We start from the raw sequence: 55585 nt of genomic DNA on the forward strand, positions 1-55585 counted from the left end.
TGCGGGCTCAAGGCTGCCGGGTACTTGCCGTTGACTTCGATGAGCAAAAGCTGGCATTGGCTCGCAGTTATGGCGCCGAAACCTGCAACCCCGGCAAGGGCGAAGATGTTGTTTCGGCGGGAATGACATTCAGCCGCGGAAGAGGGGTGGATGGCGTCATCATTACGGCGTCGACCAAGTCGTCCGACCCGGTCACCCAGGCGGCACACATGTGCCGTAAGCGTGGGCGCATTGTTCTGGTAGGGGTAACCGGGCTTGAGTTGAGTCGAGCCGACTTCTATGAGAAGGAACTGACATTCCAGGTTTCATGTTCTTACGGGCCCGGGCGCTACGATCCGAGTTACGAAGATCAAGGCAACGACTTCCCGATTGGCTTCGTTCGCTGGACTGAGCAGCGCAACTTCGAAGCCGTCCTGGACATGCTCGCCAGCGGCCAATTGGAGGTCAACTCGTTGATCTCCCATCGGGTTGCATTCGAAGACGCCGCGGATGCCTATCAGACGCTTACGACGGATAATTCGGCGCTGGGCATCATTCTTCAGTACACCTCGGAAGAGACCGAGCGAAACATCAAGGAAGTGGTGCTGGCACCTGGTGCGGTAGCCAGTTTCGACCCGGTCAAACCCGTGGTGGGCTTCATCGGTGCAGGAAACTATGCATCAAGAATGCTGATACCGGCATTCAAGGCCGCAGGGGCTCAGTTCCATACGATTGTGACTGCCGGTGGCATCAACGGTGTAATACACGGCAGCAAGGCCGGATTTGCACAAGCCTCGACTGATATCAGTGCGATGCTTGGCGAGAGCACGATCAACACTGTTGCAATTGTCACCCGGCACGACAGCCATGCCCGTTTTGTCGCGCAAGCGCTGGAGGCGGGTAAACATGTGTTCGTCGAAAAGCCATTGGCAATTGAAGCCCAGGATCTGGCAACGGTTGAAGAGGCCTATCGAAAGGCTGTCGAACAAGGGCTCAAGCCACATTTGATGGTGGGGTTCAATCGACGCTTTTCGCCGCAGGTGCAAAAGATGAAGGCGTTGCTCTCGGCTGTAAAAGAGCCCAAGTCTTTCATCATGACGATGAATGCCGGAGCGATTCCCGCAAATCACTGGACCCAGGACCCGTCAGTCGGCGGTGGGCGCATTATTGGCGAAGCGTGTCATTTCATCGACCTGATGCGTTTTCTCGCGGGCAGCAAAATTGTTTCGATCCAGGCCCGCAGAATGGGCGATACGCCTGCTGTTGCCATTACGGAAGATAAAGCGGCGATCACCCTGGGGTTTGAGGATGGCTCTTTCGGCACCATCCTCTATCTGGCCAATGGCGCTTCAAGCTTTCCAAAAGAGCGAGTTGAAGTTTTCGCTGCCGGACGCGTCCTGCAACTGGATAACTTCCGCAAGTTGAAGGGGTTCGGCTGGCCGGGCTTCAGCAAGCTGAATCTCTGGAAACAGAACAAGGGGCAAAGCGAGTGCGCTGCAGCTTTCCTGGCAGCGGTGCAAAACGGGGCGGTCACGCCGATCACTTCCGATGAGATTTTCGAAGTGGCGCGCGTGAGCATTGAAGTTGCCCGGATTCTGCGCGAGCAATGAGCCTTCTTCTTGTTAAAGCCAAAACTGCGATAGCTCTCGGTTTTGGCAATCTGGCGCGTGCATTGACGTATCGGCTCGGGGTCAAGACTGGCTTGAACCCGGTCCGACGCCTTCGGGCTGAAATTCCTCAAGGCCCGTTTTTTGCGGAAAGTGCGAGGCAGGCCGGCTCGTTGCCATGTGCGTCCCAATGGGATTCCCAGGTCCGGTATTTCGGGTTCTGGGAATGCCCGGTATCGGACGCGCCCCCTGACTGGCATTTGAATCCGCTGAATGGAGTTCGAGTGCCTGATCCCGGCCGGGAATGGTGGCGGATTCCTGATTTTGATGCCGCTGTCGGTGATATCAAGAATATCTGGGAAGCTTCGCGATTTGACTGGACGTTGGTCTTTGCCCAGAAGTCCTGTGTTAGCGGGGCTTCAGGGACGGCGCAGTTAAACGGTTGGTTGACGGATTGGTGTGTCAACAATCCTCCCTATTGCGGTCCGAACTGGAAGTGCGGTCAGGAGGCGTCCATTCGTGTCCTGCACCTGGCGATGAGTTCGGTCATTGTCGAACAGTTTGCCAACCCGTTGCCGGGGCTTGTGGATCTGGTCCGACTGCACCTCAAGCGTATCGAGCCGACGCTGAGCTATGCGATGGCTCAGGACAATAACCACGGGACTTCCGAGGCGGCTGCACTTTTTGTCGGCGGCAGTTGGTTGACCTCAAGCGGTTGCCCCGAGGGCGAACGCTGGCAGCGATTGGGGCGCAAATGGCTCGAAAACCGGGCCGCTCGGCTGATCGAGCAAGATGGCAGTTTCAGCCAGTACTCCGTCAATTATCATCGGGTGATGCTCGACACATTTTCCATGGTTGAAATCTGGAGAAACAAGCTGGGGCTCCCGGCGTTCTCCGCCACTTTCCAACTCAGGGCTCGCACAGCCGCGCATTGGTTATTTTCGTTGGTCGACGAGCACACTGGAGATGCTCCGAACATTGGCGCAAATGATGGTGCCCGGCTGCTGCCACTGACGGATACGGACTATCGCGACTTCAGGCCTTCGGTCCAGTTGTCCATGGCGTTGTTTGCCGGAAAGAGAGCCTATGAGGCGGCAGGTGAATGGGATTTGCCACTGCAATGGCTGCTGCTGCCCGGCCCATCGGCGGTAGCGGAGCGTCCAGGTAGCCAGCTGTTTGATCAGGGTGGTTATGCATTGTTGCGGCGTGAACAAACCTTCGCTGTATTGCGCTACCCGCGCTTCCGGTTTCGCCCCAGCCAGGCCGATGCCCTGCATGTGGATCTATGGCGTGCAGGCATTAACCTGCTCCGGGATGCAGGTACCTTCAGCTACAACACCTCTGCCCAGTGGCTGAGTTATTTTCCGGGTACCGCCAGCCACAACACCCTTCAACTCGATGGGCGAGACCAGATGCCGAGGCTCAGCCGGTTTCTGTTCGGGGAGTGGTTGCGTACGCGCCAGGTCGAAAGCCTGGTTGAGCAGGCTGGAACAAGCGCCTGCGGCGCCACGTATATCGACGGTAACGGCGTCCGTCATAAGCGGCATGTGAGCCTGAGCGACACCGGCATGCTGGTCAGGGATGAATTTAGCGGATTCAAGGATCGTGCAGTTCTACGCTGGCGTTTGCAGCCGGGGGACTGGCGGCTTGAGGGCGACGTCCTGACCAACGGCTCCCATCGATTGTCGGTTGCAGGCAGCATGCCTATCGTGCGACGAGCGCTCGTCCAGGGTTGGGAGTCTCGTTACTACTTACAAAAAACTGAAGTGCCGGTGCTTGAGGTTGAGGTGACTTCGGCGGGCGTTTTGACTACGGAGTATCACTGGTAGACATGAAAGTCCTTTATTTTCATCAGCATTTTTCTACTCCGAAAGGAACAATCGGAATCCGGTCCTATGAGATGGCCCGTCGTCTGGTTGCGAGAGGGCACCAGGTAACCATGGTCTGTGGCAGCTATGGTGGCGGCGAAACGGGGCTGGAGAGCCCTTTCGTTGGTGGAAAACGCAAAGGTACCGTCGACGGTATCGAGATCATCGAATTTGACCTGGCGTACTCCAACAGCGATGGCCTGTTCGTTCGAGCGCTCAGCTTTTTAAAGTTTGCAGTGCGCAGTATCGGGATTGCGCTAACCGAGCGCTACGATCTGGTTTTCGCGACCACCACGCCATTGACAGCCGGTATCCCCGGGATATTCGCCCGGTGGTTTCGTAATAAGCCGTTTGTATTTGAGGTCCGGGATCTCTGGCCCGAACTGCCGAAAGCGATGGGCGTCATTCGTAATCCATTGATCCTTGCCGCCATGTCTTTTCTTGAGTGGGCGAGTTATCGCTCGGCTCACCGACTCATCGGGTTGTCGCCAGGTATTGTGGATGGCATTGCGCACCGCGGTGTGGCGCGTGACCGAATCGAAATGATCCCAAACGGTTGTGACCTTGATATTTTCAACACGCCTGCTGAGCCATGGTTGCCGGCAGGAGTGGATAAAAGCCATCTGGTAGCGGTCTTCGCGGGTACTCATGGAGTGGCCAACAAGCTGGACGCGGTGCTCGATGCGGCTCGAGAGCTTAAACTGCGAAAGCGCGATGATATCCGGCTGGTTTTGATCGGGCAGGGCAAGCTCAAGCCCGCGCTTCAGAAGCGTGCAGCGGAAGAACAGCTGGACAATGTGATATTTCATGCCCCGGTGAACAAGGCCCGGTTGTCCGGTTTGATGGCCAGCGCGGACCTGGGGCTGCAGATATTGGCAAACGTACCGGCCTTTTACTACGGAACGTCGCCTAACAAGTTTTTCGACTATATCGCGTCAGGGTTGCCTGTTTTAAATAACTACCCGGGCTGGCTCGCCGAGATGATTTCCACCGAGAACTGCGGTTTTGTCGTACCTGCAGATGATGCTGCGCTTTTCGCAGATGCTTTGATACAGGCGGCAGATGACCGTGACGAGCTGCGGGCGAAGGGCGCACGAGGCAGAGAATTGGCGGTCAGAGAGTTTGACCGGCGTAAATTGGCTGACCGGTTTGTAGATTGGCTGGAGGGTGGTGTTAGATGATCAAGCGTGGATTTGATTTATTTGCGTCGTTGCTTGGACTAATTCTGCTTTCGCCGGTCATAGCAATTATTGCCTGGAACATTCGCAAGAAGTTGGGCTCTCCCGTCTTGTTTCGCCAGGTACGACCAGGTCGGAACGGCAAGCCTTTCGAAATGATCAAGTTCCGTACGATGCGAGATGCTCATGATGCAAATGGTGAGCCTTTACCGGACTCCCAGCGCATGACAGCCTTTGGCAGCTTTCTGCGCTCCAGTAGCCTGGATGAATTGCCTGAATTGTGGAATGTGGTCAAGGGCGATATGAGCCTGGTAGGTCCACGACCGTTACTGATGGAATACTTGCCTCTCTACAGCGTCGAGCAATATCGTCGTCATGAGGTTCGCCCTGGCGTCAGCGGTTGGGCGCAGATCAACGGTCGGAACGCAATTGAATGGGAAGAAAAGTTCAAGCTGGATACCTGGTACGTCGACAATCAGTCTTTTTGGCTGGATATGAAGGTGATTTTCCTGACAATCAAGAAAGTTCTGGTGCGTGACGGTATCAGTGCCGAAGGCGAAGCTACCGCGCCGAAGTTCACAGGTTCCAAGCCATGAGCCGCCTTGCCTGGACGGTTCTTGAAATATAGGCGCCTCGCGAACAGCGGATTGAGCGAATTGCAACGGGGCTCGTAGTGACGAGTCTTTCATATTTTCGAATGAAAACTGACGGGTACTGGTTGTGTTGAATTCACCATTTTCTCCTTGGCCTTCTTTTACTGAAGAGGAAGCTGACGCCGTACGTGATGTGATTCTGTCCAATAAGGTCAACTACTGGACTGGTACACAGGGGCGTGAGTTTGAGAAGGAGTTCGCTGCATGGGCGGGCACCGAATACGCCATCGGCCTGGCTAACGGAACGGTTGCCCTGGACCTTGCCTTGAAGGCGTTGGGTATCGGTGCTGGCGATGAAGTGATTGTCACCTCACGCACGTTTCTTGCTTCCGTCTCGAGCATTGTGAATGCCGGGGCTGTTCCGGTTTTTGCCGATGTGGATCGCGATTCGCAAAACTTCAACGCGCAGACTATCCGCGCTGTACTGACTCCTCGCACCCGGGCCGTAATCTGTGTGCATTTGGCTGGCTGGCCTTGCGATATGGATCCGATCATGGCCCTGGCCGAGGAATTCGACCTTAAAGTGATCGAAGATTGTGCCCAGGCCCATGGCGCCCGTTACAAGGGGCGCCCGGTGGGGTCAATTGGCCATATCTCTGCCTGGTCCTTTTGTCAGGACAAGATCATGACCACAGGTGGCGAGGGCGGAATGGTCACAACCAACGATCGTAAGTTGTGGTCGGACATGTGGTCGTTCAAGGATCATGGCAAAAGCTGGGAAGCTGTCTACGAACGTAACCATCCTCCTGGTTTTCGCTGGTTGCATGAAAGCTTCGGTACGAACTGGAGAATGCTCGAGGTTCAGGCCGTCATCGGTCGGATTCAGCTCAAGCGCATGACCGACTGGCAGGCCAGCCGGCTGGCGAATGCCGGGCAGATATGGGAGTGCGCCAGCCAACTCAAAGGTTTGCGTGTGCCAATCATGCCTGAGGGCAGTGTTCACGCGGCGTATAAGTGCTACGTGTTTGTCGAGCCTCAGGCTCTCAAGGCCGGATGGGATCGTGATCGTATTCTGGCGGAGATTTCGGCACGAGACGTTCCGGTATTTTCCGGTTCCTGCTCCGAGGTCTATCTGGAGAAGGCGTTTGACAATACTGGCTGGCGTCCGGCGAGCCGGTTGCCGGTAGCACGGGAGCTCGGCGAAACAAGTGTAATGTTTCTCGTGCACCCGACGTTGACGCAGCATGAGATCGACAAGACATGCTCGGTGCTCAAGACCGTTATGCAGTTGGCTACCGAAGAGTAATCAGTTAGACAGTCAGGAATGCCCGTCTTTGTTTGCAACGCAGAAGGATTTGAGCTGCGGGCCAGTCAAATGGAATTTTCCATCATCATGGTATGAGGTCCCTTGGAATCATCCATGGTGGTGGCGGATGTACTTTAGGAGTAACAGAGGTGTTTCAAGGCGTTATGGATAAGTTGAGAACCTTATTACTGGGTTTAACGCGGCGGCAGAAACGTGCCTTCCAGGTAGTGACCGACGTTTTTCTTGTCTGGTTTGCCCTTTGGATGGCCTTTGTCGTTCGTTTGGGGATTGATGAGCTGATCAATCCTTTCACTGAATACCTATGGCTATTCCTGAGCGCCACGGTCATCGCTATTCCGCTGTTTGTACGGTTTGGTATGTACCGTGCAGTCATGCGCTATTTTGGAAACGATGCGCTGATCGCAATTATCAAGGCCGTCAGCCTGTCATCGTTGATTCTCGCGCTGGTTGTTTACTGGAGCGGCAACCATCAGTTGTTCGTTCCACGCTCGGTCATCTTCAATTACTGGTGGTTGAGCATGGTCATGATCGGGGGGCTACGCCTCGCGATGCGCCAGTATTTCCTGGGAGACTGGTTCGCGGCTGCGCAACATGTTCCTTTTACCAATCGAGATGATGGACTGCCGAAGGTGGCCATTTATGGTGCGGGGGCAGCCGGTAATCAATTGGTTGCTGCATTGCGCATGGGGAGGCTGTTGCGTCCTGTCGCCTTTATTGATGATGACAGCAGCATTGCCGATCGTGTGATTTCAGGCTTGCATGTCTATAAGCCAAAGCATATCCAGCAGATGGTTGACGTCACCGGTGCCCAGCAGATTCTTCTCGCCATTCCGTCTGCCAATCGTGGGCGCCGCCGGGAGATATTGACCTTCCTGGAGGGGTTCGCACTCCATGTGCAAAGCGTGCCCGGTTTTATGGATTTGGCCAGCGGGCGAGTGAAAGTCGATGATATCCAGGAAGTTGATATTGCTGACTTGTTGGGCCGTGACTCTGTCCCCCCTCAGGACGAGCTGCTTGAACATTGCATCAAGGAGCAGTCGGTTCTTATAACCGGGGCGGGCGGTTCAATCGGGTCTGAGCTTTGCCGGCAGATTCTCACGCTGCAACCCACGACACTGCTGTTGTATGAGCATAGCGAGTTCAATCTCTACAGCATCCTGCAAGAGCTTGAGCAGCGAATCGTGCGTGAGTCGCTTTCAGTTAAGTTATTGCCAATCCTGGGTTCTGTGCGCAATCAGGAAAAGCTCTTTGACGTCATGAAAACCTGGCGCGTGAACACGGTCTACCATGCGGCGGCTTACAAGCATGTACCGATGGTCGAGCATAATATTGCTGAAGGCGTGCTGAATAATGTGATGGGCACGCTGAGCGCCGCGCAAGCCTCTTTACGCGCCAATGTGGCGAACTTCGTGCTGATCTCTACTGATAAGGCGGTGCGTCCCACCAATGTAATGGGAAGCACCAAGCGTCTCGCAGAAATGACACTGCAGGCGCTCAGCAGTGAAATTGCTCCGGTGCTTTTCGGTGAGACTTCGAATGTTTCCCGTGTGAACAAGACCCGCTTTACCATGGTGCGGTTCGGCAATGTGCTGGGCTCATCAGGATCAGTGATCCCGTTGTTCCACAAGCAAATCAAATCCGGTGGCCCGCTGACGGTTACGCACCCCAAGATTACCCGGTATTTCATGAGCATCCCTGAAGCCGCTCAATTGGTTATCCAGGCGGGCTCCATGGGGCTGGGCGGTGACGTATTTGTTCTGGATATGGGCGAGCCGGTGAAAATCGTCGAGCTGGCCGAGAAGATGGTGCACCTTTCCGGCTTGAGTATTCGCTCTGATAAAAATCTTCAAGGTGACATCTCCATTGAGTTTACGGGGCTGCGTCCCGGCGAAAAACTTTATGAGGAACTGTTGATCGGCGACAACGTAGTCACGACGCCGCACCCGATGATTATGAGTGCCAATGAAGACTACTTGCCCTGGGAGGTGTTGAAGGGCCGATTAACGGAGCTGCTCAGCGCCGTGGAACAGGATGACTACACGCGTGTGCGTCAGTTGCTGCGCGAAACGGTCAGCGGCTATTCCCCGGACGGTGAAATCGTCGACTGGATCTACCAGCAGCGTCGTCTTGAGCCCTGAGTTCACACCCTGTAACTCACCCATTTTTGACTCTCCCCAAACATCGCCTAAGTTTGAAAAGCAGCTTCGGAAAAGCTGCTTTTCCCTTATCGATGTCATGGAGTGTCACCTATGCGTAAAGCTTATTTCTCATCCTTTGTCTTTGCCTTTCTTGCCAGCCTCTCCCTAGCCACTACTGCCGCACCTTCCACCAAACCCGAAACGCCAACCTCCATTTCCACACAAATGACCAAGGTCGACCACACCACCAAGGTCAGCCTCAACTCCGCAGACGCCGAAACCCTGCGCCGGGACCTCTTCGGCATTGGCGCAGCCAAAGCCAAGGCCATCGTCGCTTACCGCGAAACCAACGGGCCCTTCACTGCGATAGATGAGTTGCTGGAAGTAAAAGGTATCGGCAAGGCATTGCTGGAGAAGAACCGCGACAGGCTTGAGGTCAATTGAACATCTGAAAAGCAGGCGAGGAGGCCGGTCATTGACCGGCTTTCTTCTGGCCGCAGAACCCCGCTTTCAAGCTCCCCCGCACCACATCAAGAATCCGCGTGGCCAATTCGGCGCTCTCCACACTTCTTGCCAACACCAACGCTCCCACCAGCGTCGACATCAGCACAAGGCCCTGTTCGCGGGCATTCGGGCTATCAAGGGCCGCTTCGACCTGCTTGAGCCGGGCGTTAAGCACCTCATCCGTCGTCCTGCTGTTCTGCCCGCGCAACCCCAGCTCGGAAGACATCGTGGGCAGCGGGCACCCCTCATGAGGTGATGTCTGATGCCATTGCGACAGGTAGCTATCAATGAACGCGTCCAACGGTCGCTGTTGGCTGAACAGCTTTTTGCAATGTTCATCCAGTTGAGCTGCGGCCTCTTGCAACGCCTTTTCCACCAACTCGTCCTTTGACCTGAAGTGCGCGTAAAACCCGCCATGCGTCAGGTTCAGCGACTTCATCAGCGGCTGCAGGCCGGTCGCACCAATGCCGTCGCGGCGAAAGCGTACCGAGGCCTCCTTGATGATGCGCTGGTGGGTTTGAGCTTTGTGGTCTTGTGAATAGCGCATGGGAAGGCCTCCGAAACATCAGGCCATATTAACCAAGCTTCGCTGGGCATACGCGGGTGTTTACAAAATTGTGCGGCTCAACGGGGAGCCGCTTCAGTCTCAGCGATCCTGCGCATCCTTGGCGTCCGCTTGGGCATTGCGTTCTGCCACGCGCTTACGTTGTTCATCAGTCAATTCAACCTTGTTGGCGCTGTCTCGCAGCATCAACAAACCACCGACGATCGAACCGATCGCGACCACTAAAATCAACCAGGCATACCACGGCATAGGGCTCTCCTTGAGGCAGCAAACCGTGGGGAAATTTCCCACGGTAATGACTGCTTTGAGTAACGGGCTTTCTTAGTAGTTCATTGTAGGCCCGTTCTGCCCCGGTAGCCTTACAGCCCGGTCAACATAGCGTCCGCCGGTGCATCGGCGCGGTCTTGCGCGGTCAGTTGGAAGTACACAAAACCCACCACCATGAAGCCCAGGAAGATCAGGCCGATCAGCGCGTTGAACCACGCCATGGCCACCAGGCAGACCACGGCCAGTACCAGCGCAATCCCCGGCACGATTGGATAGCCCGGGGCGCGGAAGGTGCGCTCCAGCAGTGGCTCGGTCTTGCGCAGTTTGAACAGGCTGAGCATGCTCATGATGTACATGACGATGGCACCGAACACCGCCATGGTGATCATCGCGGCGGTCAGGGTCATGCCGCCCAGGTTGATCAGCCCGTCGCTGTAGATGGCGGCGATGCCGACGATGCCGCCGGCGATGATTGCCCGGTGCGGCGTCTGGAAGCGCGACAGTTTGGCGAGGAAGGAGGGCAGGTAGCCCGCGCGCGCCAGGGCGAAGAATTGGCGGGAGTAACCCAGGATGATCCCGTGGAAGCTGGCCACCAGGCCGAACAGGCCGATCCACACCAGCATGTGCAGCCAGCCCGAGCTGTCGCCGACCACGGTTTTCATCGCCTGGGGCAGCGGGTCGTTGATGTTCGACAGGGTGCGCCAGTCACCCACGCCACCGGCAAAGAACATCACGCCCATGGCCAGAATCACCAGGGTGAGGATGCCGCTGATGTAGGCCTTTGGAATAGTGCGCTTGGGATCTTTCGCCTCTTCGGCAGCCATGGCGGCGCCTTCGATGGCGAGGAAGAACCAGATGGCAAAGGGTATGGCCGCAAACATTCCGGCGATCGCCGGTGCGCCGAAGGTGTCGGAGCCGGCCCAGCCGTTGAGGGCGAAGTTGCTGAAGCTGAAGGCGGGAGCGACCACGCCCATGAACACCAGCAACTCGGCCACGGCAAGCACGCAGACCACCAATTCAAAGGTGGCGGCGAGCTTCACCCCGAGGATGTTCAGGCCCATGAACACAATGTAGGCGCCGACGGCCGCATGTTTCGGATCGAGGGCCGGAAACTGCACGTTCAGGTATGCGCCGATGGCCAGGGCGATCGCGGGTGGGGCGAAGACGAACTCGATCAGCGTCGCCAACCCGGCAATCAAGCCACCTTTCTCGCCAAACGCCCGGCGGCTGTAGGCAAAAGGGCCGCCAGCATGAGGAATCGCGGTGGTCAGCTCGGTGAAACTGAATATAAAGCAGGTGTACATGGCGGCGACCATCAACGAGGTCACCAGGAAGCCCAATGTTCCCGCCACGCCCCAGCCATAGCTCCAGCCGAAATACTCTCCGGAAATCACCAGCCCGACTGCGATGCCCCACAAATGCAGAGTGCCCAAGGTGGGTTTGAGTTGTGTGTTCATCGTGTAGCTCTCCCTGAACGGTTTGGAATGTTTCAGGGCATTGCAGCGGACATGCCATTAACCAAAGCCGTGTCGTAAAGGCGCCGAACTGTCGCCGAGGGAACGGTTTGGCGTTTGAATCATTTCAAGCGCTGCACCAGATAAGGGCGTTGGTGTCTGGTCTGACGCTATCGCGGGCAAGCCCGGCTCCCACATTTGAAGTGCATACCCCCCGTAAACCCCGCATAAACCCACTCTTTACGCCGTCTTTACGCCCCACCCATACCGTCGCTCTCGTTCCTTTACGCCACTCCTGCGGACAATCCTCCTACACGCGGCAGTCGCCGCACGACGGAGAAACTTCCATGAGCGTTCTGGACGGGGTGTCACTGCTGTTGGCTGTGGCGCTGTTCATTTATCTGCTGGTTGCGCTGTTACGCGCGGATCGGAACTAGGAGCAGGCTATGCACAGTTATGACTATTGGCTGATCATCGCCTTCTTTGCCTTGGTGCTGATTCCGGCACCGGCCCTGGGGCGGTTCTACTACAAGGTAATGGAAGGGCAGCGAACCTGGCTCACGCCGGTGTTCGGCCCGGTCGAGCGCGTGTGCTATCGCCTTTCGGGTGTCGATGCAGACCAGGAACAGAGCTGGCAGAAATACGCGCTGGCGTTGCTGGCGTTCAACCTTGCCGGTTTCGTGCTGCTGTTCGCGATCCTGCTGTTCCAGGAATACCTGCCGCTGAACCCGCAGAAATTGCCGGGTCAGGAATGGACCCTGGCGTTCAACACCGCCATCAGTTTCATGACCAACACCAACTGGCAGAACTACAGCGGTGAAGCGTCCCTGAGCTACCTCAGTCAGATGGTCGGCCTCACCGTGCAGAACTTCGTCAGTGCCGCCACCGGCCTCGCCGTACTGGTCGCGTTGTGCCGTGGGATCGGTCGCAAATCCACCAAGACTTTGGGCAACTTCTGGGTCGACATGACTCGCGCCACGCTCTACGGCCTGTTGCCGTTGTGCCTGGTGTTCGCGTTGTTCCTGGTCTGGCAGGGCGTGCCACAAACCTTCGCTCACTATGTGAACGCGGTCACTATGCAGGGCGTTGACCAGGTCATCCCACTGGGCCCGGCTGCCAGCCAGATTGCGATCAAGCAACTGGGCACCAACGGTGGTGGCTTCTTCGGCGTCAACTCGGCGCATCCGTTCGAAGACCCGACTGCCTGGGCCAACCTGTTTGAGCTGGGCGCGATCATCCTGATTCCGGTGGCGCTGGTGTTCACCTTTGGCCACTACGTGAAAGACCTGCGTCAGAGCCGGGCGATCCTCGGTTGCATGCTGGCCCTGTTCATCATCGGCGGTGCTACCGCGATGTGGGCCGAGTACCAACCCAACCCGGCGCTGAACAACCCGGCGGTTGAGCAGGCGGCACCGCAGGAAGGTAAAGAAGCGCGCTTCGGCACCACTGGCACCGTGTTGTGGTCGGTGGCGACCACCGCCGCGTCCAACGGTTCGGTCAACGGTATGCAAGACAGCCTCAACCCCCTGAGCGGGATGGTGTCGCTGGTCAACATGATGGTCGGCGAAGTGATCTTCGGCGGCGTCGGCGCCGGCATGTACGGCATGTTGCTCAACGTGTTGATTGCGGTGTTCCTCGCCGGTTTGATGATTGGCCGTACACCGGAATACCTCGGCAAGAAACTCCAGGCCAAGGAAGTGCAGTTGCTGGTCGTGACCTTGCTGGTGATGCCGGTCGGCACCCTGGTACTCGGTGCCATCGCCGCCAGCCTGCCTGGCCCGGCCGGTGCCATCAGTAACCCTGGCCCCCACGGTTTCAGCCAGTTGCTGTACGCCTACACCTCGGCCAGTGCCAACAACGGTTCGGCGTTCGGCGGCTTCAGTGCCAACACCGCGTTCCACAACCTGATGTTGAGCCTGTCGATGTTGCTCGGTCGCTTCGGTTACATCCTCCCGGTACTGGCCCTGGCCGGCAGCCTGGCGATGAAGAAGACCGCACCGATTGGCCAGAACAGCTTCCCGACCCACGGCCCGCTGTTCGTGACCCTGTTGACCGTGACCATTTTGCTGGTGGGCGGCCTGACCTTCCTGCCGACGCTGGCACTTGGGCCTATCGCTGAACATCTGAGCATGGGCTTCTAAGGGGATATGAAAATGAATATGCCTGCAAAAAACGCGGCTCCCGTGAAAACCCAGGAGCCAGCCAAGACCGCAATGTCGGCCCTGTGGCGTCCGGCGCTGGTCCAGGCGTTCGTCAAGCTGGACCCGCGCCAGCTGCAACGCTCGCCGGTGATGCTGGTGGTCGAGCTGACCGCGATCCTCACCACCATCCTGTGCTTCGTGCCGGATGTTGCCGTACCGACCTACGTCGCCGTGCAAATCGCCGTTTGGCTGTGGTTCACCGTGCTGTTTGCCAACTTCGCCGAAGCCTTGGCTGAAGGCCGCGGCAAGGCCCGCGCCGACAGCCTCAAGGCCGGCAGCGAGGGCCTCAGCGCCCGCCGCAAGGAAGCCGACGGCAGCTTCAAGGTCGTGCCGGCCACCAGCCTGCGCAAAGGTGATGTGGTACGCGTGGTCGCCGGGGAAATGATCCCGGGTGACGGCGAAGTCATCGAAGGGATTGCCGCGGTCAACGAAGCGGCCATCACCGGTGAATCGGCCCCGGTTATCCGTGAATCCGGCGGCGACCGCTCGGCCGTCACCGGCAACACCCGCCTGGTCTCGGACTGGTTGATGATCCGCATCACCGCCAACCCGGGCGAGTCGACCCTGGACCGCATGATCGCCCTGGTGGAAGGCGCCAAGCGCCAGAAAACCCCCAACGAAATCGCGCTGGACATCCTGCTGATCGGCCTGACGCTGATCTTCCTGCTGGTGGTGGTGACCCTGCAGCCGTTCGCCCACTTCGCCAATGGCAACCTGCCGCTGGTGTTCCTGGTGGCGCTGCTGGTCACGCTGATCCCGACCACCATCGGCGGCCTGTTGTCGGCCATCGGTATTGCCGGCATGGACCGCCTGGTGCGCCTCAACGTGATCGCCAAATCCGGTCGCGCGGTGGAGGCGGCGGGGGACGTGCACGTGCTGTTGCTGGACAAGACCGGCACCATCACTTTCGGTAACCGTCGTTGCACCAACGTGATCGCCGCGCCGGGTGTCAGCGGCAAGGAATTGGCCGAGGGCGCGCTGCTGGCATCCCTGGCGGACGACACGGCCGAAGGTAAGTCCATCGTCGAATACCTGCGCGGCCAGCACCCGCAAGCCGAGCCGTCGACGGATGAGCTGACCTCGGTACCGTTCAGCGCGGAAACCCGCCTGTCCGGCGTCGACTACCAGGGCCGTGTGTTCCGTAAGGGTGCCGTGGATTCGCTGCTGGCGTTCATTGGCCTGCAACGGCGCGACCTGCAACCGGCGCTGTCGCGGGAAATCGACAAGATCGCCCAGAGCGGCGGCACACCATTGCTGGTGTGTGCCGACGGCAAATTGCTCGGCGCGATTCACCTCAAGGACGTGGTCAAGCCCGGCATCCGCGAACGGTTTGCCGAGCTGCGCAAGCTGGGGATCCGCACCGTGATGGTGACCGGCGACAACCCGCTGACCGCTGCTGCGATTGCCGCTGAAGCCGGTGTGGATGACGTGCTCGCCGAAGCCACCCCAGAGAAAAAACTCGCGCGCATTCGTCACGAACAGAACGATGGTCGCCTGGTTGCGATGTGCGGCGACGGCGCCAACGACGCCCCGGCGCTGGCCCAGGCTGACGTCGGCATGGCAATGAACGACGGCACGCAAGCCGCCCGTGAAGCGGCCAACATGGTCGACCTCGACAGCGACCCGACCAAGCTGCTGGACGTGGTGCAGATCGGCAAGGAATTGCTGGTGACCCGTGGTGCGCTGACCACCTTTTCCATCGCCAACGACGTGGCCAAGTACTTCGCGATCCTGCCGGCGCTGTTCGCCTCGATCTACCCGCAACTGGGTGTGCTCAACGTGATGCACCTGCAAAGCCCGCAGAGCGCGATCCTCTCGGCCATCGTGTTCAACGCGCTGATCATCGTGGTGCTGATCCCGCTGGCGCTGCGCGGTGTGCGTGTACAGGCGGCGAGTGCGGCGGCGTTGCTGCGTCGCAACCTGCTGATCTACGGCCTGGGCGGGATCGTGGTGCCGTTCGTGGGCATCAAGGCGATCGACATGCTGTTGACCGCGCTGCACCTGGTTTGACTCGATGCCCGCAGGTACCGGCAAACCGGTGCCTGCAGGTTGCAATGACCGAATTGAGGAATTTGAAATGTCCAACATTATCCGCCCTGCCCTGAGCCTGCTGGTGTTGATGAGCCTGATCACCGGTGTGGCCTATCCCCTGGTTGTCACTGGCGTGGCGCAAGTCGCGTTCCCTGACCAGGCCAACGGCAGCCTGGTGCACGATGCCAGCGGCAAGGTTCGCGGTTCGAGCCTGATTGCCCAGGATTTCACCGGTGACGGCTGGTTCCACCCACGGCCATCTGCCGGTGCGTTTGCTACGGTTTCCAGCAGCGCCAGCAACCTCGGCCCAAGCAACCCCGCACTGGCCACTCGTGTATTTGACGATGCCAGGAAAATGCTGGTGCCAGACCAGGGCCCAGTGCCGATGGCATTGCTGACTACCTCCGGCAGCGGTCTTGATCCACACTTGCCACCGCAGGCGATTGCCTATCAACTGGCCCGGGTAGCCGCCGCGCGTAATCTGCCGGTGGCGACCCTGCAGCGCTTGATGGATGAGCACATCGAAAGCCCGTTGGTGGGGCCGCCGGTGGTGAACGTGCTGGCGTTGAACATGGCCTTGGAAAAACTGTAAGCCGTGGCGCCGCTTTCGCGAGCAGGCCCGCTCCCACATTCGACTGAGTTTCACCTTTGGAATGCGGTCAAATGTGGGAGCGGGCTTGCTCGCGAAGGCGGACTCAAGAAACCCACATCAACACCTGAAGGAAGACCGCCCGCATGAGCGACTCCGGCCGCGCCGATGCCCTGTTAGCCGATCTACCCCGGGACGGCCGTGGCCGGCTCAAAGTCTTCCTCGGCGCCGCGCCCGGCGTGGGCAAGACCTACGCCATGCTCCAGGCCGCCCACACCCAGCTGCGCCAGGGCGTGCGGCTGATTGCCGGCGTAGTGGAAACCCACGGTCGCGCCGAGACCGAAGCCTTGCTCAGCGGCTTGCCACAACAGCCGCTGCTGCGTTCCGAATACCGCGGCGTGATGCTGGAGGAAATGGACCTCGACGGCCTGCTCGCCGCCAAGCCCAAACTGGTGCTGGTGGACGAACTGGCGCACAGCAACGCCCCCGGCAGCCGCCACGAAAAACGCTGGCAAGACATTCAGGAATTGCTCTCGGCGGGCATCAACGTCTTCACCACGGTCAACGTCCAGCACCTGGAAAGCCTCAACGACCAGGTGCGTGGCATTACCGGCGTGCAAGTGCGCGAGACCTTGCCCGACTGGGTCTTGCAGGAAGCCGATGAACTGCTGCTGATCGACCTGCCATCCCGGGAACTGCTGGAGCGCCTGCGGGACGGCAAGGTCTACGTGCCGGAACAGGCCCGTGCTGCCATCGATGCCTTCTTCACCCAGACCAACCTCATGGCCCTGCGCGAGCTGGCGATGCAAACCGCGGCGGCCCATGTCGACGATGACCTGGCCCAGGGTTATCGCCAATTGGGCCAGGCCGCACCGGCTGTGCGTGGCCGCTTGCTGGTGGGCGTGGACGGCGATGCCCAGGCCGAACGCCTGGTGCGTCATGCCAGCCGCGTAGCCCAGCGTCGGCATTTGCCGTGGAGCCTGGTGCATGTGGATAACGGCCGGGTGCGGGATGAACAATCGCGCCTGCGCCTGCAAAACGCCCAGCAACTGGCCGAGCGCCTCGGTGGCGAAGTGGTGCTGCTGCGGGCGGGGGAAGTGGCCAAGACCTTGATCCAGCATGCTGCCGAACGCCGCGCCAGCCTGATTCTGGTGGGGCAATCGCGGCCGCGCTGGCATCGCACCGTGTTTGGTGGTGGCCTGGCGTCGCGTTTGTTGCGCAATGCCCGGGGCCTGGAAATCAACGTCCTCGACAGTGACGAAGTGCCGGCTCCGCCACGCCTGCCGGATGTGCGCGGGCTGGTGTGGTTTGACTATGCCCTCGCCGTGGTGGCAACCGTGATTGCGGCGGCGGTCGCTTGGGGCGTCGCCAGTGTTTTGCCTTTACCGAATATCTCGCTGGTGTTCCTCGCCGCCGTATTGCTGGTGGCGGTGCGCAGTAGCCTGGGGCCGGCGCTGGCGTGTGCGGCGCTGTCATTCCTGAGCTACGACTTCCTGTTCATCCCGCCGAATTTCTCGTTCGCGATCCAGCGTGAAGAAGACGTGCTGACGCTGTTGTTCTTCCTGCTGATGGCGGCGCTCACCGGTAATCTCGCTGCACGCCAGCGCCGGCAGTTGCAGGCGCTGCGCGATACCCAGGAAGAAACCACCGAGCTGCTCGACCTGTCCCGCAAACTCACCGCCGCCACCGATCGCCAGGCAGTGATCAGTGCCGCCGCGCATCATCTGGAAGGCTGGAGCGACCTGCAATTGTGCCTGCTCAACCGCGACGGGCAGGGCGACTGGAAGGTCGAGACCGGAGGCCCGATCACCTTTACCGAAGCCGAACGCGCCGCCGCCGACTGGGCCTGGCAGCACGATCAGCCGGCCGGCATGGGCACCGGCACCTTGCCGTTCGGGCGCTGGTGGTGGTGGCCGTTGTCCAGCGAAGAAGGCCCGTTGGGTCTGCTGGGGGTCAGCCCGAAGGCCGGGCTTGAACTGAGCGGCCAGCGCCGTCGCCTGCTCACGGCCTTGAGCCAGCCCTTGGCCCAGGCCCTGGCCCGTGCACAACTCGGCCAGGAGCTGGAAGCCGCGCGCCTGCACGGCGAAACCGAGCAATTGCGCAGCGCCTTGCTGGCTTCGGTGTCTCACGATTTGCGCACACCGCTGACCTCCATGCGTGGCAGCATCGACAGCCTGCTGGCCCTCGGCGAGGCGATTCCCCTGGAAGATCGCCGGGAGCTGCTGGAAGGCACTCGCGATGAGGCTGAGCGCCTGGATCGCTACATCCAGAACCTGCTGGACATGACTCGCCTGGGCCACGGCGCCCTGAAGCTGGCGCGGGACTGGGTGTCACCCGGCGATATCGTCGGCAGCTCCCTGGGCCGCTTGCGTGCGGTATTGGCGCCGCTGCAGGTGATCACCGACGTGCCGCCCGAGCTGCCGCTGCTCTACGTGCATGCCGCGTTGATCGAGCAAGCACTGGTCAACGTACTGGAAAATGCCGCACGCTTCTCGCCGCCACAAGGCCGGCTGAAACTCAGCGCGGGCGTGCAGGATAACCAGTTGTTTTTTGCTGTTGCCGATGAGGGACCGGGGATTCCCGAGGAGGAGCGGGCGAAGATTTTCGATATGTTCTACACCGCCGCCAGGGGGGATCGCGGCGGGCAGGGCACCGGGCTCGGCCTGGCGATCTGCCAGGGCATGGTCGGCGCCCACGGCGGGCATATCAGCGTGGCCGACGGCATTGAGGGCCGTGGCACCTGCATCACTTTATTCCTGCCATTGCAGGCCCAGCCTGGCCTGGAAAGCGAACCTTGAGCTACCCTCTTTTCTTCACGGATTTTGATTGGACACCATGAGCCAGACTGCGACGATTTTGGTCATTGACGACGAACCGCAGATCCGCAAGTTCTTGCGTATCAGCCTGGCCTCCCAGGGCTACAAAGTGATCGAGGCCGGCACCGGCAACGAAGGCCTGGCGCAGGCCGCCTTGAGTAAACCGGACCTGCTGGTGCTTGACCTCGGCCTGCCGGACATGGACGGCCAGCAGGTGCTGCGCGAGTTTCGTGAGTGGTCCACGGTACCGGTACTGGTGTTGTCGGTGCGAGCCAGTGAAGTGCAAAAAGTCGAGGCGCTGGACAACGGCGCCAATGACTATGTGACCAAGCCATTTGGCATCCAGGAGTTTCTTGCACGGGTGCGGGCGTTGTTGCGCCAGGCGCCGGCGGGGGAGGCCCAGGAAGCGGCACTACGTTTTGGCCCGCTGACGGTAGACCTGGCTTATCGGCGGGTGCTGCTGGACGGTGTCGAAGTGGCGCTGACCCGCAAGGAATACGCGGTACTGGCGCAACTGGCGCGGCATCCCGGGCGGGTGATCACCCAGCAGCAACTGCTCAAGGATATCTGGGGCCCGACCCATACCGAAGACAGCCATTACCTGCGGATTGTGGTGGGGCATCTGCGCCAGAAACTGGCGGATGATCCGACCCAACCACGGTTTATCGTGACTGAGGCCGGTGTTGGGTATCGGCTATTGAACACCGAAGCCTGAAGCGTTAGCTCACCTGTGGCGAGGGAGCTTGCTCCCGCTGGGCTGCGCAGCAGCCCCAGAATCCTGGGAGCGCTTCGCACTCCAGCGGGAGCAAGCTCCCTCGCCACACAAGCCCTGCTTATCAAACCTCAGTGTTGCTCGCTCTCGTAACGATCCAGCGTATCGCTCGCGATCTCCCGCCCCAGCGCGATCAACTCCGGCGCTTTGTAAAACTCGAAAAACCGGCACACGCGCTTCGGCACGTTGATCAGAATATCCGGCGGATACCCGGCGATCTTGTACTGCGCCAATGACGTCTGCATCACCTCAAAGCTCTGGTTGATCAAATCCAGCAGCGATGCAGGCCCCACGTTATCGATGATGAACGAGCCGGTCGCCGACTTTGGCGCCCCGGCCTTTTCCGGTGCCGCCGCCGGTTGTTGCGCCTCGGGTTCGGCAGAGTCCAGCCACGGGTTGATGTCGGCAGCCTGGGCCAGCAGCGCTTCCTGTTCCAGCATCAACAACTGCTCGGCCTGCTTGCGCCGAAACGGCAAGTGCGAACCCAGTGAACGCACCAGGTTGTCGAAGCGGCTCCTGAACGCCGGCGGACGCTGGATCACCGGAAGCTTGTAGTGCTTCTGGTTGGTGGAGTTGAGGTTGACCGCAATGATCAGGTCGCAGTGGCTCGACACCACCGGCACGATCGGCAGAGGGTTCAGCAAGCCGCCGTCCACCAGCATGCGATTGCCCTGCATCACCGGGGTGAACAGGCTGGGAATCGCCGCCGAGGCCCGCATGGCCTGGTGCAGGCAGCCTTCCTGGAACCAGATTTCCTGCTGGTTGGTCAGGTCCGTGGCCACGGCGGTGTAGGGAATGCGCAGGTCTTCGATATTGATCTCGCCGACGATCTTGCGGATCTGCCCGAACACCTTCTCGCCACGGATCGCCCCCAGGCGAAAGCTCACGTCTACCAGGCGCAGTACGTCCAGGTAGTCGAGGCTTTCGATCCAGTTTCGGTACTCTTCCAGCTTGCCCGCGGCATAGATCCCACCCACCACGGCGCCCATGGAGCAACCGGCAATGCAGGCGATGTCGTAGCCGCGTTTTTCGATTTCCTCGATCACGCCGATATGGGCGTAGCCCCGGGCGCCGCCGGAGCCCAGCACCAATGCAACACGTTTCTTCATGACCTGATCCTTCGTAAAACAGGTGACCACAATGCACCCATCGAGGGGCGCGCTTCAATCATCACTGTCACAACCGATTATTTTCGCGAGCGGGCCACCACGCTCGGGTATGCTCTGGCAATCGGGACTGCGGATTCAGGCAGTCGGATAAGGCACTTTTCGGTGTAGGCAACGTCTACACCTGTGACTGTTTTTTCTTTTCTTGAGGTGTCATTTGATGAAAGCCTGGATGTGTGTGCCTGTGATCGTGTTGGCCCTGGCCGGTTGTGCCGGGAAAACCGCTTATCGCGACAGCTGCGGCACGCAACTGGATGCTGCGTGGCACGAGCTGGACCTGGCCAAGGCCGAAGGTTTCGCCGGCACCGTGAGTTACTCCAAGGCTCTGTCGTTGTTGACTGGCGCCAAGACCCAGCAGCAGTTCGAAGCCTTCGAAGGCTGCTCGACCAAGGCCGAGAAAGCCCGCTTCTATATTCGTGAGTCGCGCGCAGGGCGCTAACCCCGCGTAGCAGTTGTCGAGTGCAACGAGGCTGCGTCGGCGGCCTCAAGCCCGAAGGTTTAATCATTGAGGAGGAAAGGATGTCAGCCTTGGTCGATCAGCTAGTCGCTCAGATCATCGGCCTGGAAGTTGGGTTACTGAGCTGCCAGGCGCGCCTCGCCGCCGTCACGGACGACGAGGCCCTGCACGATCTGCGCACCACGGTGCGGCGCTTGCGCAGCCTGTTGCGGCCATTGCGCGGGTTGCCCGGTGTCGAGCAGCTCGAGGCGGCCGCCAGTGCCGTCGGCCAACTGACCACGCCATTTCGCGACCGCGAAGTGCTGGCGGCGTACCTCCACCAACACGGCCATCATGAGGCGGCCGAGCGGCGTATCCGGCAGCAGCCGGCCACCTACCGCTCGGTTGCACAAGGGCCTGAGCTGGCGCAACTGCTGTTGATCCTCGAAGCATTCCCCCGCTTTATCCGCGCTTCCCAACGGCAGAAGTTGCTCAAGGGCCTGCGCACGCGCATTGAAAAACGCCTGGCCAAGCAATGGAAGAAGCTCGGCGAAGCGCTGCACGACCCCAACCACGACCGTCATCGCCTGCGCCTGTTGATCAAGCGCGTGCGTTATGCGGCCGAGGCTTATCCCGAGCTGAACAAGCTACCGCCCAAAGCCATATCGCGTCTCAAGGCGGCCCAGGGCGCCCTGGGTGATTGGCACGATTGCTGGCAATGGCTGGCGCAAGCCGGGCACGAGCCCGATTTGCAGCCGTGCGTGCCTGGTTGGCACCGCACCATGGCCGAGGCGGAAGGGCAGGCGGATCGGGTTTTGGATAAGTTGAACGCCGACTGCTTCGCTTGACCCTGCGACCTATCTGTCCGGGATTTTGGCCGGAATAGGCGCTGCATGGTGTAGGCCGGCTGGTTAAGATCCCTCAACTCCTTTTTCAAGTTGAGACCGCCATGCGCTTTAGTGATTTGCTCGACGCTGCCCGCAGCCACCCGTTGGACGTTTCGATCCCGGCCGAATGGGCCCAGGGCCGCGCCAGCTTTGGCGGGCTGGTTGTGGCGTTGGAGTACGAGGCCTTGCGGGCGAAAGTCCCGGCGGATCGCCCGTTGCGCTCACTGGCGATCACCTTTGTGGGGCCGGTGGCGCCGGATGTGCCGGCCCGCTACGAGGTCGAAGTGCTGCGCGAAGGCAAGGCCGTCAGCCAAGTGCTGGGACGTGTTGTGCAGAGCGGTGAAACGATGACCCTGGTGCAGGCCAGTTTTGGCGCATCACGGCCTTCGCAGATTGACGTCGCCGCCGAACCGGCGCCCACCTTCAAGCATTGGGATGAATGCCAGGAGTTGCCCTACATCAAAGGCGTGACGCCGGAGTTCATGCGCCACCTGGCGATGCGCTGGAGCGTCGGTGGCCTGCCTTTCACCGGCAATACATCTCGGGAGATGGGCGGCTGGGTGCGCTTGCGTGGCGATGTAAAAGAAGAGCCGCTGACCGAAGCGCACATCCTCGCGCTGGTGGATGCGTGGCCACCGTCGGTGTTGCCGCACCTGAAACAACCGGCGGCCGGCAGCACCCTGACCTGGACCATCGAGTTTGTCCAACCGCTGCAAAACCTGAGCACCCTGGACTGGTGCCAATACCTGGTCCACATCGAGCACGCCCGCGATGGCTATGGCCATGCGGCTGCGCAGTTGTGGAGCCCCGACGGCCAGTTGATCGCTATCAGCCGCCAGTCGGTGGTGGTGTTCGCCTGAGTCCTCAGACCAGCAAGTGTTGATCGCTGGAGGCGTCGCTGCCGCGTGCCTCCAGGCGACGACCGTGATGCTGCAATGCGAGGGCTGCCAGAATGCCGACGATACCGATGGCGGCACTCGCCAGGTTCTCGCTGAACACGCCCGATGCCATCAACAGAAAACCGATGACCAGGAGTGGCAGCGCAATCAGCTGCAACACTTGATTGGTCCCGTGCTGGTGATTTTGCGGGTGGGTGCGCCATTGCCAGGCGGGAATATTTGGATGACGTTTGCCCATGATCGTGATTCCTCTGTCCGTTGAAACATCTTGAGCAGAGTTTAGGTCGGGCAGGGTGGGGCCGCGAATCAAGGATGGCTATGGGGGCCATAGCCACCCCTTCAGGGGTTAAAGCCGCAACTGGCCGATGGCCTTGCTCAGTTCCCCGGCCAGGGTCGCCAGCTCATTGCTGGTGGTCGCCGAGTCTACCGTCTGCTGCACGGTGTTTTCGGTGACGTCCCGAATGCTCACCACCGCCCGATTCATTTCCTCGGCCACATGGCTTTGCTGCTCGGCAGCCACGGCAATCTGCGTGTTGCTCTCGCGCATCTGCGCCACCGCGCCGGTGATCTCGGCGAGGGCAATCCCGGCTTCTTGAGCCTGTTGCACACAGTCGTCGGCCTTGAACGAGCTTTCCTGCATGAAATCCACCGCGTCCCGGGTGCCGGCTTGCAGGGCGGACACCATGCGGGTGATTTCATCGGTAGAGCTTTGCACCCGCTTGGCCAGGTTGCGCACTTCGTCGGCGACCACGGCAAAACCCCGGCCCATTTCGCCGGCGCGGGCGGCTTCGATGGCGGCGTTGAGGGCCAGCAGGTTGGTCTGTTCGGCGATGCTGTGAATCACCCCGACCACGCCATTGATTTTCTGGCTGTCCTCGGCCAGCTTCTGGATCATTTCGGCGGTCTGCTGCACGCCGGTGGACAGCCCGGCAATCGAGCGCTGTACCCGGCTGACCACTTCCTGGCCGCTGCCGGCGAGAGTGTCGGCCGTCTGGGACAGGTCGCGGGTGGCGCCGGCGTGCTGGGCGATGTGGTAGACGGTGGCGGTCATCTCGTTGATCGCCGTGGCGGCCTGGTCGGTTTCGCTTTGCTGGCCGAGCATGCCGTGCTGCACCTCGTTCATGCTGCTGGCCAGGCGTGCGGCGCCGTCGTCCAGTTGCCTGGCGGTGCGCGCAACCGTGTTGACCACCCGTTGATAACCCGCCTGCATCGCGTTGAAGGCGCTGGCCATCTGCCCGACTTCATCCTTGCAGGCCAGAGGGACGCGGGCCGAGAGGTCGCCGGTTTTCTCGACGTGCAGCATCACGTCTTTCAAGGTGTTGAGCTGGCTGAGGAGAAAGCGGATCAGTAGCTGTGAGGCGCCGAGCATGGCCAGCATCAGAATCATCACCGCTACGGCGTAGTTGGCGAAGCGTTCTTCGAACACTTGGCTCAAGCTGGGCCCGTAGGCCAGCACGGCGACCTGTTGACCGTCGGCACGGCTGATTACTTCGGCGCCCATCAGCGGGTTTTCGCCGAACAGTGGCATGTGATTGAAATCCACCCAGCCACTGGCGTTGGCCAGGGCTGACAGATCTTCGTCGCCCAGTTGTGGGACTTTGCCCCTGGCAAACGTCAGCCAGTGCTCGCCCTTGGGCAGTGGCTGGCCGGCGGGCCAGGCACCGAGCAAGCGCCCCTGGGCTTGCGCCGACGCTTGCGCGGCCTGGCTGCGGGCCTGTTGTTCGAGCTGCACGGCGTACAACACCAGCAGCAGGGTAGTGATGAAGGCGACCGCGTTCACGGCCCAGAATTTGTACTTCAGCGAGATGTTGCTAAGCCAGGCACCCATGGAAGGTTTTCTCTGATAGCGGAAACAGCATTGGCAAGGTGCCATTATTTTGCCGCTATCGGGATGCCGGGTTTTGATATGGGTCAATGCGCCGCGTCAATCCGGCACAGGCAATCCAAAAAAGGCGCGGGCACAGGCGGTGCTGTGTTGCGCCAGGTCTTCCACGGTTTCTTCGCGGTGCAACGCGACCTCCCGTAGGACTTCCGGTAAATAGGCGGGTTCGTTGCGACCGTTTTTCGGCTTGGGCCGCAGGGTGCGAGGCAGCAGGTAGGGCGCGTCGCTTTCCAGCATCAGGCGGCCCCGGGGGATTTCCCTGACCAGCGGATGCAGGTGCGTCCCACGGCGCTCGTCACAGATCCAGCCGGTGATACCGATATGCAGGTCCAGGTCGAGGTAGCTGAACAGCGCCCGCTGCTCGCCGGTGAAGCAGTGCACCACGGCGGCCGACAGGTGATCGCGGTAGTCCCGCAGGATTTCCAGCAAGCGCTGGTTGGCGTCACGTTCGTGGAGGAATACCGGGAGCTTCAACTCCACGGCCAGGGCCAGGTGTTCTTCGAGGACTTTTTCCTGCTGGGGGCGCGGTGAGAAATCCCGGTTGAAATCCAGCCCGCATTCACCCACCGCACGCACGCGACTTTCCTTGAGCAGGCCGCGCAGGCGCCTGGCGCTTTCGGCGTTCCAGTCACTGGCAGAGTGGGGGTGAATGCCGGCGGTGGCGAACAGGCGTTGGCCACTTTCGTCCAGTTGCTGGCACAGCTCCAGGGCCTGTTCGCTGCCGTCGACACTGGTACCGGTGAGCACCAATTGGCTCACCCCGGCGGCGTAGGCACGGTCGAGAACGGCCTGGTGCTTTTCGTCGAAACTTGGGTTGGTCAGGTTGACGCCGATATCAATGAGTTGCATGGTGCTACCTCCGCCTGCGGTCGGAAAGCATATCAGAGCTGTAGATTTATAAGAAAAGCCAAGAACTACAACGAGTTAAAGCTGTCTTTGAAAGTCGCAAGTAACACCGTGTTTGGTTTGTCGCCATCTGCCGTGCCACCCTTGCGCCCAAAGCCTGCGCTCATGGCGCTCTGTTTCTGTCCCCCAACGCCTCGTTTTTCGCGAAGCAATGGGCAGTATTCTTTCTTCCGGAGAGCGGATGATCCGACCCTCGGCGTTGCTTGTGTTGTGCCTGACGTTACTGCTGCCCATGGCGGCGGTTGCGCGTCTGGACGGGCCGCTGGAAGTGACCCGGCCCGGCAAGGTCCGCGACCTTGCGGAAATCCGCAGCAGCCGCACCTTGCGGGTATTGGTCAACCAGAGCCGCAACAGTTCCGGCGAAGTCCAGGGCCAGGCCATCGGTGTTGAATACCATCGCCTGCGCGCTTTCGAGCAATACCTCAACGGTCACGCCCGTGACGGCGAGGAAATCAACCTCAAGATTATTCCCAAGGCCAAGGATCAGCTGATTGGCGCATTGGCCCGTGGCGAGGGCGACCTAGTGGCACCCGGCGAATTGCTGGATGTGAAGGCCGCCCACAAGATTGCCACCAGCGACCCGATCGCCAGCGACGTGCCGTTATGGCTGGTGGGGCTGAAGGGCGAGCGGCGGTTTACCCGGCTGGAGCAACTGTCCGGGCGCACGCTGGCCTTGACCACGGGCAGTGCCGCGTCGGATGCGATCAGCCAGGTCAACCAGAAGCTGGCGCTGCACAAATTGCCGCCGGTGAAGGTGGAATGGGTGGATCCGAGCCTCGCGGTAGAGGACGTGCTGGAGATGGTCCAGGCCGGGATTTTCCACCTGACCATTGTCGAGCGGCCGATTGCCGAACGCTGGGCGAAGATCCTGCCCAAGCTGCGTTTCGACCGGCAGGTGACCATCAGCGAGCCGGGCGAAGAGTATTGGTTTGTGCGCCAGGATGCCTCGATGCTGCGGGCCAGTATTGATCGCTTCCTCAAGACCTACCGCACGCCGTCCGATCAGGATGTGGCGTTCCAGCGCATCTACCGCCGCCTCTACCAGGTACGTTATCCACTGGCTCGCGTCGACCGCCAGCGCCTGGAAAAACTGCGCCCGGTGCTGCAAAAGCATGCCCGCGAGCAGGGCATGGACTGGCTGAACCTGGCCGCGCTGGCGTTCAAGGAGTCTGCCCTGGACCCTGGCGCTCGCAGCAGCGGCGGCCCCACCGGGCTGATGCAGATCACGCCATCGGCGGCGCAGCGGGTCGGGGTGAACAACATCGAAAGCCTGGACAACAATGTGCAGGCGGGCGCGCGGTACCTGGCGATGATCCGGCGCAAGTTCTTCTCAAGCCCCAAGCTCAACGAGCGCGAGCGCATGGCGTTTGTGCTGGCGGCCTACAACATGGGGCCCGAGCGGGTCCAGGGAATGCGTGCCGAGGCGCGGCGGCGGGGGCTTAACCCAAACCAATGGTTTTTCCAGGTCGAGCGCATTGCCATGGAGCAGGTGGGAATGAGCGGCGTCAGCTATGTTAATAGCGTGAACAAGTATTACCTGGCGTTTGATCGTGAGCGGGAGTCGTTGGAGCCGGCAGCGCCACGGGTTGCCTCACGTAAATGATCTATTAATTCGATCATAATGAGCCGCTTTATCGGCTTTTATCATTGCTTAAACTGATTAATATAGCGGCCAACCCAACCCCTACCTTGAAAAGGATTATCAGCATGAGCCCATTGATCACCCGCATCCTCTCCACCCGCGCCGGCTACGGCCTGACTGTCCTGCGGATTTTTGTCGGGATCATCTTCGCCGCCCACGGTTCGCAAAAGCTCTTTGGCTGGTTTGGCGGCGGCGGCCTGGCGGGCACTGCCCAGTGGATGGAAAGTATCGGCCTGGCCCCAGGTACCCTGATGGCGGTGCTGTCCGGTGGTACCGAGTTCTTCGCCGGGCTGGCGCTGATCATTGGCTTGCTGGCACGGCCGGCGGCACTCGGCCTGTCGATCATTTCCCTGGTGGCGATTTTCTCGGTGCATATCCATAACGGTTTGTTCATGGCCAACAACGGCTACGAGTTCGCCCTGGCGCTGCTGGGCGGTACGCTGGCCGTGTTGTTGGAAGGTGCGGGCAAATTGTCCGCAGACCGCGCCATCACTCACTGATACCGCGAACCCCCCTTAAAAGGCCCGCCCAGTGCGGGCCTTTTCGTTGCTCGGGATTCTTGACACCGCCCTACAGGCTTCTCTAGGATGTTGCCCATGCGCCGATTTAAACAGCTAATTGCGGGGCGCCACCGGTGACTGATCACAGTCCCGACAGAAGCCAGAGCCATGGGCCAGCTTCGAAATTCCGCTAAAGCGCTGGTTCGGTGTTGCCTCTCACCTGCCCGCAGACTTTTGAGGCAGAGACACGACACAATGAATGCACTACGCCCCCTCATACGCCTGGCCCCGATCACCGCGGACCTGACCCAACGCAATCCTAAAATCCTCTTGGGCGGCAAGCATCAGCCGACGTTGCTGCGCTATCTGGATGGCTGGCCGCGCCGCACGGGGCGGCCTTCGGCCTTTCTGATCCAGTTTGTCGAAGACGGCGACTCCCTTGCGCGCTTTGCGTCCAACAGCTTCGACCTGGCCGTCATTCAGGCGCCCAGTGCCAGCGACGCGGGCGAAGTGATACGCCAACTGACCCGCATTGCCCGGCAAGGGCTGATCGCCCGGCGTTGAGCCCTCAGTAGAACGCTGCTGAAGGCAGATGCCGGCGACGGCGACGCAGCAGGAAAATACCCCCCGCAATCAGGCACAGTATCAGCGGTACAGGCACGATATTGAGCAGCTTCACTTTGCGTTCCAGGGCGTGAACCTCGGCGTATGACTGGACCTTCAGCGCGTGAATTTCCATGGGGATTCGCAACCGCTCCTTGTTGAGCGCTTGCAGCAGTGTGTTGGAGGTTGCAGCCTGAGGGCCCGGGGAAATTGTCGGGGGGTTGAGCAGTTGCCATTCCTTTTCCGTTTGTTCCAGGCGTTGCGCCAGTTCGGCGGACTTCTCACCGTAGGCCAGTGCCGCGTCTTCGCGCATTGCCTGCAGCACCTGCAGTGATCGAGCACCGCCTGCGCGGGGGCGAATGTTCATCAGTGCATCGGGCGCCGCCAGGTTGTCCAGGGTGTTCAATACAAACATCGCGTTATCTGACAACGGGCCACCCGCCGCGCCATGCTTCTGGAGCATTCCAGACACACGATCGCTGAGCAGGTCAGTGTCGGCGACCACGACCACATGGATGTTCGCAGCCTTTTGCAAGCCGGTGTTACGCCCACTGATGCCGTCAGGAAAGGCGGAATAGGCGGGCCCTTCGACGCGGGCGGCGATCACTTGTTGTTGAGCGCGAGTGGCTGTTTCATTGATCAGTGAATTGAGCTGCGCTGGCAGGGCGAAGCGCTCTGCCTCAAACAGCGCGGCGTGCGCGGAGCTTTGCAGCAACGGGGTGAAGGTCATGCGGCTTCTCTTGGCAGGGGCCAGGGCGCCGCTGCTCAAGACGTTGACGTTGTGAAGTTTCCAGGCGCTGATGTCATCCTGTGCCATCGCCTGGCGGGGCAAGGTCAGTGCCGCGGGATGGCGCACAGGCGGCTGGCCTGTGGTCAGGATCACCGAAGTGGCATAGTCGCGATCGGCAATCACCTTGTTCGCGGGCATCTGGATGCCCCAGGCGGACAGCAATGCTTCCAGCCTGGGGTTTTCCGGGGCCGTGACGCTGGTGTCCAGCCCGACAAGCGGGTCGATAAACATCATCAACTTGCCTGCGCCCAATACAAACTGGTCTATTGCGTAGAGGGTTTGGTCAGGCAGGTTGCCGGGATGAATCACCATCAGGGTTTTGACGTGTTCAGGAATTTGCGCGATACCCGGCTCCAGGCTCACCACGTTGAACTGGCGACGGATCTCCTGCAACACCTGCCAGGGAGGCGTATTAACGCCGTTGCGTTCATCTCGCTCACCGTTTATTGGCAGCCGGGAGATCACGCCCACAATGGGTTGCTCGGGGTGGATCACCTTATGAATCAAATGGCTGATTTCATACTCCAGCAGTGACTCCCGGTCCGGGCTGAATGACGGGATGCTATGGGGCGCATGGCCCGCGCTGGTACCCACCAGGCCGAAGAATCCGTGTTGTTCGTCAAGTCCCAGTAACCTGGCTTTGTATTCATCTTCAGAAAAAGGGGTGGGGTCGATGAGGTGCAGGTTGATTTTGCCCTTTGCCGCTTTTTCATATTCCTTGAGCAACAGCTCTACCCGTTTAGCGTAGCTTTCAACGGCGTTGGCTTTGTGTGCACGGTTGCTTGAATTGAAGAAGTACAGATCCACCGGTCTTTCCAGTGAACCGAGCATAGTCTGTACAGGATCGGAAAGTGTATGGATGTTCTGTTCCGAAAAATCCAGCCGTGGATTTGGAAGTTTCAGTGCCCAGACCAGGTTAAAAGCGAGAAACAGTAACAGGAGCGTGATAATTGTGAGGCTGGCACTTAGTCGCGTTTTCATCGTGATGTGTCCCTCTCAACCGTTTCTTACATTCAGGACAATGACCGTCGCGCCAAGAAAGGCGATGATCATACTGATGAAGTACAAACTGTCTTGAAGAGCCAGTACCCCTTGGTCAATGGCGTCAAAACGCGCAGACGGGCTCAGGGAAAGAAGGCGGTCAATCAGCCATACCGGAACTTGATGTTCAATCGCATCAAGAATGGATGACAGGCCACTGGCGGTCAGCAGCAAGCACAGGGTTACGGTGAATATAATCGCGCGATGGTGTGTCAGTGCGCAGATAAAACAACCCACGGATAGATAACATCCGGCCAATACCCAACTTCCCAGGTATTGTGACGCAATGACTGTATTGTCCGGATTGCCAAAATAGTTGACGGTGATGACTATCGGGAAGGTCAACAGCAGGGCCACGCCGGAAACAATCCAGGCCGCCAGAAACTTTCCGACCACTATCTCGAAACGTGTGACGGGCAGGGTTTTCAGGAACTCCATGGAACCGGTGGTGGGCTCGTCGGCCCAAAGCCGAGTGCATAGAACAGGTGTCAACAGTAAGTAGAGCCAGGGGTGCAACTGGAAGAAGCCCTGCAAGTCGGCACTGCCGACTTCCAGTAACCGGGTTGAGTGGAAGCCAAATACAGCAGCGGCGGTCAGGAAAACCGCAGTGCTCAGGTAAGTGACGGGAGCCGAAAAATAACTGACCAGTTGACGCTTGAATATGACCGGGAGAAGTTTCAAATCGATGCCTCCTGGCTCATATGGTGCACAACGTCATCCAGGCGCCCGGCTTCCAGGTTCAGGGCATTGAGCTTCCAGCGGCGCTGGGTGACCAGTGCATTGATGTGGGGGTAGATGATTTGCCCCGGCAGGGCGAGTACGGTCACTGTGCCGGGAGTCTCGCGGTCTTCCTCGATGCCGGCGACCCCGGGCAATACCGCCAGGGCCAACAGGTCCAGCGGTGTGTCGGCTGCAAGGGTGACCGCCTGGTGATGACGGGAGCTGCGCTGCAGTTCGGGCACCGAAGCGTCTGCCACCAATCGGCCGTCGGCTATCACCAGTGCGCGGTTACAAATACCGGTCAGTTCTTCCGGCGCACGGGACGCGACAATGATCGTCATCTCGTCGCTGAGCGACTTGATGAGCATTCTGACTTTGTGTTTCTGGTCGGCACTCAGACCTTCTGTTGGCTCGTCGAGCAACAGCAGGCCGGGGTCATGCAGGATTGCCTGGGCGATGGCTACCTTGCGTTTCAACCCGTCCGTGAGGGTTTCCACCGGGCTTTTGAGTATCCGCCACAACTCAAGCCGTGCAACTGCCCGGTCAATCATCTTGCGTTTTTCCGCGCCGCGGAATCCGCGTATTTCGGCAATGAAACCGAGAAAGGCCTTTACACTCATTGCACCATGGCTCAAGAGTCGCTCTGGCTGGTAGCCGGTGACTTTCTTTGCCTGGAATGCGTTCAGGGCGATATCGTTACCGAATATTTTTATATGGCCTGAAGAGGGTGTAGTCGAGCCTGAGATCATTTTGATAATAGTTGTTTTTCCCGCACCATCATTTCCAAACAGCCCGAGGCATTCCTGGGGTTGGGCGTTGAATGAGAAGTCATGAATAATGTTTTTTCCGCCCATGGTTTTTGTCAGGCTCGTTATCTCGATCATTATGCTTTTCTACTGAATGGATATGGCAAGGCTGGATTAACCTGGGTGAACAGCAGGTTGTGAATGTTCGAAATTCAATGCTTGAAATCTTTTTATGTTGAAGCTTTTCCGGTGTTGCACTGTTAAAAAATGGTACGTTCAATAAACGCTCTTGGAAATGCTGAGGGGGCTGAATAAGATAAGTCCTACATGCCAGACTATGACTCGCTGAAACAATTGTTTTGCTTTTGATGATTTAATTACAGTCGTTGTTTATTTGGTGTTTATTTAAAGTTTATGCCAATTTGAAATGGAGCCTGATGTCATGCTGCTTCTACGTACCCTTGTTCTTGAACAGTCCGGGCATGATGCACCGGTCAATGGTGCACTGCTTTGTGGTTTTGCGGTGGCGCAGATCTCTTCAAACTTTCTTGCCTACAGTCTGGATGAAGAAACAGAGCCCGGTAGTTCACGGGTGTACATCGCAGCGTTGCGCAAAAAGTCCGAACGTTACTTTCTGGGGGCGATAGACTCCAAGGAAGACCTGCAAATAGCGACCCATGTCTTCAAGCAAATCCTGACGCTCGCGGCTGCTCCCGGGGCAAAATCTGCAAGCAGCGGCGAAACTCAGATTCCCTTTCATTTTGTTGATTTGAAAGGCTGCAAATTGCCCCCGGCCAGGCCTGAAGATCATCACTCGTTGACGATCAAGAAATCCCTGGTGATGAAGGTGATTACCCTGGGAACGTCGGCGCCCGGTTTGCCCGCCATTGAAAGCAACACGTTGATCGTGCCGTCGATTCGTTTCTCCTCAAGAATGGTGTCTGCTCCCAGGTCCCCCGATCCTTCAGAGCCTGCGCGGTCATTGCCCGAGCCGGTGACGCAGGCGCCCGAGGCTGAGCTCGAGATATCCGAGCCGCTCGTTGAGGCGCCACTACAGGCACCGATCGAGGCGCCTGCTGTCGCTGCGCCAGTGCCGGCGCCCATAGTCCAACAACCTGAACCGGTCCCCCAGGCGCCGCCGCCCATGCCTGCCCGGAATGAGTCAGCCTCGTTGTTTGAAGTGGACGATACGCTGGCCAATCTTTCCCGATTGTCACAGGAGCTGACGCAGCAAAAGCTCAGCGTGCTCAAGCAGGAAGAAGCGCTTGATCAGTTGCGTCTCGAACTGCGCCAGGAAAAGGCTGACCTTGAGCAGGAGAGTCAGCGGAGTGCCGACAGGATTGCCGAAAAGGAAACGTCCCTGGAACAGTTGGCCCGCACGCTGGCCCTCCGGGAAGAGCATCTGGCTGGCAGCTCGGCGCTGAACCAGACAGAGCAGCGTCGAATGGACGAGCGTGCGCGCTACCTGGAGAGCCAGGAAGCCCAGTTGCATGACCGTGACCTTGCGGTGCGCCTCAAGGAGCAACAGCTGACGGCTGCGCTGTTCCAGTTGCCTGTCCTGCGGGACAACCTGAGGGTTACGCTTCAATCCCTGGATGAGTCACTTGCATGGCTTGGCGAGAACGGGCGCGGCCAGCCTGAATGCGGCCCGACCCAGACGGAGGCTGACTGATACGCGTCGTTGCCGGAATCCGCCGGTGGGTCTGGCTACTTTCCCGAGTTCATTTATCATCGACCCCCACAGCCGACATCGGGCGTTAAATGCGTTGTGCCTGATGCGGCAGCGGGTCTGAAAAATGCAAACTTCCAGGGGATGTAGAGCTTTTGAGCACCAAGCTGATTACCAAAGAAGGTCATGAGGCCCTGAAAAAGGAGCTTGATTACCTGTGGCGAGAAAAGCGCCCTGATACCACCCGCAAAGTGACGTGGGCGGCCTCCCTGGGGGACAGGAGCGAAAACGCTGACTACCAGTACAACAAGAAGCTGCTGCGGGAAATTGATCGTCGGGTGCGTTATTTACGCAAGCGCCTGGAAGACATGCGCGTGGTCGAGTACATGCCCGAGCAGGAAGGGAAGGTGTTTTTCGGCGCCTGGGTGGAGATTGAAAACGAACAGGGCGAGACCAAGCGGTTTCGCATCGTGGGGTACGACGAGATCTATGAACGTATGGACTACATCTCCATCGACTCACCCATGGCCCGGGCACTGTTGCGCAAGGAAGTGGATGACGAGGCGCTCGTGCAGACCCCCAGTGGCGAAGTGTGCTGGTGGATCACCGCTATCGAATATGTGAAGTGACAACGGATGGCCCGTACGCATGAACGCGTGCGGGCCATCTGCGTTTTCAGCCCTCGCGCAGCACCGTCAACGGGCTGGCATTCAGTGCACGGCGGGTGCCGAACACGCCGGCACCGCCGATCAGCACGGCGCCGATCACCGGCAGCAGCAATAGCCACGGATGCGGGTGCCAGGTCAGGTCGAACGCGTAGCGGTACAGCACCAGTGTCACCAGTTCGGTGCCGAGCGCTGCCAACAGCCCGCTGACTGCGCCCAACAACCCGAACTCGATACGCCGGGCCTTGACCAGCAACTTGCGCTCAGCCCCCAGCGCCCGCAGCAGGGCGCCCTGGCGAATCCGCTCATCGAGGGTTGCCTGGAGCCCGGAGAACAACACGGCCATCCCCGCTGCCAGGACAAACAACAGCACGTACTCCACCGCCAGGGTGACCTGGGCCAGGATGCTGCGCAGTTGTTCCAGCAGTGCCTCTACCTGCAGGATGGTCACCGCCGGGAAGGCCCGGGACAGGTCGACGATCTGTTGGTCATGGCCGGGTGCGAGGTAGAAGCTGGTCAGGTAGGTGGCCGGCAGGTCCTTCAGGGTGCCGGGCTGGAAGATCATGAAGAAGTTGGGCTGGAAGTTGTCCCAGTTGATTTCCCGCAGGCTGGTGACCCGCGCTTCACGGTTTTCCCCGCCGACGGTAAACACCAGGTGATCGTTGAGCTTGAGTTTCAGGCTGTCGGCGACCTTGGCCTCCACCGAGACGCCTGGAATCTCGTCGGTCGGTTGCGCCGTCCACCAGGAGCCCGCCGTCAGCTTGTTGCCCGGTGGCAGGTCGGCGGCCCAGGTCAGGCTCAAGTCTCGCTGTACTGCACGATCGCCGCTGGAGTCCTTGCTGACAATCTCCTGCACCGGGGCGCCATTGATGCTGATCAAGCGTCCCGGCACCACCGGATACAACGGAGCAGACTGTGCCTGCAATTCCAGCAGGCGTGCGCCGAAGGTGTCTTTGTCGGCAGGCAGGATGTTCAGGGCGAAATAGTTGGGGGCGTCCTTGGGCAACTGGTTTTGCCAGGTGTCCAGCAATTCGCCCCGCAGCAATGCGATCAGTCCCATGGACAACAGGATCAGCCCGAATGCGAGGGACTGGCCCGCCGCCGCCAAGGGGTGACGCAGCAACTGGCCCAGCCCCAGGCGCCAGGGCAGGGAGGCCCGGGCCAGCAGGCGTCGCAGGCTTTGCAGCAACAGGAGCAGCAGGCCGCCGAGAACCAGCGCGGCAATCACGCCGCCGCCCAGCAGGGCGAAGGTCAGCACCAGGTCGAGGCTCAAGCGCCACATGATCAGGCCCAGGGCGAAGAGCGCCGCACCATAGACCATCCAGGTGCTGGAAGGGATTGGCAGCAAGTCGCGGCGCAATACCCGCAGTGGCGGCACCCGCCCCAGGGCGGCCAGCGGCGGCAGGGCGAAACCGGCGAGGGCTACCAGCCCGGTGCCAATCCCGGCAACGGCCGGCAGCAGCCCGCCGGGTGGAACGTCCGCCGGCAGCAGGTCATGCAACAGCGCAAACAGGCCCAATTGCGCCAGCCAGCCGAGCAGGGCGCCGGTCAGGCTGGCCAGCAACCCCAGCACGGCCAATTGCAGGCTGAACAGCAACATGGTTTCGCGTCGCGACAACCCGAGGCAGCGCAGCAGGGCGCTGGCATCAAAGCGTCGGCTGGCGAAGCGATTGGCCGAGAGCGCCACGGCCACGCCGGAGAGCAGCACCGCCACCAGGCTGGCCATGTTCAAGTAACGTTCGGCCTTGCCCAGCGCGCCGCCGATCTGCTGGTTGCCGTCGCGCGCATCCTGCAGCCGCTGGTTGGCAGCCAGGCCGGGCTTGACCAGGTCGCGATAGGTTTGCAGCACGGTGCCGCCCTGTGGCGCTCGCCACAGGTCGCGATAACTCACGCGACTGCCGGGCTGCACCACGCCGGTGGCGTCAAGGTCGGCCAGGTTGATCATCACCCTGGGCGTCAGGCTATAGAAGTTGCCGGCGCGATCCGGCTCATAGGTCAGCACGCGGGAAAGGCGCAGGGTCTTCATGCCGACGTCGATGCTGTCGCCGATTTTCAGGTTCAGTGCCGTCAACAGCCGTGCTTCCACCCAGGCTTCACCGGGTTTGGGGCCACCTCCGGCAGTTTCTTCGGCGAAGGGTTCGGCGGCGCTCTTCAGCTCGCCGCGCAACGGATACGCCTCGTTGACCGCCTTGATGCTGGACAGCTGGATGCCGGCGTCAGTGGCAATCACGCTGGAGAATTCCACCACCCTGGCGTGCTGCAGGCCCAGCTCGGTGCCACTCTGGATTTGCTCGGTGCGGGCGGGTGAACTGCCTTCCAGCACCAGGTCGGCCGCCAGGAACTCGGTGGCGCGCAACATCATCGCGCCGTTCAGGCGGGCACCGAAGTAACCGATGGCGGTGCTGGCGGCCACGGCCACCAGCAGGGCGAAGAACAGCACACGCAGTTCGCCGGCGCGGGCATCGCGCAGCAACTGGCGAAGGGCAAGGCTGAACAGGCGCAACAAGGGCAAGCGTGCCATCAAGGCTCCAGGGGCGCGACCATCAGGCCGGCTTCAAGACGGATCAGGCGACGGCAACGGTGGGCCAGGCGCTCGTCATGGGTCACCAGCACCAGGGTCGTGCCGCTCTCTTTGTTGAGTTCGAACAGCAGGTCGCTGATGCGCTCGCCGGTATGGCTGTCGAGGTTGCCGGTGGGTTCATCGGCAAACAGCACGTCCGGTTCGGCAGCAAACGCCCGGGCAATCGCTACCCGTTGCTGCTCACCCCCCGAGAGTTGGCGCGGCGAGTGGGTGAGACGCTGGCCCAGGCCGACACGCTCCAGCAGGTGTTTGGCGCGCTCGCGGGCGTCCTTGCGACCGTCCAGCTCCAGGGGCAGCATCACGTTTTCCAGCGCGTTGAGGCTGTCGAGCAACTGGAAGGACTGGAACACAAACCCCACGTGCTCGGCGCGGATGCGTGCACGCTGGTCTTCGTCGAGGGTACTCAGGGCCTGGCCGGCGAGGGTGACTTCGCCACTGCTGGGCAGGTCGAGGCCGGCCAGCAGGCCGAGGAGGGTGGATTTGCCGGAACCGGAGGCGCCGACGATAGCCAGGCTATCGCCCTTGTTCAGTTCCAGGCTCAGTTCGTGCAGGATAGTCAGTTCACCTTCCGCGCTGGGAACCACTTTGCTAAGGTTTCGCGCGGTGAGAATGCTTGCGCCCATGGAGAATCCAATGCGAATGTGGTTTTTGAGTGCTGGCCTGGCCTTGATGTGCATGGCCCAGAACGCAGCGGCGGGTACAGTCCTGATCGTTGGCGATAGTATCAGTGCCGGTTTCGGGCTGGATACCAGCAAAGGGTGGGTAGCGTTGTTGGGACAACGGCTCAAGAGCGAAGGTTTCGGCGATAAAGTGGTCAACGCCTCCATCAGCGGCGACACCAGTGCCGGAGGCCGGGCGCGGCTGCCGGCGGCGCTTGCAGAGCATAAGCCGGACCTGGTGATCATTGAGCTGGGCGGCAATGACGGCCTGCGTGGGCAGCCACCCGAGCAATTGAAACAAAATCTTGCATCGATGATTGAACAGTCCAAGGCCAGCGGTGCCAAGGTGCTGCTGCTGGGCATGCAGTTGCCGCCTAATTACGGGCCGAAATACACCACCGCGTTTGCTAATGTCTACCCGGCCCTGGCCAAGGAAAAAAGCGTCCCGCTGGTGCCGTTTTTCCTTGAAGGCGTCGGTGGTCATCCGGACCTGATGCAGGCTGACCAATTGCACCCGGCGGTTGGCGCGCAGGGCAAGTTGCTGGAAAATGTCTGGCCAACGCTAAAACCACTGCTATGACGCTTTTCTAGCAGCGGTCTTTCGGCTAAGGTGGCGCCCCCCCGATTTGGAGCCCCCGATGTCGCGTCCTGCCTGGTCACTGTTTGCCTACCAACTGATCGAGCCTGACGAACAGCTGGATCTGTTCGCCTGCCAGGAAGTCCGGGTGCATCTGGTGACGCGTCAATTGGAGTTGGGCGGGTCCATCGACCGCACCCTCTGCGGCACGTTGTTGCCTGCCCAGCCGCGCTGGTCATCGGTGGATCGCTCGATCTTCCAGGACCAGCGTTTGTGTCCCCTGTGCCGGGCGATCCTCGAGTCGCAAAAACGCGGCACACCGCCGATCTGGCCAGAGCTGCGCTTCGAGCTTTGAATATGGGTGCCCGCCGGGCAGCCGTGTACAATCCATTTTCTACTACCCGTCGATCTGCGAAGGAATTCCCGGATGTTGTCGCGCCTTTCCGCCGTCACCTGCTGCCTGTCTCTCGCTGCGCTCTGCGCGGCCGGTCCTGCTGCAGCCTTGCAGTTGCCTTTGCCGCCACCGGGTGAAGATATCGTTGGCCAGGTCCAGGTGATCAAGGCCAAGTACGAAGATACCTTCGCGGACCTCGGCACCACCTACGACCTGGGTTATTCGGAGATGGTCGCGGCCAACCCGGGCGTGGATGCCTGGCTGCCGGGAGCGGGTACCGAGATCGTGTTGCCGACGCGCTTCATCCTGCCGCCCGGCCCGCGTGAAGGCATCGTGATCAACCTGGCGGAATACCGGCTCTACTACTACCCCAAGGGCCAGAACGTGGTGTACACGTTCCCGTTGGGGATTGGCCGTGAAGGCTGGGGCTCGCCAGTGGCCCACACCACCATCACGGGCAAGATCCCGAACCCGACCTGGACCCCGCCAGCCTCGATCAAGGCAGAACACGCCGCCAATGGCGACCCGTTGCCCAACGTCGTGCCGGCCGGCCCGGACAACCCGCTGGGGCCGTTCAAGTTCACCCTCGGCACGCCGGGCTACCTGATCCACGGTTCCAACATGAAGTTCGGCATCGGTACCCGTACCAGCCACGGTTGCTTCCGCATGTTCAACAACAACGTGCTGGAAATGGCCGACATGGTGCCGGTGGGCACGTCGGTGCGGATTATCAACGACGCCTACAAGTTCGGCGCGGCCGGGGGCAAGGTCTACCTGGAAGCCCATACGCCGCTGAACGACGATGGCACCCCATCGGTCGTCGACAAGCACACCGCCGTCATCAACGCCTTGCTCAAGCGTGAAGACCTGTCCAGCAACCTGCGGGTCAACTGGGACCAGGTGCGTGACGTGGTTGCGGCCGAAGACGGTATCCCGACGGAAATCGGTGTGCCGGGCGGGGCGCCGATGGTGTCGAGTACGCCGGTCGATCTGCAGCAGTAAGCCTGCACGATCCATAACCCGTTATCGCCTCGCGCGGTGACGGGTTTTTTATAGTCTGGAATCCAGCCAAATCGCAGGCAAAAAAAAGCCGATCCAAGAATGGATCGGCTTGATAACAACCCCGGAGGATTATTACTTGCGGCTTGCTTTTTCAAGCATGCGCAGAGCGCGCTCGTTAGCTTCGTCAGCAGTCTGTTGTGCTTTTTGAGCAGCAGCCAGAGCTTCATCAGCTTTACGGTAGGCTTCGTCTGCACGAGCCTGGGAGCGTGCTGCTGCGTCTTCAGTTGCAGTCAGACGAGCTTCGGTTTCTTTGGAGACGCTGCTGCAACCGGTAGCCAGAACTGCGGCCAGAGCCAGAGCAGAGAATTTCAGAACGTTGTTCATCGTGTTCCCCTTCAAGGACTTTCTATTAAATGGCTACTTTCTCAGAGTGAGCTAATAGCCGGCGTACATACTACCCATTACTTGTAGTAAGTAAACTGACGTAGCGCAAGAAGCAAAAAAAATTCTCGCGTCCAATCTATTTTGGCTAATCTTTCGAGAGTCTGTATAAAAAATATGCAGATTTTTGCACTCGGCCGAGGATTGGATCCAGCCTGAAAGGGCCGGCTGGCATGTGTTAAGCCATGTAAACATAAGTCATTTTATATATCGTCCCTGACACTATTGTTCAGATTGTCTTTTCGCCATTCGGTATCTTTTGTGCATGTTGAGGTGACTTTAAGAGCGCGTGTTCGTCTCAAGCTTCAACTGCCGGCAATGTTCAGGCCATCGACGTAAGGAATCTCGATTGGCCCTTTCTATGTCCGCCAGCGCAACGGAAGACGAGCGCGTCTTGAGCAATTGTGCGATTGGCGCCTACTATTTCCCTGTGCTGGTTGTGAGCGCTAGTGCAAGGCACTGGCCGCTTTTCTCGTTGTCGAAACCGGCACCGGGTGGCGTAGATGTTCCTTCGCCGGAAAAACATCGGTAAGGTAGGGGTCAGAAACCAAGACCCGCGAGGAGTAGTGATGAGCGAGGCGTTGTCCATCCACCATGACCAGGCTGGTCATCAGTTCGAGACCAATGTGGACGGTCATCGTGCCTATCTGACCTATATGGATCTCGGGAAGCAGACCCTGGATATCTATCGCACCTTCGTGCCCAACGCATTGCGCGGCCGTGGCATTGCTGCCGCGCTGACCGAGGAAGCGTTGAAGTTCGCCGAAGAGGCAGGTTATACGGTGATCCCGTCCTGCTCCTACGTTGAGCGCTACATGGAGCGCCACCAGCGCCATGCCGCGAAGCTTTGAGCATTGAGTAGGGCGGTACGCAGAGCATCCCAGGATGCATTCCCACGCAGGGCGGGGGAACGATCAAAAAAAACGCCGGGTTTAGCCCGGCGTTTTTGTGTCCGCAGTCTGTGCTCAGCCGCGCTGGCGCTTGGGCAACACGTCCTTGAGCTTGGCGTGCATGCTGCGCAAGGTGGTCTCGGTGGCAGACCAGTCGATGCACGCATCGGTGATCGACACGCCGTATTGCAGGTCGGCCAGGTCCTTTGGAATCGCCTGGCAGCCCCAGTTCAGGTGGCTTTCGACCATCAGGCCGATGATCGACTGGTTGCCTTCCAGAATCTGGTTGGCCACGTTCTCCATCACCAGCGGTTGCAGGGCCGGGTCCTTGTTGGAGTTGGCGTGGCTGCAATCGACCATGATGTTCGGCTTGATCTTCGCCTTGTTCAGCGCCTGTTCGCACAAGGCCACGCTGACCGAATCATAGTTGGGCTTGCCATTGCCGCCACGCAGTACCACGTGACCGTAGGCGTTGCCCTTGGTGGTGACGATGGACACGCCACCTTCCTGGTTGATGCCCAGGAAGCGGTGCGGGCTGGAGACCGACTGCAGGGCGTTGATCGCCACGGTCAGGCCGCCATCGGTACCGTTCTTGAAACCCACGGCCGAGGACAGGCCGGAAGCCATTTCGCGGTGAGTCTGGGATTCGGTGGTGCGTGCACCAATTGCCGACCAGCTGATCAGGTCTTGCAGGTACTGCGGGGAAATCGGGTCCAGGGCTTCGGTTGCCGTCGGCAGGCCCATTTCCGCCAGGTCCAGCAGCAATTGACGACCGATGTGCAGGCCATCCTGGATCTTGAACGAGTCGTCCAGGTACGGGTCGTTGATCAAGCCTTTCCAGCCGACGGTGGTACGCGGCTTCTCGAAATAGACACGCATCACCAGGTACAAGGTGTCGGACACTTCCGCCGCCAGCACCTTCAGGCGCTCGGCGTATTCGTGGGCAGCCTTGAGGTCATGGATCGAGCACGGCCCGATGACCACGAACAGGCGGTGGTCGGTGCCGTCGAGAATCTCACGGATGACTTCGCGGCCCTTGGTGACGGTCTGCAGGGCAGCGTCGCTCAGGGGGATTTCGCGCTTGAGCTGATCGGGCGTGATCAGGGTCTCGTTGGATTCGACGTTAAGGTCGTTGATCGGTAAATCAGCCATCGTGTTACTCGTCAGGGTCACGGGTGCCGGCCGCCAGCGATCCCCGTGCGGCGGAGCACAGCATGATTTAAGTGCAGCGGGGAGCGGAACCTTAGCGCGTTACAAGGCTGCGAGACAATGGGCAACGTCCGCTTTAATCCAGCGCTGGCAGCACAAAAGCCTCATGGGAGAACTCGCCGGCATGGCGCGTGACCCATTCCCGGGCCAGCGCTTCGCTCTGTCCGGGTGTGGGCTCGACGCCTTCGTGGAGGCGGCAGTACCGTTCGATCTGGCACACTTGCTCACCCATCCGCGCACCGAACAAGGCCTGCTCATCGGTAAAGGCAATGTCGACGCGGTAGCCGTTTTCGGCCTTGCGGCACCATGCCACATAGCCCGGATAGCGGGCCGTCTGGCCCAGTGAGGGGATGTGCAACTCGATGGCCGCGCCCTGGCGCCAGGCGCGCGGGCAATTGCATGCGACGCCGCCCAGGCCGATAGTGTGCAGCCGTTGGCGGGAAATGCCGGAAATGGGGCGTTGGGTTATTTCGACAGCGACATCATCAGGGTGAGGAAAGAAACGACCCATGCACACGGACTCCGAGCACCGTCCAGTTGACGGCGGTGGCAGCAGTATAGTGAAAGAACTGCAACTTACCGACCTGGATATCGACCAGCAATTATTGGGGCTTCGCGGCACGTCCCTGGTGGTGTTTACCGGTGACGGCTGCTCGCGTTGCCGCTTCCTGCACCAGCAACTGCCGGGTTGGGACTTGCCGGTGGACCGGGTGTGCTGGGTGGATGCGGGTCACAATGGCGGGGCAGTGGAGCGCTACGAGATCTTTCACCTGCCGGCGTTGTTTGTGGTGTGTGACGGGAAATTCCATGGAATATTAGCGTCACTGACGCGTCTGACCGCCAGCGACCTGACTCAAGGTGTGCAGCAGGCGCTCAAACGAATACCAGAGGAGTTGCCATGACCGAAGTAACAAAACAGTCGCCACGGATCGGGATCATCGGCACCGGGGCCATTGGTGGCTACTACGGTGTGATGCTCGCGCGCGCCGGCTTCGATGTGCATTTCCTGCTGCGCAGCGAGTACGCGGCGGTCAGCGAGCGCGGCCTGCAACTCAACAGCACGATCCACGGAACCGTGCACCTTCACCCGGTACAGGCTTATGCCCGCGCCGCCGACATGCCGCCGTGCGACTGGCTGCTGGTGGGCACCAAATCGACCGGGAATGTCGAGCTGGCCCCGACCATCGCTCAAGTTGCCGCCCCGGACGCCAGGATAATCCTGTTGCAAAATGGCCTCGACGTAGAGGACAGCCTGCGTGAACACCTGCCGCCGTCGCTGCACCTGCTGGGTGGCCTGTGCTACATCGGCGTGCACCGCTCCGGTCCCGGGATCGTCGAGCATCAGGCGCTGGGCCGGGTCAACCTGGGTTACCACAGTGGCCCCGCGGCCAACGATGACAGCGGTCGGCAAGCCATCGTCGAAGAAGGCGCCGCGCTGTTTCACCAGGCCGGTATCGATTCCCAGGCCATGGCCAATGTGCACCAGGCGCGCTGGCATAAACTGGTGTGGAACGTGCCTTACAACGGCCTCTCGGTAGTGTTCGGCACGGGCACCACGGCGATGATGGCGGATGAGTCCAGCCGCGAACTGATCCAGGCGCTGATGGCCGAAGTGGTGCAGGGCGCCCACGCCTGCGGGCATGAGATTCCCGCCAGTTACGCCGGGCAGATGTTCACCATGACCGAGAGCATGGATGACTACTTGCCCAGCATGTATCACGATTACGTGCACAAGCGCCCGCTGGAACTGGCGGCGATCTACGCGCGCCCCTTGGCCGCGGCCAACGCGGCGGGTTGTGAATTGCCACGCATGCAGGCGCTGTATCAGGCCTTGAGTTTTATGGATCGGCATAACCGCTGATTGGGGGGAACACCATGGCGAAGGGATTGGGCGACAAACTGGTGCTGGCGATTTCCTCGCGAGCGCTGTTCGACCTGAGCGAGAGCCACAAGGTCTACCTGGCCCAAGGCGTCGAGGCGTACCGCAAGTACCAGATCGACCACGAGGAAGAAACCCTCGAGCCCGGTGACGCCTTCCCGCTGGTGAAGAAACTCCTGAGCCTCAACGCCAGCCTCGGCCGCGCCCGGGTCGAGGTGGTGCTGGTGTCGCGCAACAGTGCCGACACCGGCTTGCGTGTATTCAATTCGATCCAGCATTACGGGCTCGACATCTCCCGCGCGGCGTTTGTCGGCGGGCGCAGCCCTTATCCTTATCTGGCGGCGTTCGGCTGCCACCTGTTTCTGTCCACCCATGCCGAGGATGTGCGCAGCGCCCTGGATGCCGGGTTTGCCGCAGCGACGATTCTGTCGGGCGGCGCAGGTCGGGCCTCCAGTGCTGAATTGCGGATCGCCTTCGATGGCGACGCGGTGCTGTTTTCCGACGAGTCCGAGCGCGTTTATCAGTCGGGCGGCCTTGAAGCCTTCCAGGCCAGCGAGCGCGAATCCGCCCGCGAGCCGTTGCGCGGCGGCCCATTCAAGGGCTTCCTGGCGGCACTCAACCTGTTGCAGCGCGAGTTCCCCGACGAGTCCTGCCCCATCCGCACTGCGCTGGTGACTGCCCGTTCGGCGCCTTCCCACGAGCGGGTGATTCGCACGCTGCGCGAGTGGGATATCCGTCTCGACGAGTCGCTGTTTCTTGGTGGCCTGGAGAAGTCGGCGTTCCTCGAAGCCTTCGCCGCCGATGTGTTTTTCGATGACCAGGAAGGGCATTGCGAGAAGGCCCGGGAGTTCGTGGCTACCGGTCACGTCCCCCATGGCATCAGTAACGAGTTGAAAATTCAGACCGAGGGCTGAGCACTGCCAAAGGCGCTGCTAAGCTGAATCAATCCCCGCCATCCTGGCTGCCCAGGAGGTTCTATGATTCGTTCGATGCTGTACGCCACTGACCTCGGTCTGTATGCCCCCTATGTGATGCAACATGCCCTGGCGCTGGCGCGAACGTTCAAGGCTGATCTGTATGTGATTCACGTGGTCGAGCCCATCGGGCTGTTCGCCGAATCGGTGTTGCAGAGCTACCTTGATGAGAAGGCCTTGAGTGAATGGCAAAGCCAGGGCCTGACGACGGTGATGGCGACCATCGAGCAACGGGTGCTCGACAGTTTTCGCGAGGAGCTGGGGGACGGGGAGCAGGACCTCAAGTTGATCCGTTCGGTGCGGGTGATCCAGGGTGATCCTTGTGAAGTGATTCTCGACCAGTCGCAGAAACTCTCTGTGGATTTGTTGATCGTAGGTAGTCACAGCCAGGCGGTCGGGGTGGCAACACCTCTGGGGAGAACCGCCGCACGGGTGCTGCAGCTGTCCCAGGTGCCGGTGTACCTGGTGCCGCTGTTGCAGCGTCGACGCAGTGACGACGTGTGATTGGTAGAAAACGATAAAAAGTTCTAGATTTATCCGTCTAACCTTTAATATAGTTATATACCGTCGCTGATACCCGTGGCGTCTATCCGCTTTGAGGGACACATATGAAGCTTCAACAACTGCGCTACATCTGGGAAGTGGCGCACCACGACCTCAACGTTTCCGCTACTGCTCAAAGCCTTTACACCTCGCAACCCGGTATCAGCAAGCAGATCCGCCTGCTCGAAGATGAGTTGGGCGTTGAAGTGTTCGCACGCAGCGGCAAGCACCTGACCCGTGTCACCCCGGCCGGTGAGCGCATCATCACCACCGCCGGCGAGATCCTGCGCAAGGTCGAAAGCATCAAGCAAATCGCCCAGGAATTCTCCAACGAGAAAAAGGGCACCCTGTCGATCGCCACCACCCACACCCAGGCGCGTTATGCGCTGCCGCCGGTGATCAGCAGCTTTATCAAGCAGTACCCGGACGTGGCCTTGCACATGCACCAGGGCTCGCCGATGCAGATCGCCGAGATGGCCGCCGACGGCACCGTCGATTTCGCGATTGCCACCGAAGCGCTGGAATTGTTCGGCGACCTGGTGATGATGCCGTGCTACCGCTGGAACCGTTGCGTCGTGGTCCCACAAGGCCACCCATTGGCCAAGCTGCCGAAGCTGACCCTGGAAGCCCTGGCTGAATACCCGATCGTGACTTACGTGTTCGGTTTCACCGGCCGTTCGAAACTCGACGAAGCCTTCAGCCATCGTGGCCTGACGCCGAAAGTGGTGTTCACCGCGGCTGATGCCGACGTCATCAAGACTTATGTGCGCCTGGGCCTGGGTGTCGGTATCGTCGCCAAGATGGCGGTCGACACCAAGCTCGACAACGACCTGGTGGTGCTCGATGCCAGCGAGCTGTTCGAGTCCAGCGTGACCAAGATCGGTTTCCGTCGTGGCACCTTCCTGCGTGGTTTCATGTGCGACTTCATCGAAAAGTTCGCGCCGCACCTGACGCGCGAAGTGATGGCCAAGGCCATCCAGTGCCACAACAAGCAGGAACTGGAAGAGCTGTTCGACGGCGTTGAACTACCGGTTCACTGATCGGCTTACTTCACCTCGGTAACAGCAAACTGTTGCCGAGCGCCCCCCACCAGAATCTCCACCTCATCCCCTTCGAACTTGCCCAACAGGCTTTTGCCCAAGGGCGAGCGTGGGGTGATGACGGTCACCGGTTGCCCCACCACATCGACCTTCAAGCCTGCGCCGTCCGGCGCCAGGAATAGCCACTGCTGGCGATCGTTTTCATCTGCCAACCCCAGTAATGCGCCCACTTCGATGCCGCGCTGGTCATCGTAGGCCCGCAGCTGCATGTTCTGGCAGAGCGTCAGCGCCTGCCGGATCTCCTCGACGCGTCGGGCCTGGCCGGCTGCCAGGTAAGAAGCCTCCAGGCCCAGGGTGTCGTACTTGTTCTCGGCGATGTTTTCTTCGTGGGTCGCAGTTTCGTACGCGGTTTGCGCGGCGCGCTGGGCGATATCGAGATCGACCGCGAGTTTGTCCAAAACCAACTGGTGAACGGCGTGTTTATTCATGGGCGGCTTTCGTGATCAATCGCAAAATTGCAGGACGTTGGCCCGGCTCTTGTCGTTGGGGGCGTTCTGGTCCTGTTGCAGCCAGAACTGGCATTTGGGGTTGGACAGGTTGCGCGGGTTGTTGCGGGCCTGGTCCAGGGTTTGCTGTTGCTCCTGCTTGCGCAGGTTCTCCTGGTACTGCTCGAACATCCGGTTCGGCGGCTCCGGTGCAACCACCTCCGGCTTGCCCAGTTGCTGCACCACTCGGGCCACCGGCGCCACGGTTTGCTCGGGCAGGTAGCGGGAAGCCAGCCACACGCTAAGCACAATGGCGATAAACCCCAGCCACAGGCCGAAGGCCACAGCGATACTGAGCTTGAACAGCGAGAACGAACGATCAGACATGGTGGCCTCCTGGCAGGCACGTGCGGCATGGCGCCGATTGTCCCACAGCCGCGCGCAGAATAATCGCGATCAACCCTTCTGTATCGAGGCATTTATACGGACAATCGAGCCTTTGAGGGTTGGAGCCCGGAATGAAAGCCCGCTGGGATATTTTTTGCAGCGTCGTCGATAACTACGGCGACATCGGCGTGACCTGGCGCCTGGCCCGGCAATTGGTGGCGGAACAAGGGTGTGCGGTGCGCTTGTGGGTCGATGACCTGCGGGCGTTCGAACGCATGTGCCCCGAGATTGATGTGCAGGTGCACCAGCAATGGCAAGAGGGCGTCGACGTGCGCTACTGGCCCTCCGACTGGCCGGCGACCGACGCGGCAGACGTGGTGATCGCTGCGTTCGCCTGTCAATTGCCGCCTGACTACATGGAGGCGATGGCCGCACGCGACCGCACGCCGCTGTGGATGAACCTGGATTACCTGAGCGCCGAAGACTGGGTGGTCGGCTGCCACGGTTTGCCCTCGGTGAAATTCAAGGGCGTGCAAAAGTACTTCTTCTTTCCCGGATTCCGTCCCGGCACCGGCGGCTTATTGCGTGAGGCGGGGCTGCTGGAACAGCGCGATGCCTTCCAGCAAGACGCCGCCGCCCGGCAGCAGTTTCTGCAGGCGCTTGGGGTTTTCCCGGTGGACGGTGCGCGGATGATGTCGTTGTTCGCCTATGAAAACGCCGGGCTGGCCAGTTGGCTCGACGTGCTGGCGGCCGATGGGCGCGCCACTCATCTGCTGGTGCCGGAAGGGCGGATCCTCGGAGATGTGCAGGGCTGGCTGGGGGTCGAGTCATTGGAAGTAGGTGATGTGCACCGGCGCGACGGGTTGACCGTGCAAGTGCTGCCGTTTGTGCGCCAGGAGCAATACGACCGACTGTTGTGGTGCTGCGACTTCAACGCCGTGCGCGGCGAAGACTCGTTCGTGCGGGCGCAATGGGCCGGGCGGCCACTGTTGTGGCATATCTATCGCCAGGACGAAGACATTCACCTGGACAAGCTCGATGCGTTCCTTGAGTTGTATACCGAAGGTCTGTCTCCGGCTGCGAAAGTCGCGTTGGTCGGCCTTTGGCAGGCCTGGAACGCTGATGGCGATATGGCACTTTGCTGGAAAATGCTGCTGGAACACTGGCCGGAAGTGACCGCGAACGCCGAGAAATGGGCTCTGGAACAAGCCTCGCGGACCGATCTTGCGACGGCGCTGGTACAGTTTTATGTAAATTGGATATGATACGCGACCTTGATTTTTGTAAATCCCATCCAAATTTCGGATATTCGCAATGAAAACTGGTAAAGAACTGAAACCCGGTACAGTGATCCGTCTCGAAAACGACCCTTGGCTGGTTCAGAAAGCTGAGTTCACCAAGTCTGGTCGTAACAGCGCAATCATGAAGACCAAGCTGAAGAACCTGCTGACCGGTTACAAGACCGAGATCGTCTACAGCGCCGATGACAAACTGGACGACGTGATCCTCGACCGCAAAGAAGCGACCCTGTCCTTCATCAGCGGCGACACCTACACGTTCATGGACACCACCGACTACACCATGTACGAGCTGAACGCTGAAGACATCGAAGCCGTTCTGCCGTTCGTGGAAGAAGGCATGGAAGACGTCTGCGAAGCTATCTTCTTCGAAGACCGTCTGGTTTCCGTAGAGCTGCCGACCACTATCGTGCGTAAGGTTGCCTACACCGAAGGTTCCGCTCGCGGCGACACTTCGGGCAAGGTGATGAAGCCTGCCAAGCTGGCTAACGGTACCGAACTGCAAGTAGCCGATTTCATCGAAATCGACGACCTGATCGAGATCGACACCCGTGAAGGTGGTTCGTACAAAGGTCGCGCCAAGAAGTAATTCTTGCGCCACCGGTACGATAAAAAAAGCCCGACCATGCGTCGGGCTTTTTTGTGGGTGCCGGTTTTTACTTCAGGTGTTGCTTCAGCTCCTCGGACGCCTGCAGCAGCGCCGAACGAACCTCCGGTACCTGGCTGACGACATTCAGCAAACCGTAGTCATGGATCATGCCGTTGTAGCGCACGGCGGTCACCGGCACACCGGCTTCATCCAGCTTGCGGGCATAGGCTTCGCCTTCGTCACGCAGCACGTCCGAGCCTGCGGTCTGAATCAACGCAGGTGGCAAACCTTTGAGCTGCGCGGTGCTTGCCCGCAGGGGCGACGCATAGATCTCGGCGCGCTGGTTGGTGTCGGTGGTGTAGTTGTCCCAGAACCACTTCATCATGTTGCGGGTCAGGAAGTGGCCTTCGGCAAACTGGTTGTAGGACCCAGTGTCGAAGTTGGCATCGGTCACCGGCCACAACAGCAGTTGGAACTTGATTGACGGAGTGCCCCTGTCCTTGGCCATCAGGCTGACCACCGCTGCCATGTTGCCGCCGACGCTGTTGCCGGCGACGGCCAGGCGTTTGCCATCGACGTTGATCTCGCTGCCGTGTTCGGCCACCCACTTGGTTGCCCCGTACGCCTGGTTGATCGCCACCGGGTAGTGCGCTTCAGGTGATGGCGTGTAGTTGACGAACACCGCCGCCGCTCCCGACCCCACCACCAGGTCACGTACCAGACGCTCGTGGGTCGGGAAATCCCCGAGTACCCAGCCACCGCCGTGGAAGAACATGAACACCGGCAATGTGCCCTTGACCCCGGCCGGACGCACGATGGTCAGGCTCAGCGGCTGGCCATCGACCTGAATGGTCTTCTGGCTCACGTCGGCCTTGGGCAGCGTCAGTTTCACGCCTGACTGTGCACCTGTCAGCACCGCACGGGCTTCCCTGGGCGTCAGTTGCTCCATCGGTTTGCCGGTGCCGGCGTTCAGTACATAGAGAAACGCCTGGGTGTTGTGCTCCACGTCACCGCCGGCCGCAAAGGCATCGGTGATCGAGAAGGCGAGCAGGGTGCCGGTGAGTACTTTGCCAAATGTGTTCATGTTCTTCTCCAAAAAACCGCGTGGGTCAGACGGTTACGTGCAGGCGTACATCGACGTTGCCACGGGTGGCGTTGGAGTAAGGGCAGACCTGGTGCGCAGCGTCGACCAGGCTTTGCGCGTCGTCCTGGGCCAGGCCGGGCAAGCTGACGTGCAGGTCGATGTCCAGGCCGAAACCGCCGGGGATTTGACCGATGCCGACGTGGGCAGTGATCGAAGCGTCATCCGGGATTTTGCGTTTGGTCTGGCTGGCGACGAATTTCAGGGCGCCGATGAAGCAGGCTGAGTAACCGGCGGCGAACAGTTGTTCCGGGTTGGTGGCCTGGCCACCCGCGCCGCCCAGTTCTTTTGGCGTGGAGAGTTTTACATCGAGGATGTTGTCGCTGGAAACAGCACGACCATCACGGCCGCCGGTGGCGGTGGCTACTGCGGTGTAGAGAGCTTGCATGGTGATTTCCTCGTCAGTGTTTGCGCTAAATATTTGCGCGCTAAGTAAGTGGCGAGGTGAATGTATCGCGCTAATAGTTAGTGCGCAAGATATATTTGGAAAATATTTTGCGTGCTTTGATAGCCAGGCATTGCACAAACAAATGTGGGAGCGGGCTTGCTCGCGAATGCGGTGTGACAGTCACTAGATGCATTGACTGATCCACCGCATTCGCGAGCAAGCCCGCTCCCACATTTTTTGATGCGTGGTGCCTTTAGAGGGAGACTTGCAGGTTTTTTCGCAGTGCCAGTAAATCGCCCTGCAGCTTGCGCAACTGCTCGATGTCCAGACCGCTGGCGCCCAGGATGCACTGTGGAATATCCATGGCTTTGTCCCGCAGGGCGCGCCCGGCCTCGGTCAATTCAACCACCACCACGCGCTCGTCTTCGCGGCTGCGGGTGCGGCTGAGCAGGCCTTCGGCTTCCAGGCGCTTGAGCAGCGGCGTCAGGGAGCCGGGATCCGTCAGCAGGCGATTGCTGATTTCGCCTACGGTCAAGCCATCCTCTTCCCACAGCACCATCATGGCCAGGTACTGCGGATAGGTCAGGCCGAGGGCTTGCAGCAGCGGTTTGTAGACCTTGGTCATCAACAACGAGGTGGAATGCAGGGCAAAACACAGCTGGTTGTCGAGCAACAAGGATTCGCAGGTATCGAGGGGCTTGGTCATGGCAGTGCCTTAAAACGTGTCTGGTTTCGAATCTAGCGGGCAAATCTTTAACGCGCCAGACAATTCTGTCCGGCCGGTCAACCCAGGCCGCTTTGCAGTGCCAGGTCCCAGGGCGGCACAGGGCTGAAGCGCGCCTTGAGGTATTCCAGCAACAAGCGGCTGCGGGCGTTGGCGTGTTGCTCCAGGCGTAGCGCATAGATGCCCGCGGTTTCAGGCGTCGGCAGGCCGTTCTCGCAGAACAGCGGGACCAGTTCACCGCGCACCAGGTATTCACTGGCGAGCCAGGTGGGCAGATGCGCAACACCCAGTCCGGCCAGCGCGCCTGAAAGCAGGGCTTCGGCGTTATTGGCGCTCATGCGAATGCGCTGCGGGCGGTAGGTGGATTTGCGCCCATCGAGCTCAAAACGCCAGGCGAACATCGGTGCCAGGCCTTCCCAATCCAGGCCGTCATGCTCGCTTAACTGGCTGGGATGGGTCGGGGTGCCACGGCTTTTCAGGTAGGCCGGGCTTGCGCAAGCGATGCGCACGATGCTGGCCAGTGGCGTGGCAATCAGCCGGGTGTCGACGATATGCCCGGCCCGCAGCACCAGGTCGACCTTGCCCAGATGCTCGCCCTGCATGTCGACAAAGCTGTCGATCAAGTGCAGGTGCACGTCCAGTCCCGGATAGACATTGAGAAAGTCAGCGATGGCAGGCGCCAAATGCCGCCTGCCGAAAGCCGCCGGTGCGTCCACGCGGATCAACCCTTCAGGCGCATGACTCAGCGACACCGCTTCGGCCCGCGCCAGTTGCAGCTCGCTGACAATCCGCCGGGCGCGCTCGGCAAACGCCAGGCCGGCGGGCGTCGGCACCACCGCATGGGTGCTGCGTTGAAACAGCCGGCTACCCACCGAGCTTTCCAGGCTGTCGATGCGCCGCGCCACGGCCGAGGGCGTGAGCGGGTGACGGCGCGCGGCTGCGGAAAAGCTGCCGGCTTCCAGTACGTCGAGAAACAGGCTCAGTTGATCGGTCAATGTATTGGGGTTCATCAGCGTCTGCTTGTGCGAGATTGGCACAGCCATTGTGCGTTGCTGTGCGTTTCCGCACCAGAGCGGACTGCGTAGCATGCAAGGCCTGGGAACAGCAGGAGCGAGCGGGTGGCAGATTTAGCGTTGTATTTAATGCTGGGCGTAGCGTTGGGCACGGTCGGTGGCTTGTTCGGCATCGGCGGCGGGCTGATTGCCATTCCCGTGCTGGGAGTATTTTTCGGCCTCGACCAGCAGATCGCCCAAGGCACGGCCCTGGTGATGGTGGTGCCGAATGTGATGCTGGCGTTGTGGCGTTATCACCAGCGCAACCGGATTGAATTGCGTCATGCACTGCCGTTGGGCGTGATGGGTTTTTCCTTCGCCTGGCTGGGCTCGATCTGGGCGGTGGGGATCGATGCTGACGTGATGCGGGTGGGTTTTATCGCGTTTCTGCTGGTATTGGCGTCCTACAACCTGCTGCGAATGTTTACCCACAATGCACCGCCGTCAGCGCAGATGCGTTATTCCTGGCCGTGGCTTGGGGTGTTGGGCGCGGCGTCAGGCTCCATGGGTGGCTTGTTCGGGGTGGGCGGTGCAGTGGTTGCCACGCCGGTGCTGACCAGCATCTTCGGCACCAGCCAGGTGGTGGCCCAAGGGCTGTCGCTGGCCCTGGCGCTGCCGAGCACCAGCGTGACCCTGGTGACCTACGCCTGGCACCACGAAGTGGACTGGCTGATCGGCGTGCCTTTGGCCGTCGGCGGTTTGCTCAGTATCAGTTGGGGCGTGAAAGTCGCCCACGCCATGCCGGAGCGCATGTTACGCGGGCTGTTCTGCGGGTTCCTGGCGGTGTGTGCGGTGATGCTGACGTTTAAAGTTTGAAGCCTTCGAGGATGTATTCGGCGAGGCATTCGGTAATCGGCGAGGTGGTGCGCGGGTTGCGCAACAGCCGCAGGTTGACCGACGGCAGCGGCGGAAAACCGTCCGCTGTGCCCAATATGCGCAGGTCTTCGGTCACCAGGCTTTCCATATTGATCGTGACGGCCAGGCCGGCACCCACCACTGCGAGGATCGCGGCCCCGTTGGAGCTGTGATACGCCAGTCGGTACTCCTGCCCCTGGGCGTCCAGCGCGGCGCGTGCCCACTGCGTGCAAAAACTGTCGAGGCCGGAAATGGCCAGGGGCAGGGCGCTGTGCTCATCCATACAGAAGCAGGGCGCCGCCACCCACACCATGCGTTCATGGCGCAGCAGTTCGCCGATTTCATTTCCCGGTTCGCGGCTGATAACGGTCAGGTCGAGGTCCCGGCGCTGCATCAGCACCGGCGACGACTCGCAGTGCATTTCAATCTGGATCAGCGGGTAAGCCTTGGAGAAGCGCTTGAGAATCCCCGGCAAGTAGCGCATCACGTAATCGTCGGGTGTGCCGATGCGCACCAGCCCGACCATGTGCGGCTCGCGCAGGGTGTTGAACACCTCGCTGTGCAACTTCAGGATCCTGCGGGCATAGCCCAATAGCACCTGGCCTTCCGGAGTCAACCGCACCTGGCGGCCATCGCGCTCGAACAACTTGCGCTGCAACACATCTTCTTCCAGACGCTTCATCTGCATGCTTACCGCCGACTGGGTGCGGTTGACCTGCTCGCCGGCGCGGGTAAAGCCCCCTTGATCAGCGATGGCGACGAAGGTGCGCAGCACCTCGGTGTCGATACTCGGGTAGCTGGACAATTGATCAATCTCCGAGATGTATTGCATAAGAAACATTCGTTGGATTGATCATAGCGCCAGGCACAGACTTCAGTCATCCCCAATGGAGGGCGAGATGATGAAAGGTCAAAGAGGCTTTGTACTGATGGCGAAGCGGCCGTTTTCCGGGCTGCTTCAACTGGGTTCCCGGTGGATGGCCGTGCACCGTGAGCGTCAGCTCTTGATGAGCATGAGCGATGAGGCGCTCAAGGACATCGGGCTCAACCGTGGCGATGTCGAGCAGGAAAGCCGCCGGCATTTTTGGGAAGACCCGCTGCGAAAATGACTCGGGATGCAGTAGGGTGGTTCGCGAGCACACAAGGAGATGCCCATGCCCGCAGAACTGTCCTTTTCCCTCAAGCAGGCGCGACGCCTGGCGCTGGCCGCCCAGGGTTTTTCCGGGCGCCAGCCGCCGGCGTTGATCAAGGCGGCGCAGGTCAATCGCCTGGTTGAGCGTTTGGGCGTGTTGCAGATTGATTCGGTAAATGCGGTGGTGCGTTCGCACTACCTGCCGCTGTTTTCCCGTCTGGGGCATTACTCTCCGTTGATTCTAGAACAAGCCGCCTGGAGTTCGGGGCGGCGCCGCTCGCTGTTCGAATATTGGGGCCATGAGGCGTCGTTGTTGCCAATGGCGCTGTACCCATTGATGCGCTGGCGCATGGAACGGGCGGCCCGGGGGCAGGGGATCTATCAGCAAATGGCGCGTTTTGGTCGCGAGCAGCAGGCCACCATCGCCCGGGTGCTGGGCATCGTCGAACAACAAGGCGCCCTGGGTGCGGGCAGTTTGTCGACCCGCGAGGAGCGCGCCGGCCCGTGGTGGGACTGGAGCGATGAAAAGCATGCGCTGGAATGGTTGTTCGCCGCCGGCCAGGTGACCGTCGCCGGGCGGCGGGGTTTTGAGCGTTTGTATGACCTGCCGGAGCGTGTGATCCCGGCCGACATTCTCCAGCAAGCCCCGTTGAGCGAGGCAGAGGCGCAACGCGATTTGCTGCTGCACAGCGCCACGGCGCTGGGGGTGGGCACTGAAAAAGACCTGCGCGACTACTTCCGTCTGGACCCGGCCGACAGCCGTGGGCGCCTGGCGGAGCTGGTCGAGGATGGGCAATTGATCACCTGCGAGGTCCAGGGCTGGAAACAGCCGGCTTATTGCCTGCCCGAGCCAAAAGTCCCGCGCAAGGTGCCTGCCAGCGCACTGTTATCGCCTTTTGATTCG

56 protein-coding genes and 1 pseudogene (2 of these 57 cut by a window edge) are annotated in these 55585 nt (G+C 60.2%); 35 read left to right on the forward strand and 22 right to left on the reverse strand.

Annotation, left to right across the window (positions count from 1 at the left end; all coding sequences use genetic code 11):
• From HYE77_RS09435 to HYE77_RS09465, 7 genes are all read left to right on the forward strand, one after another.
• Nucleotides 1-1589: the 3' portion of a bi-domain-containing oxidoreductase gene (locus HYE77_RS09435; protein ID WP_032899671.1), read on the forward strand. It extends 556 nt beyond the left edge of the window; the window shows 1589 of its 2145 coding nt (coding positions 557-2145); the start codon falls outside the window, past its left edge; its stop codon occupies nucleotides 1587-1589.
• Entirely contained in the window at nucleotides 1586-3415 is a 1830-nt protein-coding gene (locus HYE77_RS09440) for a heparinase II/III-family protein (protein WP_102368427.1), read from the forward strand. Before HYE77_RS09435 ends, HYE77_RS09440 begins: the two co-directional genes overlap by 4 nt.
• Nucleotides 3416-3417: 2 nt before the next feature.
• The gene (locus HYE77_RS09445) at nucleotides 3418-4635 is read left to right on the forward strand and encodes a glycosyltransferase family 4 protein (protein ID WP_087693685.1); all 1218 of its coding nucleotides are present in this window, start codon (nucleotides 3418-3420) and stop codon (nucleotides 4633-4635) included.
• Nucleotides 4632-5228 carry a sugar transferase gene (locus HYE77_RS09450; protein WP_032899673.1) on the forward strand — a complete coding sequence of 199 codons (597 nt, stop codon included), beginning with the start codon at nucleotides 4632-4634 and terminating at the stop codon, nucleotides 5226-5228. Before HYE77_RS09445 ends, HYE77_RS09450 begins: the two co-directional genes overlap by 4 nt.
• A 124-nt stretch (nucleotides 5229-5352) precedes the next feature.
• Nucleotides 5353-6531, forward strand: coding sequence for a DegT/DnrJ/EryC1/StrS aminotransferase family protein (locus HYE77_RS09455; protein ID WP_102368428.1), 1179 nt, complete (start codon nucleotides 5353-5355; stop codon nucleotides 6529-6531).
• 164 nt (nucleotides 6532-6695) lie between these two features.
• On the forward strand, nucleotides 6696-8690 hold the full coding sequence (locus tag HYE77_RS09460; protein ID WP_008437723.1) for a nucleoside-diphosphate sugar epimerase/dehydratase: 1995 nt from the start codon (nucleotides 6696-6698) through the stop codon (nucleotides 8688-8690).
• Nucleotides 8691-8801: 111 nt separating this feature from the next.
• Nucleotides 8802-9134 carry a ComEA family DNA-binding protein gene (locus tag HYE77_RS09465; RefSeq protein ID WP_008437725.1) on the forward strand — a complete coding sequence of 111 codons (333 nt, stop codon included), beginning with the start codon at nucleotides 8802-8804 and terminating at the stop codon, nucleotides 9132-9134.
• 28 nt (nucleotides 9135-9162) lie between these two features.
• Here the strand turns inward: HYE77_RS09465 and HYE77_RS09470 are convergent, their stop codons facing one another.
• From HYE77_RS09470 to eat, 3 genes are all read right to left on the reverse strand, one after another.
• Nucleotides 9163-9741 (reverse strand): TetR/AcrR family transcriptional regulator, encoded by a 579-nt coding sequence (locus HYE77_RS09470; RefSeq protein WP_008437726.1) that lies wholly within the window; start codon nucleotides 9739-9741, stop codon nucleotides 9163-9165.
• 99 nt (nucleotides 9742-9840) lie between these two features.
• Nucleotides 9841-10008 (reverse strand): DUF2897 family protein, encoded by a 168-nt coding sequence (locus HYE77_RS09475; protein ID WP_008437727.1) that lies wholly within the window; start codon nucleotides 10006-10008, stop codon nucleotides 9841-9843.
• A 110-nt stretch (nucleotides 10009-10118) separates the two neighbouring features.
• Nucleotides 10119-11483, reverse strand: a complete 1365-nt coding sequence (gene eat, locus HYE77_RS09480; protein ID WP_003218757.1) for an ethanolamine permease — start codon at nucleotides 11481-11483, stop codon at nucleotides 10119-10121.
• Between the two features lie 344 nt (nucleotides 11484-11827).
• Here eat and kdpF point away from each other — a divergent pair, with 344 nt between their 5' ends.
• The 6 genes from kdpF (at nucleotide 11828) to HYE77_RS09510 (ending at nucleotide 19832) form a co-directional block, all read left to right on the forward strand.
• Complete coding sequence (gene kdpF, locus HYE77_RS09485) at nucleotides 11828-11917, forward strand: K(+)-transporting ATPase subunit F (protein WP_003218754.1); 90 nt, start codon at nucleotides 11828-11830, stop codon at nucleotides 11915-11917.
• Between the two features lie 9 nt (nucleotides 11918-11926).
• Entirely contained in the window at nucleotides 11927-13621 is a 1695-nt protein-coding gene (kdpA, locus tag HYE77_RS09490) for a potassium-transporting ATPase subunit KdpA (protein WP_003218753.1), read from the forward strand.
• A gap of 12 nt (nucleotides 13622-13633) precedes the next feature.
• The gene (gene kdpB, locus HYE77_RS09495) at nucleotides 13634-15691 is read left to right on the forward strand and encodes a potassium-transporting ATPase subunit KdpB (RefSeq protein ID WP_177019481.1); all 2058 of its coding nucleotides are present in this window, start codon (nucleotides 13634-13636) and stop codon (nucleotides 15689-15691) included.
• A gap of 67 nt (nucleotides 15692-15758) precedes the next feature.
• Nucleotides 15759-16304 (forward strand): potassium-transporting ATPase subunit KdpC, encoded by a 546-nt coding sequence (gene kdpC / locus HYE77_RS09500; protein WP_087693688.1) that lies wholly within the window; start codon nucleotides 15759-15761, stop codon nucleotides 16302-16304.
• A 143-nt stretch (nucleotides 16305-16447) separates the two neighbouring features.
• Nucleotides 16448-19099: a sensor histidine kinase KdpD gene (locus HYE77_RS09505; protein WP_177068720.1), complete on the forward strand. Its 2652-nt coding sequence runs from the start codon at nucleotides 16448-16450 to the stop codon at nucleotides 19097-19099.
• A 37-nt stretch (nucleotides 19100-19136) separates the two neighbouring features.
• Nucleotides 19137-19832: a response regulator gene (locus HYE77_RS09510; protein ID WP_003218747.1), complete on the forward strand. Its 696-nt coding sequence runs from the start codon at nucleotides 19137-19139 to the stop codon at nucleotides 19830-19832.
• 128 nt (nucleotides 19833-19960) lie between these two features.
• Here HYE77_RS09510 and HYE77_RS09515 read toward each other — a convergent pair whose 3' ends face one another.
• A complete protein-coding gene (locus HYE77_RS09515; protein ID WP_087693690.1) occupies nucleotides 19961-20998 on the reverse strand; it encodes a patatin-like phospholipase family protein in 1038 nt (345 codons plus the stop codon).
• 217 nt (nucleotides 20999-21215) lie between these two features.
• On the opposite strand from HYE77_RS09515, the gene HYE77_RS09520 reads away from it, so the two are divergent.
• From HYE77_RS09520 to HYE77_RS09530, 3 genes are all read left to right on the forward strand, one after another.
• On the forward strand, nucleotides 21216-21494 hold the full coding sequence (locus HYE77_RS09520) for a hypothetical protein (protein WP_003218744.1): 279 nt from the start codon (nucleotides 21216-21218) through the stop codon (nucleotides 21492-21494).
• An 80-nt stretch (nucleotides 21495-21574) separates the two neighbouring features.
• The gene (locus HYE77_RS09525; RefSeq protein WP_177068721.1) at nucleotides 21575-22339 is read left to right on the forward strand and encodes a CHAD domain-containing protein; all 765 of its coding nucleotides are present in this window, start codon (nucleotides 21575-21577) and stop codon (nucleotides 22337-22339) included.
• A 101-nt stretch (nucleotides 22340-22440) separates the two neighbouring features.
• Complete coding sequence (locus HYE77_RS09530) at nucleotides 22441-23238, forward strand: acyl-CoA thioesterase II (RefSeq protein ID WP_177068722.1); 798 nt, start codon at nucleotides 22441-22443, stop codon at nucleotides 23236-23238.
• Between the two features lie 19 nt (nucleotides 23239-23257).
• Here HYE77_RS09530 and HYE77_RS09535 read toward each other — a convergent pair.
• The 3 genes and pseudogenes from HYE77_RS09535 to HYE77_RS09545 form a co-directional block, all read right to left on the reverse strand.
• Nucleotides 23258-23515: pseudogene (locus tag HYE77_RS09535) on the reverse strand (terminase); the annotation flags it as partial.
• 108 nt (nucleotides 23516-23623) lie between these two features.
• Nucleotides 23624-25105 carry a methyl-accepting chemotaxis protein gene (locus HYE77_RS09540; protein WP_177068723.1) on the reverse strand — a complete coding sequence of 494 codons (1482 nt, stop codon included), beginning with the start codon at nucleotides 25103-25105 and terminating at the stop codon, nucleotides 23624-23626.
• A 96-nt stretch (nucleotides 25106-25201) separates the two neighbouring features.
• Nucleotides 25202-26008, reverse strand: a complete 807-nt coding sequence (locus tag HYE77_RS09545; protein WP_003218739.1) for a TatD family hydrolase — start codon at nucleotides 26006-26008, stop codon at nucleotides 25202-25204.
• Nucleotides 26009-26246: 238 nt separating this feature from the next.
• Here HYE77_RS09545 and HYE77_RS09550 point away from each other — a divergent pair, with 238 nt between their 5' ends.
• The 3 genes from HYE77_RS09550 to HYE77_RS09560 all read left to right on the forward strand — a co-directional run bounded on the left by HYE77_RS09550 (nucleotide 26247) and on the right by HYE77_RS09560 (nucleotide 28771).
• Nucleotides 26247-27668: a transglycosylase SLT domain-containing protein gene (locus tag HYE77_RS09550; protein WP_102368437.1), complete on the forward strand. Its 1422-nt coding sequence runs from the start codon at nucleotides 26247-26249 to the stop codon at nucleotides 27666-27668.
• Nucleotides 27669-27772: 104 nt separating this feature from the next.
• The gene (locus HYE77_RS09555; RefSeq protein ID WP_003218737.1) at nucleotides 27773-28207 is read left to right on the forward strand and encodes a DoxX family protein; all 435 of its coding nucleotides are present in this window, start codon (nucleotides 27773-27775) and stop codon (nucleotides 28205-28207) included.
• 255 nt (nucleotides 28208-28462) lie between these two features.
• Nucleotides 28463-28771: a hypothetical protein gene (locus tag HYE77_RS09560; protein ID WP_003218736.1), complete on the forward strand. Its 309-nt coding sequence runs from the start codon at nucleotides 28463-28465 to the stop codon at nucleotides 28769-28771.
• A gap of 4 nt (nucleotides 28772-28775) precedes the next feature.
• Here the strand turns inward: HYE77_RS09560 and HYE77_RS09565 are convergent, their stop codons facing one another.
• From HYE77_RS09565 to HYE77_RS09575, 3 genes are read right to left on the reverse strand one after another with little or no spacing between them, the layout of a single operon-like run.
• Nucleotides 28776-30581, reverse strand: coding sequence for a Gldg family protein (locus HYE77_RS09565; protein ID WP_177068724.1), 1806 nt, complete (start codon nucleotides 30579-30581; stop codon nucleotides 28776-28778).
• Between the two features lie 15 nt (nucleotides 30582-30596).
• The gene (locus HYE77_RS09570) at nucleotides 30597-31322 is read right to left on the reverse strand and encodes an ABC transporter permease (protein ID WP_102368438.1); all 726 of its coding nucleotides are present in this window, start codon (nucleotides 31320-31322) and stop codon (nucleotides 30597-30599) included.
• A complete protein-coding gene (locus tag HYE77_RS09575; RefSeq protein ID WP_177022853.1) occupies nucleotides 31319-32245 on the reverse strand; it encodes an ABC transporter ATP-binding protein in 927 nt (308 codons plus the stop codon). The genes HYE77_RS09570 and HYE77_RS09575 overlap by 4 nt, the downstream gene beginning before the upstream one ends.
• Before the next feature lie 304 nt (nucleotides 32246-32549).
• Between HYE77_RS09575 and HYE77_RS09580 the strand changes: the two genes are divergently transcribed.
• A complete protein-coding gene (locus HYE77_RS09580) occupies nucleotides 32550-33779 on the forward strand; it encodes a hypothetical protein (protein ID WP_177068725.1) in 1230 nt (409 codons plus the stop codon).
• A gap of 152 nt (nucleotides 33780-33931) precedes the next feature.
• The gene (gene greB, locus HYE77_RS09585; protein WP_008437752.1) at nucleotides 33932-34405 is read left to right on the forward strand and encodes a transcription elongation factor GreB; all 474 of its coding nucleotides are present in this window, start codon (nucleotides 33932-33934) and stop codon (nucleotides 34403-34405) included.
• Nucleotides 34406-34451: 46 nt separating this feature from the next.
• Here the strand turns inward: greB and HYE77_RS09590 are convergent, their stop codons facing one another.
• Nucleotides 34452-36962, reverse strand: coding sequence for an ABC transporter permease (locus HYE77_RS09590; protein ID WP_102605077.1), 2511 nt, complete (start codon nucleotides 36960-36962; stop codon nucleotides 34452-34454).
• On the reverse strand, nucleotides 36962-37645 hold the full coding sequence (locus tag HYE77_RS09595; protein WP_003218726.1) for an ABC transporter ATP-binding protein: 684 nt from the start codon (nucleotides 37643-37645) through the stop codon (nucleotides 36962-36964). Before HYE77_RS09595 ends, HYE77_RS09590 begins: the two co-directional genes overlap by 1 nt.
• Nucleotides 37646-37655: 10 nt before the next feature.
• Between HYE77_RS09595 and HYE77_RS09600 the strand changes: the two genes are divergently transcribed.
• The 3 genes from HYE77_RS09600 to HYE77_RS09610 all read left to right on the forward strand — a co-directional run bounded on the left by HYE77_RS09600 (nucleotide 37656) and on the right by HYE77_RS09610 (nucleotide 39654).
• A complete protein-coding gene (locus HYE77_RS09600; RefSeq protein WP_177068726.1) occupies nucleotides 37656-38261 on the forward strand; it encodes an arylesterase in 606 nt (201 codons plus the stop codon).
• Nucleotides 38262-38319: 58 nt separating this feature from the next.
• On the forward strand, nucleotides 38320-38613 hold the full coding sequence (locus tag HYE77_RS09605) for a hypothetical protein (RefSeq protein WP_003218723.1): 294 nt from the start codon (nucleotides 38320-38322) through the stop codon (nucleotides 38611-38613).
• Between the two features lie 72 nt (nucleotides 38614-38685).
• Complete coding sequence (locus tag HYE77_RS09610) at nucleotides 38686-39654, forward strand: L,D-transpeptidase family protein (RefSeq protein WP_017477366.1); 969 nt, start codon at nucleotides 38686-38688, stop codon at nucleotides 39652-39654.
• Nucleotides 39655-39786: 132 nt separating this feature from the next.
• On the opposite strand, the gene oprI is transcribed toward HYE77_RS09610, so the two are convergent.
• Nucleotides 39787-40038: an outer membrane lipoprotei OprI gene (oprI, locus tag HYE77_RS09615; RefSeq protein WP_003172710.1), complete on the reverse strand. Its 252-nt coding sequence runs from the start codon at nucleotides 40036-40038 to the stop codon at nucleotides 39787-39789.
• 626 nt (nucleotides 40039-40664) lie between these two features.
• Between oprI and HYE77_RS09620 the strand changes: the two genes are divergently transcribed.
• Nucleotides 40665-40946 (forward strand): GNAT family N-acetyltransferase, encoded by a 282-nt coding sequence (locus HYE77_RS09620; protein ID WP_003189869.1) that lies wholly within the window; start codon nucleotides 40665-40667, stop codon nucleotides 40944-40946.
• Between the two features lie 114 nt (nucleotides 40947-41060).
• Here the strand turns inward: HYE77_RS09620 and HYE77_RS09625 are convergent, their stop codons facing one another.
• Together HYE77_RS09625 and HYE77_RS09630 are read right to left on the reverse strand one after the other, a co-directional pair.
• Nucleotides 41061-42137, reverse strand: a complete 1077-nt coding sequence (locus tag HYE77_RS09625; protein WP_003218719.1) for a 3-deoxy-7-phosphoheptulonate synthase — start codon at nucleotides 42135-42137, stop codon at nucleotides 41061-41063.
• 133 nt (nucleotides 42138-42270) lie between these two features.
• On the reverse strand, nucleotides 42271-42705 hold the full coding sequence (locus HYE77_RS09630) for a PilZ domain-containing protein (RefSeq protein ID WP_003218717.1): 435 nt from the start codon (nucleotides 42703-42705) through the stop codon (nucleotides 42271-42273).
• Here HYE77_RS09630 and HYE77_RS09635 point away from each other — a divergent pair.
• The 5 genes from HYE77_RS09635 to cysB all read left to right on the forward strand — a co-directional run bounded on the left by HYE77_RS09635 (nucleotide 42704) and on the right by cysB (nucleotide 46630).
• Nucleotides 42704-43096 carry a thioredoxin gene (locus tag HYE77_RS09635; protein ID WP_177068727.1) on the forward strand — a complete coding sequence of 131 codons (393 nt, stop codon included), beginning with the start codon at nucleotides 42704-42706 and terminating at the stop codon, nucleotides 43094-43096. The genes HYE77_RS09630 and HYE77_RS09635 overlap by 2 nt on opposite strands.
• Nucleotides 43093-44055: a putative 2-dehydropantoate 2-reductase gene (locus tag HYE77_RS09640; RefSeq protein WP_003218713.1), complete on the forward strand. Its 963-nt coding sequence runs from the start codon at nucleotides 43093-43095 to the stop codon at nucleotides 44053-44055. Before HYE77_RS09635 ends, HYE77_RS09640 begins: the two co-directional genes overlap by 4 nt.
• Before the next feature lie 14 nt (nucleotides 44056-44069).
• A complete protein-coding gene (locus HYE77_RS09645) occupies nucleotides 44070-44987 on the forward strand; it encodes a 5'-nucleotidase (protein WP_003218711.1) in 918 nt (305 codons plus the stop codon).
• Nucleotides 44988-45050: 63 nt separating this feature from the next.
• The gene (locus HYE77_RS09650; protein ID WP_003218709.1) at nucleotides 45051-45551 is read left to right on the forward strand and encodes a universal stress protein; all 501 of its coding nucleotides are present in this window, start codon (nucleotides 45051-45053) and stop codon (nucleotides 45549-45551) included.
• Between the two features lie 104 nt (nucleotides 45552-45655).
• Nucleotides 45656-46630 (forward strand): HTH-type transcriptional regulator CysB, encoded by a 975-nt coding sequence (cysB, locus tag HYE77_RS09655; RefSeq protein ID WP_003218707.1) that lies wholly within the window; start codon nucleotides 45656-45658, stop codon nucleotides 46628-46630.
• A 5-nt stretch (nucleotides 46631-46635) separates the two neighbouring features.
• On the opposite strand, the gene HYE77_RS09660 is transcribed toward cysB, so the two are convergent.
• The gene (locus HYE77_RS09660; protein ID WP_003218705.1) at nucleotides 46636-47118 is read right to left on the reverse strand and encodes a GreA/GreB family elongation factor; all 483 of its coding nucleotides are present in this window, start codon (nucleotides 47116-47118) and stop codon (nucleotides 46636-46638) included.
• Between the two features lie 15 nt (nucleotides 47119-47133).
• The gene (locus tag HYE77_RS09665) at nucleotides 47134-47502 is read right to left on the reverse strand and encodes a hypothetical protein (protein ID WP_003218702.1); all 369 of its coding nucleotides are present in this window, start codon (nucleotides 47500-47502) and stop codon (nucleotides 47134-47136) included.
• Nucleotides 47503-47633: 131 nt separating this feature from the next.
• Between HYE77_RS09665 and earP the strand changes: the two genes are divergently transcribed.
• Nucleotides 47634-48767, forward strand: a complete 1134-nt coding sequence (earP, locus tag HYE77_RS09670) for an elongation factor P maturation arginine rhamnosyltransferase EarP (protein WP_008437768.1) — start codon at nucleotides 47634-47636, stop codon at nucleotides 48765-48767.
• A gap of 49 nt (nucleotides 48768-48816) precedes the next feature.
• Nucleotides 48817-49389 (forward strand): elongation factor P, encoded by a 573-nt coding sequence (locus tag HYE77_RS09675; RefSeq protein ID WP_003218698.1) that lies wholly within the window; start codon nucleotides 48817-48819, stop codon nucleotides 49387-49389.
• A 67-nt stretch (nucleotides 49390-49456) separates the two neighbouring features.
• Here the strand turns inward: HYE77_RS09675 and HYE77_RS09680 are convergent, their stop codons facing one another.
• From HYE77_RS09680 to HYE77_RS09695, 4 genes are all read right to left on the reverse strand, one after another.
• Complete coding sequence (locus HYE77_RS09680; RefSeq protein WP_177068728.1) at nucleotides 49457-50473, reverse strand: alpha/beta hydrolase; 1017 nt, start codon at nucleotides 50471-50473, stop codon at nucleotides 49457-49459.
• A gap of 25 nt (nucleotides 50474-50498) precedes the next feature.
• Nucleotides 50499-50918, reverse strand: coding sequence for an organic hydroperoxide resistance protein (locus tag HYE77_RS09685; RefSeq protein ID WP_003218695.1), 420 nt, complete (start codon nucleotides 50916-50918; stop codon nucleotides 50499-50501).
• A gap of 253 nt (nucleotides 50919-51171) precedes the next feature.
• Nucleotides 51172-51624 (reverse strand): MarR family winged helix-turn-helix transcriptional regulator, encoded by a 453-nt coding sequence (locus HYE77_RS09690; RefSeq protein ID WP_003218693.1) that lies wholly within the window; start codon nucleotides 51622-51624, stop codon nucleotides 51172-51174.
• A 77-nt stretch (nucleotides 51625-51701) separates the two neighbouring features.
• Complete coding sequence (locus tag HYE77_RS09695) at nucleotides 51702-52652, reverse strand: LysR family transcriptional regulator (RefSeq protein WP_008437773.1); 951 nt, start codon at nucleotides 52650-52652, stop codon at nucleotides 51702-51704.
• A 108-nt stretch (nucleotides 52653-52760) separates the two neighbouring features.
• Between HYE77_RS09695 and HYE77_RS09700 the strand changes: the two genes are divergently transcribed.
• Entirely contained in the window at nucleotides 52761-53510 is a 750-nt protein-coding gene (locus HYE77_RS09700; RefSeq protein WP_087693650.1) for a sulfite exporter TauE/SafE family protein, read from the forward strand.
• Here HYE77_RS09700 and HYE77_RS09705 read toward each other — a convergent pair.
• Entirely contained in the window at nucleotides 53500-54381 is an 882-nt protein-coding gene (locus HYE77_RS09705; protein WP_023659060.1) for a LysR family transcriptional regulator, read from the reverse strand. The genes HYE77_RS09700 and HYE77_RS09705 overlap by 11 nt on opposite strands.
• A gap of 70 nt (nucleotides 54382-54451) precedes the next feature.
• On the opposite strand from HYE77_RS09705, the gene HYE77_RS09710 reads away from it, so the two are divergent.
• Nucleotides 54452-54658 carry a DUF1127 domain-containing protein gene (locus tag HYE77_RS09710; RefSeq protein ID WP_003218685.1) on the forward strand — a complete coding sequence of 69 codons (207 nt, stop codon included), beginning with the start codon at nucleotides 54452-54454 and terminating at the stop codon, nucleotides 54656-54658.
• A 45-nt stretch (nucleotides 54659-54703) separates the two neighbouring features.
• On the forward strand, nucleotides 54704-55585 hold the 5' portion of the coding sequence (locus tag HYE77_RS09715) for a winged helix-turn-helix domain-containing protein (RefSeq protein WP_177068729.1). Its footprint extends 348 nt past the window's final position; only the first 882 of its 1230 coding nucleotides appear in the window; the start codon lies at nucleotides 54704-54706; its stop codon lies beyond the right edge, outside the window.

The sequence above is a fragment of the Pseudomonas sp. IPO3774 genome (genome assembly GCF_013386835.1).
Taxonomy (GTDB): Bacteria; Pseudomonadota; Gammaproteobacteria; order Pseudomonadales; family Pseudomonadaceae; genus Aquipseudomonas.

Coding starts and splice junctions, on each gene's coding strand:
- HYE77_RS09440 (WP_102368427.1), top strand. CDS start 1,586: ATGAGCCTTCTTCTTGTTAAAGCCAAAACTGCGATAGCTCTCGGTTTT.
- HYE77_RS09445 (WP_087693685.1), top strand. CDS start 3,418: ATGAAAGTCCTTTATTTTCATCAGCATTTTTCTACTCCGAAAGGAACA.
- HYE77_RS09450 (WP_032899673.1), top strand. CDS start 4,632: ATGATCAAGCGTGGATTTGATTTATTTGCGTCGTTGCTTGGACTAATT.
- HYE77_RS09460 (WP_008437723.1), top strand. CDS start 6,696: ATGGATAAGTTGAGAACCTTATTACTGGGTTTAACGCGGCGGCAGAAA.
- HYE77_RS09465 (WP_008437725.1), top strand. CDS start 8,802: ATGCGTAAAGCTTATTTCTCATCCTTTGTCTTTGCCTTTCTTGCCAGC.
- HYE77_RS09470 (WP_008437726.1), bottom strand. CDS start 9,741: ATGCGCTATTCACAAGACCACAAAGCTCAAACCCACCAGCGCATCATC.
- HYE77_RS09475 (WP_008437727.1), bottom strand. CDS start 10,008: ATGCCGTGGTATGCCTGGTTGATTTTAGTGGTCGCGATCGGTTCGATC.
- eat (WP_003218757.1), bottom strand. CDS start 11,483: ATGAACACACAACTCAAACCCACCTTGGGCACTCTGCATTTGTGGGGC.
- kdpF (WP_003218754.1), top strand. CDS start 11,828: ATGAGCGTTCTGGACGGGGTGTCACTGCTGTTGGCTGTGGCGCTGTTC.
- kdpA (WP_003218753.1), top strand. CDS start 11,927: ATGCACAGTTATGACTATTGGCTGATCATCGCCTTCTTTGCCTTGGTG.
- kdpB (WP_177019481.1), top strand. CDS start 13,634: ATGAATATGCCTGCAAAAAACGCGGCTCCCGTGAAAACCCAGGAGCCA.
- kdpC (WP_087693688.1), top strand. CDS start 15,759: ATGTCCAACATTATCCGCCCTGCCCTGAGCCTGCTGGTGTTGATGAGC.
- HYE77_RS09505 (WP_177068720.1), top strand. CDS start 16,448: ATGAGCGACTCCGGCCGCGCCGATGCCCTGTTAGCCGATCTACCCCGG.
- HYE77_RS09510 (WP_003218747.1), top strand. CDS start 19,137: ATGAGCCAGACTGCGACGATTTTGGTCATTGACGACGAACCGCAGATC.
- HYE77_RS09515 (WP_087693690.1), bottom strand. CDS start 20,998: ATGAAGAAACGTGTTGCATTGGTGCTGGGCTCCGGCGGCGCCCGGGGC.
- HYE77_RS09520 (WP_003218744.1), top strand. CDS start 21,216: ATGAAAGCCTGGATGTGTGTGCCTGTGATCGTGTTGGCCCTGGCCGGT.
- HYE77_RS09525 (WP_177068721.1), top strand. CDS start 21,575: ATGTCAGCCTTGGTCGATCAGCTAGTCGCTCAGATCATCGGCCTGGAA.
- HYE77_RS09530 (WP_177068722.1), top strand. CDS start 22,441: ATGCGCTTTAGTGATTTGCTCGACGCTGCCCGCAGCCACCCGTTGGAC.
- HYE77_RS09540 (WP_177068723.1), bottom strand. CDS start 25,105: ATGGGTGCCTGGCTTAGCAACATCTCGCTGAAGTACAAATTCTGGGCC.
- HYE77_RS09545 (WP_003218739.1), bottom strand. CDS start 26,008: ATGCAACTCATTGATATCGGCGTCAACCTGACCAACCCAAGTTTCGAC.
- HYE77_RS09550 (WP_102368437.1), top strand. CDS start 26,247: ATGATCCGACCCTCGGCGTTGCTTGTGTTGTGCCTGACGTTACTGCTG.
- HYE77_RS09555 (WP_003218737.1), top strand. CDS start 27,773: ATGAGCCCATTGATCACCCGCATCCTCTCCACCCGCGCCGGCTACGGC.
- HYE77_RS09560 (WP_003218736.1), top strand. CDS start 28,463: ATGAATGCACTACGCCCCCTCATACGCCTGGCCCCGATCACCGCGGAC.
- HYE77_RS09565 (WP_177068724.1), bottom strand. CDS start 30,581: ATGAAAACGCGACTAAGTGCCAGCCTCACAATTATCACGCTCCTGTTA.
- HYE77_RS09575 (WP_177022853.1), bottom strand. CDS start 32,245: ATGATCGAGATAACGAGCCTGACAAAAACCATGGGCGGAAAAAACATT.
- HYE77_RS09580 (WP_177068725.1), top strand. CDS start 32,550: ATGCTGCTTCTACGTACCCTTGTTCTTGAACAGTCCGGGCATGATGCA.
- HYE77_RS09590 (WP_102605077.1), bottom strand. CDS start 36,962: ATGGCACGCTTGCCCTTGTTGCGCCTGTTCAGCCTTGCCCTTCGCCAG.
- HYE77_RS09595 (WP_003218726.1), bottom strand. CDS start 37,645: ATGGGCGCAAGCATTCTCACCGCGCGAAACCTTAGCAAAGTGGTTCCC.
- HYE77_RS09600 (WP_177068726.1), top strand. CDS start 37,656: ATGCGAATGTGGTTTTTGAGTGCTGGCCTGGCCTTGATGTGCATGGCC.
- HYE77_RS09605 (WP_003218723.1), top strand. CDS start 38,320: ATGTCGCGTCCTGCCTGGTCACTGTTTGCCTACCAACTGATCGAGCCT.
- HYE77_RS09610 (WP_017477366.1), top strand. CDS start 38,686: ATGTTGTCGCGCCTTTCCGCCGTCACCTGCTGCCTGTCTCTCGCTGCG.
- oprI (WP_003172710.1), bottom strand. CDS start 40,038: ATGAACAACGTTCTGAAATTCTCTGCTCTGGCTCTGGCCGCAGTTCTG.
- HYE77_RS09620 (WP_003189869.1), top strand. CDS start 40,665: ATGAGCGAGGCGTTGTCCATCCACCATGACCAGGCTGGTCATCAGTTC.
- HYE77_RS09625 (WP_003218719.1), bottom strand. CDS start 42,137: ATGGCTGATTTACCGATCAACGACCTTAACGTCGAATCCAACGAGACC.
- HYE77_RS09635 (WP_177068727.1), top strand. CDS start 42,704: ATGCACACGGACTCCGAGCACCGTCCAGTTGACGGCGGTGGCAGCAGT.
- HYE77_RS09630 (WP_003218717.1), bottom strand. CDS start 42,705: ATGGGTCGTTTCTTTCCTCACCCTGATGATGTCGCTGTCGAAATAACC.
- HYE77_RS09640 (WP_003218713.1), top strand. CDS start 43,093: ATGACCGAAGTAACAAAACAGTCGCCACGGATCGGGATCATCGGCACC.
- HYE77_RS09645 (WP_003218711.1), top strand. CDS start 44,070: ATGGCGAAGGGATTGGGCGACAAACTGGTGCTGGCGATTTCCTCGCGA.
- HYE77_RS09650 (WP_003218709.1), top strand. CDS start 45,051: ATGATTCGTTCGATGCTGTACGCCACTGACCTCGGTCTGTATGCCCCC.
- cysB (WP_003218707.1), top strand. CDS start 45,656: ATGAAGCTTCAACAACTGCGCTACATCTGGGAAGTGGCGCACCACGAC.
- HYE77_RS09660 (WP_003218705.1), bottom strand. CDS start 47,118: ATGAATAAACACGCCGTTCACCAGTTGGTTTTGGACAAACTCGCGGTC.
- HYE77_RS09665 (WP_003218702.1), bottom strand. CDS start 47,502: ATGTCTGATCGTTCGTTCTCGCTGTTCAAGCTCAGTATCGCTGTGGCC.
- earP (WP_008437768.1), top strand. CDS start 47,634: ATGAAAGCCCGCTGGGATATTTTTTGCAGCGTCGTCGATAACTACGGC.
- HYE77_RS09675 (WP_003218698.1), top strand. CDS start 48,817: ATGAAAACTGGTAAAGAACTGAAACCCGGTACAGTGATCCGTCTCGAA.
- HYE77_RS09680 (WP_177068728.1), bottom strand. CDS start 50,473: ATGAACACATTTGGCAAAGTACTCACCGGCACCCTGCTCGCCTTCTCG.
- HYE77_RS09685 (WP_003218695.1), bottom strand. CDS start 50,918: ATGCAAGCTCTCTACACCGCAGTAGCCACCGCCACCGGCGGCCGTGAT.
- HYE77_RS09690 (WP_003218693.1), bottom strand. CDS start 51,624: ATGACCAAGCCCCTCGATACCTGCGAATCCTTGTTGCTCGACAACCAG.
- HYE77_RS09695 (WP_008437773.1), bottom strand. CDS start 52,652: ATGAACCCCAATACATTGACCGATCAACTGAGCCTGTTTCTCGACGTA.
- HYE77_RS09705 (WP_023659060.1), bottom strand. CDS start 54,381: ATGCAATACATCTCGGAGATTGATCAATTGTCCAGCTACCCGAGTATC.
- HYE77_RS09710 (WP_003218685.1), top strand. CDS start 54,452: ATGAAAGGTCAAAGAGGCTTTGTACTGATGGCGAAGCGGCCGTTTTCC.